The organism is Labilibaculum sp. (assembly GCF_041595635.1).
Lineage (GTDB): Bacteria > Bacteroidota > Bacteroidia > Bacteroidales > Marinifilaceae > Labilibaculum.
The window spans coordinates 1-57,671 of record NZ_JBFHJW010000013.1; the positions used below are offsets into that span (position 1 = coordinate 1).

The 57,671-nt window shown below is 36.2% G+C and carries 38 protein-coding genes (1 of these 38 running past the window's edge); 16 read left to right on the top strand and 22 right to left on the bottom strand.

Going from position 1 to position 57,671, the window contains the following annotated elements; all coding sequences use genetic code 11:
* On the top strand, nucleotides 1-2,142 hold a 2,142-nt coding region (locus ABYT26_RS05750), incomplete at its 5' end, for an alpha-amylase family glycosyl hydrolase (protein WP_372751937.1).
* Between the two features lie 69 nt (nucleotides 2,143-2,211).
* Here the strand turns inward: ABYT26_RS05750 and ABYT26_RS05755 are convergent.
* Together ABYT26_RS05755 and ABYT26_RS05760 are read right to left on the bottom strand one after the other, a co-directional pair.
* Entirely contained in the window at nucleotides 2,212-3,633 is a 1,422-nt protein-coding gene (locus tag ABYT26_RS05755) for a hypothetical protein (protein WP_372751938.1), read from the bottom strand.
* Nucleotides 3,634-3,807: 174 nt separating this feature from the next.
* A complete protein-coding gene (locus tag ABYT26_RS05760) occupies nucleotides 3,808-4,860 on the bottom strand; it encodes a PorP/SprF family type IX secretion system membrane protein (protein ID WP_372751939.1) in 1,053 nt (350 codons plus the stop codon).
* A gap of 311 nt (nucleotides 4,861-5,171) precedes the next feature.
* Here ABYT26_RS05760 and ABYT26_RS05765 point away from each other — a divergent pair, with 311 nt between their 5' ends.
* A complete protein-coding gene (locus ABYT26_RS05765; RefSeq protein WP_372751940.1) occupies nucleotides 5,172-13,238 on the top strand; it encodes a PKD domain-containing protein in 8,067 nt (2,688 codons plus the stop codon).
* 107 nt (nucleotides 13,239-13,345) lie between these two features.
* Here ABYT26_RS05765 and ABYT26_RS05770 read toward each other — a convergent pair whose 3' ends face one another.
* Together ABYT26_RS05770 and ABYT26_RS05775 are read right to left on the bottom strand one after the other, a co-directional pair.
* Complete coding sequence (locus ABYT26_RS05770) at nucleotides 13,346-15,766, bottom strand: PAS domain S-box protein (protein WP_372751941.1); 2,421 nt, start codon at nucleotides 15,764-15,766, stop codon at nucleotides 13,346-13,348.
* A gap of 432 nt (nucleotides 15,767-16,198) precedes the next feature.
* Nucleotides 16,199-19,639: a hypothetical protein gene (locus ABYT26_RS05775; protein ID WP_372751942.1), complete on the bottom strand. Its 3,441-nt coding sequence runs from the start codon at nucleotides 19,637-19,639 to the stop codon at nucleotides 16,199-16,201.
* 617 nt (nucleotides 19,640-20,256) lie between these two features.
* Between ABYT26_RS05775 and ABYT26_RS05780 the strand changes: the two genes are divergently transcribed.
* Complete coding sequence (locus tag ABYT26_RS05780; protein WP_372751943.1) at nucleotides 20,257-21,096, top strand: S1 RNA-binding domain-containing protein; 840 nt, start codon at nucleotides 20,257-20,259, stop codon at nucleotides 21,094-21,096.
* A 290-nt stretch (nucleotides 21,097-21,386) separates the two neighbouring features.
* Nucleotides 21,387-21,929: a glutathione peroxidase gene (locus ABYT26_RS05785; protein WP_372751944.1), complete on the top strand. Its 543-nt coding sequence runs from the start codon at nucleotides 21,387-21,389 to the stop codon at nucleotides 21,927-21,929.
* Between the two features lie 92 nt (nucleotides 21,930-22,021).
* On the opposite strand, the gene ABYT26_RS05790 is transcribed toward ABYT26_RS05785, so the two are convergent.
* Entirely contained in the window at nucleotides 22,022-23,659 is a 1,638-nt protein-coding gene (locus tag ABYT26_RS05790; RefSeq protein WP_372751945.1) for an ABC-F family ATP-binding cassette domain-containing protein, read from the bottom strand.
* A gap of 176 nt (nucleotides 23,660-23,835) precedes the next feature.
* Between ABYT26_RS05790 and ABYT26_RS05795 the strand changes: the two genes are divergently transcribed.
* Complete coding sequence (locus tag ABYT26_RS05795; RefSeq protein ID WP_372751946.1) at nucleotides 23,836-26,259, top strand: ATP-binding protein; 2,424 nt, start codon at nucleotides 23,836-23,838, stop codon at nucleotides 26,257-26,259.
* 18 nt (nucleotides 26,260-26,277) lie between these two features.
* On the opposite strand, the gene ABYT26_RS05800 is transcribed toward ABYT26_RS05795, so the two are convergent.
* Nucleotides 26,278-27,570 (bottom strand): citrate (Si)-synthase, encoded by a 1,293-nt coding sequence (locus tag ABYT26_RS05800; protein ID WP_372751947.1) that lies wholly within the window; start codon nucleotides 27,568-27,570, stop codon nucleotides 26,278-26,280.
* Between the two features lie 268 nt (nucleotides 27,571-27,838).
* Here ABYT26_RS05800 and ABYT26_RS05805 point away from each other — a divergent pair, with 268 nt between their 5' ends.
* A complete protein-coding gene (locus ABYT26_RS05805; protein ID WP_372751948.1) occupies nucleotides 27,839-28,210 on the top strand; it encodes a DoxX family protein in 372 nt (123 codons plus the stop codon).
* Nucleotides 28,211-28,303: 93 nt separating this feature from the next.
* On the opposite strand, the gene ABYT26_RS05810 is transcribed toward ABYT26_RS05805, so the two are convergent.
* From ABYT26_RS05810 to ABYT26_RS05820, 3 genes are all read right to left on the bottom strand, one after another.
* Nucleotides 28,304-29,173 (bottom strand): hypothetical protein, encoded by an 870-nt coding sequence (locus tag ABYT26_RS05810; RefSeq protein WP_372751949.1) that lies wholly within the window; start codon nucleotides 29,171-29,173, stop codon nucleotides 28,304-28,306.
* 295 nt (nucleotides 29,174-29,468) lie between these two features.
* Nucleotides 29,469-30,419 carry an ROK family protein gene (locus tag ABYT26_RS05815; RefSeq protein ID WP_372751950.1) on the bottom strand — a complete coding sequence of 317 codons (951 nt, stop codon included), beginning with the start codon at nucleotides 30,417-30,419 and terminating at the stop codon, nucleotides 29,469-29,471.
* 23 nt (nucleotides 30,420-30,442) lie between these two features.
* Nucleotides 30,443-31,675: a sugar MFS transporter gene (locus tag ABYT26_RS05820; RefSeq protein WP_372751951.1), complete on the bottom strand. Its 1,233-nt coding sequence runs from the start codon at nucleotides 31,673-31,675 to the stop codon at nucleotides 30,443-30,445.
* 255 nt (nucleotides 31,676-31,930) lie between these two features.
* Between ABYT26_RS05820 and ABYT26_RS05825 the strand changes: the two genes are divergently transcribed.
* Entirely contained in the window at nucleotides 31,931-32,791 is an 861-nt protein-coding gene (locus ABYT26_RS05825) for an AraC family transcriptional regulator (protein WP_372751952.1), read from the top strand.
* 4 nt (nucleotides 32,792-32,795) lie between these two features.
* Here ABYT26_RS05825 and ABYT26_RS05830 read toward each other — a convergent pair whose 3' ends face one another.
* Entirely contained in the window at nucleotides 32,796-33,668 is an 873-nt protein-coding gene (locus ABYT26_RS05830; RefSeq protein WP_372751953.1) for a metallophosphoesterase, read from the bottom strand.
* A 127-nt stretch (nucleotides 33,669-33,795) separates the two neighbouring features.
* Here ABYT26_RS05830 and ABYT26_RS05835 point away from each other — a divergent pair, with 127 nt between their 5' ends.
* From ABYT26_RS05835 to murB, 3 genes are all read left to right on the top strand, one after another.
* Nucleotides 33,796-34,149, top strand: a complete 354-nt coding sequence (locus tag ABYT26_RS05835) for a hypothetical protein (protein WP_372751954.1) — start codon at nucleotides 33,796-33,798, stop codon at nucleotides 34,147-34,149.
* 315 nt (nucleotides 34,150-34,464) lie between these two features.
* The gene (locus ABYT26_RS05840; protein WP_372751955.1) at nucleotides 34,465-35,490 is read left to right on the top strand and encodes a low specificity L-threonine aldolase; all 1,026 of its coding nucleotides are present in this window, start codon (nucleotides 34,465-34,467) and stop codon (nucleotides 35,488-35,490) included.
* Between the two features lie 70 nt (nucleotides 35,491-35,560).
* Complete coding sequence (gene murB / locus ABYT26_RS05845) at nucleotides 35,561-36,574, top strand: UDP-N-acetylmuramate dehydrogenase (protein ID WP_372751956.1); 1,014 nt, start codon at nucleotides 35,561-35,563, stop codon at nucleotides 36,572-36,574.
* A 161-nt stretch (nucleotides 36,575-36,735) separates the two neighbouring features.
* On the opposite strand, the gene ABYT26_RS05850 is transcribed toward murB, so the two are convergent.
* The 3 genes from ABYT26_RS05850 to mltG form a co-directional block, all read right to left on the bottom strand.
* Nucleotides 36,736-37,665, bottom strand: coding sequence for a DMT family transporter (locus ABYT26_RS05850; protein ID WP_372751957.1), 930 nt, complete (start codon nucleotides 37,663-37,665; stop codon nucleotides 36,736-36,738).
* Nucleotides 37,666-38,057: 392 nt separating this feature from the next.
* Nucleotides 38,058-39,707 carry a hypothetical protein gene (locus tag ABYT26_RS05855; RefSeq protein ID WP_372751958.1) on the bottom strand — a complete coding sequence of 550 codons (1,650 nt, stop codon included), beginning with the start codon at nucleotides 39,705-39,707 and terminating at the stop codon, nucleotides 38,058-38,060.
* 483 nt (nucleotides 39,708-40,190) lie between these two features.
* Nucleotides 40,191-41,261, bottom strand: a complete 1,071-nt coding sequence (mltG, locus tag ABYT26_RS05860) for an endolytic transglycosylase MltG (RefSeq protein ID WP_372751959.1) — start codon at nucleotides 41,259-41,261, stop codon at nucleotides 40,191-40,193.
* Between the two features lie 207 nt (nucleotides 41,262-41,468).
* Here mltG and ABYT26_RS05865 point away from each other — a divergent pair, with 207 nt between their 5' ends.
* A complete protein-coding gene (locus tag ABYT26_RS05865; RefSeq protein ID WP_372751960.1) occupies nucleotides 41,469-42,596 on the top strand; it encodes a M14-type cytosolic carboxypeptidase in 1,128 nt (375 codons plus the stop codon).
* Nucleotides 42,597-43,365: 769 nt separating this feature from the next.
* Here the strand turns inward: ABYT26_RS05865 and ABYT26_RS05870 are convergent.
* From ABYT26_RS05870 to ABYT26_RS05880, 3 genes are read right to left on the bottom strand one after another with little or no spacing between them, the layout of a single operon-like run.
* A complete protein-coding gene (locus ABYT26_RS05870) occupies nucleotides 43,366-43,761 on the bottom strand; it encodes a hypothetical protein (RefSeq protein ID WP_372751961.1) in 396 nt (131 codons plus the stop codon).
* A 21-nt stretch (nucleotides 43,762-43,782) separates the two neighbouring features.
* Complete coding sequence (locus ABYT26_RS05875) at nucleotides 43,783-43,911, bottom strand: hypothetical protein (protein ID WP_372751962.1); 129 nt, start codon at nucleotides 43,909-43,911, stop codon at nucleotides 43,783-43,785.
* A 50-nt stretch (nucleotides 43,912-43,961) separates the two neighbouring features.
* On the bottom strand, nucleotides 43,962-45,404 hold the full coding sequence (locus tag ABYT26_RS05880; RefSeq protein WP_372751963.1) for a S8 family serine peptidase: 1,443 nt from the start codon (nucleotides 45,402-45,404) through the stop codon (nucleotides 43,962-43,964).
* 208 nt (nucleotides 45,405-45,612) lie between these two features.
* Between ABYT26_RS05880 and ABYT26_RS05885 the strand changes: the two genes are divergently transcribed.
* Nucleotides 45,613-46,593: a transglutaminase domain-containing protein gene (locus ABYT26_RS05885; protein ID WP_372751964.1), complete on the top strand. Its 981-nt coding sequence runs from the start codon at nucleotides 45,613-45,615 to the stop codon at nucleotides 46,591-46,593.
* A gap of 77 nt (nucleotides 46,594-46,670) precedes the next feature.
* On the opposite strand, the gene ABYT26_RS05890 is transcribed toward ABYT26_RS05885, so the two are convergent.
* Complete coding sequence (locus ABYT26_RS05890) at nucleotides 46,671-47,717, bottom strand: nucleoid-associated protein (protein WP_372751965.1); 1,047 nt, start codon at nucleotides 47,715-47,717, stop codon at nucleotides 46,671-46,673.
* Between the two features lie 95 nt (nucleotides 47,718-47,812).
* On the opposite strand from ABYT26_RS05890, the gene ABYT26_RS05895 reads away from it, so the two are divergent.
* The gene (locus ABYT26_RS05895) at nucleotides 47,813-48,496 is read left to right on the top strand and encodes a prolyl oligopeptidase family serine peptidase (protein WP_372751966.1); all 684 of its coding nucleotides are present in this window, start codon (nucleotides 47,813-47,815) and stop codon (nucleotides 48,494-48,496) included.
* A 26-nt stretch (nucleotides 48,497-48,522) separates the two neighbouring features.
* On the opposite strand, the gene ABYT26_RS05900 is transcribed toward ABYT26_RS05895, so the two are convergent.
* The 3 genes from ABYT26_RS05900 to ABYT26_RS05910 form a co-directional block, all read right to left on the bottom strand.
* Nucleotides 48,523-50,046: a PepSY domain-containing protein gene (locus ABYT26_RS05900; RefSeq protein ID WP_372751967.1), complete on the bottom strand. Its 1,524-nt coding sequence runs from the start codon at nucleotides 50,044-50,046 to the stop codon at nucleotides 48,523-48,525.
* Between the two features lie 241 nt (nucleotides 50,047-50,287).
* Nucleotides 50,288-51,934 carry a hydroxylamine reductase gene (gene hcp, locus ABYT26_RS05905; RefSeq protein WP_372751968.1) on the bottom strand — a complete coding sequence of 549 codons (1,647 nt, stop codon included), beginning with the start codon at nucleotides 51,932-51,934 and terminating at the stop codon, nucleotides 50,288-50,290.
* A 256-nt stretch (nucleotides 51,935-52,190) separates the two neighbouring features.
* Entirely contained in the window at nucleotides 52,191-52,556 is a 366-nt protein-coding gene (locus ABYT26_RS05910; RefSeq protein ID WP_372751969.1) for a hypothetical protein, read from the bottom strand.
* Between the two features lie 300 nt (nucleotides 52,557-52,856).
* Here ABYT26_RS05910 and ABYT26_RS05915 point away from each other — a divergent pair, with 300 nt between their 5' ends.
* From ABYT26_RS05915 to uvrB, 3 genes are all read left to right on the top strand, one after another.
* Nucleotides 52,857-53,441 (top strand): HAD family hydrolase, encoded by a 585-nt coding sequence (locus tag ABYT26_RS05915; RefSeq protein WP_372751970.1) that lies wholly within the window; start codon nucleotides 52,857-52,859, stop codon nucleotides 53,439-53,441.
* Between the two features lie 21 nt (nucleotides 53,442-53,462).
* Nucleotides 53,463-54,476 (top strand): hypothetical protein, encoded by a 1,014-nt coding sequence (locus tag ABYT26_RS05920; protein ID WP_372751971.1) that lies wholly within the window; start codon nucleotides 53,463-53,465, stop codon nucleotides 54,474-54,476.
* 164 nt (nucleotides 54,477-54,640) lie between these two features.
* Nucleotides 54,641-56,650 carry an excinuclease ABC subunit UvrB gene (uvrB, locus tag ABYT26_RS05925; RefSeq protein ID WP_372751972.1) on the top strand — a complete coding sequence of 670 codons (2,010 nt, stop codon included), beginning with the start codon at nucleotides 54,641-54,643 and terminating at the stop codon, nucleotides 56,648-56,650.
* A gap of 48 nt (nucleotides 56,651-56,698) precedes the next feature.
* On the opposite strand, the gene ABYT26_RS05930 is transcribed toward uvrB, so the two are convergent.
* Entirely contained in the window at nucleotides 56,699-57,559 is an 861-nt protein-coding gene (locus ABYT26_RS05930) for an RNA polymerase sigma factor RpoD/SigA (protein ID WP_372751973.1), read from the bottom strand.
* A gap of 106 nt (nucleotides 57,560-57,665) precedes the next feature.
* On the bottom strand, nucleotides 57,666-57,671 hold the final stretch of the coding sequence (locus ABYT26_RS05935) for a Do family serine endopeptidase (protein ID WP_372751974.1). Its footprint extends 1,443 nt past the window's final position; only the last 6 of its 1,449 coding nucleotides appear in the window; its start codon lies off the right edge, out of view — the gene reads right to left on this strand; its stop codon occupies nucleotides 57,666-57,668.

The window sequence follows — 57,671 nt, forward strand, 5'->3', positions numbered from 1 at the left end:
GAACTAATGCCATTTAACGAATTTGAAGGAAATAGTTCCTGGGGATACAACCCATCCTTCTATTTTGCTCCTGATAAAGCATATGGAACAAAAACAGATTATAAAGATTTTGTAGATGAATGCCACAGTCGTGGAATTGCTGTTTTTATGGATATGGTTTTGAATCATTCCTATGGTCAATCCCCCTTTTTACGGATGTATTTTGATGGAACAAATCCAACATCTAGCAATCCATGGTATAACGAAGAATCTAATTTTCAAAATCCAGATGCCCAATGGGGTTACGATTTTAATCACGAAAGTGAACAAACCCAAAATTTAGTTGACAGCATCAATTCCTATTGGATGAGCGAATACCACATTGATGGTTTCCGATTCGATTTCACCAAAGGATTTTCGAATACCATTTACGACGAAGATTCCTGGGGTAGCGATTACGATGCCGATAGAATTGCTATTCTTAAACGAATGAGCGACGAGATTTGGGAACGCAACAGCGATGCTGTAGTCATTTTCGAGCATCTTTCGGATAATGATGAAGAAACCGAATTGGCTAATTATGGAATTCTACTCTGGGGAAATGCCAATAGTAGCTATAATGAGGCGACCATGGGATATAGCTCAGATCTGAGCTGGACTTCGTGGAAAAACCGAGGTTGGGATCTTCCCAATGTTGTAAATTATATGGAAAGTCACGATGAGGAACGACTCATGTATAAAAATCTTGAATACGGAAATTCATCGGGAGATTATGATGTTACTGATTTAAATACGGCTCTTTCGAGAATAGAAGCTGCAGCAGCTTTTTTCATAACGATCCCCGGCCCAAAAATGCTTTGGCAATTTGAAGAGCTGGGTTACGATATTTCTATCGACTACAACGACAGAGTTGGAGAAAAGCCTGTTCTTTGGGAATATTACGACAATGCAAACCGTAAAAGACTATTCGATGTATTCTCATCTTTAATTGAAATTAAAAAGGAACAAGCCGCTTTCGAATCAGAAGATTTTACCCTAAACACGAGTTCTTTTCTAAAAAGAATAGAAATTAACGATGATGATATGGATGTTCGTATCATAGGTAACTTTGATGTAGAAGCAGGTGAAATCGATCCTAATTTTAGTGAAACAGGAACATGGTACGATTACTTTAGTGGCGAAGAACTCACCATTACTGATGTAAATGCCTTAATCGACTTAGAAGCAGGTGAATATCATATTTATACCAACAAACAACTCACAACTCCAGATATTACTTCGGCACCACTAGCCTCGAATGTTTTAATTACCGGAACATCCCAAGAGGATGAAACACTAACAGCTTCGTACAATTACTCTGATAGTAATGATGATTTAGAAGGTAACTCGACTTATCAATGGTACCGTGCTGATGATGCAAACGGAACAAACGAAGAAGCTATTTCGGGAGCCACAGATTTAAGCTATACACTTGGCGCCGATGATCGATACAAATACATTCGCTTTTCGGTTACACCCATAGCTTTAACAGGAGAGCTACTAGTTGGAAATACTGTTTACAGCGATTACACCGATGCAATTATTTCCATTGTTAATGCCCCTATAGCCACAAATGTTTCAATAAGTGGTATTTTTCAAGAAGATGAAACCCTAACGGCTTCCTACGATTACTCTGATTCTGAAAATGATGCAGAATACAATTCAATATATCAGTGGCACAGAGCGGAAAATGCGAGCGGAACAAACGAAGTAAGTATTTCGGGAGCAAATAACCTCACTTACACATTAGTAAGAGCCGATAGAGCAAGTTTCGTTCGTTTCTCGGTTACTCCTCTCACACAAACTGGCGAAGCATTACAAGGAACTACTGTTTACAGCCAATACAGCGAAGAAATCGCCTACTCTACAGGAATTGATGATTTGGCTGATGAAGAAGAAATACAGATGTATCCCAATCCTGTTCGTGACATCCTGTACCTTCAAAATTTAGAAGAAGTAAAAACACTAAAGATCACCAATTTTTCAGGCCAGATAATTTCTGAGATAAATATTGAGGATGAATCGAAAAATTTAGATTTGAACGGAATTTCCTCTGGAATTTACATTTTAGTATTTGAACTGGAAGATGGATCTACAATTAGTAAAAAAATAATTAAACAGTAGATAATATTTTCTTATTGGTTAAATGAATTAACATCCCGCTTTTAGGTTTTTCCTGAAGCGGGATTTTTCCTATTTAATAGCTATTTCCAGACTATAATTCACTTCAAAATCACCAACTTTTAATACTAATTTGTAATTGCCAGCAGGCAAAGGTTCATCGGGCATAGAAACTTTAAAAACGAAAGGGTATTCGGAGTAATAACCCGTCTGCTGACGGAGCATCTCATTATTCTCATTCAAAATTTGCAAGCTTAGTTCATTGTTATAAAATTTTCCTAAATGAAATTGAACAAATATATTTTCAGATTCAGAATTGTAATTGTTTTGAGCTGTTCCCATAAACTCATTTCTCTCCTGCATATTGTTTTCATTCGAATCGATAAAACCAGTAAAAACGAAAAATCCCTCTTGCCCTTTTGTGAAATCAGGAGCTAAATTATCCACCTGTTCCATCACAGCTAATTTCACTTTAGGCACTTCTGGAATACTATTCTCCGTAAGAACAGGCACGGAATCCAATTGGCTTGTATCTACCTCAGCAAGTAAAATTTCAGGCTTTATTTGCTCAGTGGTATCCACAAGCTGTACCAACAATTTATACTGTTTCAATTCTTTATCAGACAAGGATGCAGTTATGAAGTAATCGCCTGCCGAAGCATCACATAATACTCTCAAAAATTCATTTCCTCCATTTAAACTATCAACCTTCATGCTGTAATGCTGCAAACTATCTAATTTAGAAATATTCATGCTCATCAACTGATGTTTACCATCCCATATCTGATAAACAACTGCTTCTTGGTTAAAAGGCAGATTCAAACACAACTCAAAATCCACATTACCTAAAACGTATTCATTCTGATTTAAACCCACCACTTCGGTACTATCCATTTTCATATCTCCATCCTCATCCATCCATTGTTTAAAAATGTACAGATTTTCGGGAAGTAGCTTTTTACGAATGGAGGCAAAACTGTCCCCATTAGGTTCTTTTAAAGAAAAACGAATTTGAAAGGTAGTAACAGATTCTTCCGGATTAATTGTAAGAATATAATCCCCTACAGGAAGAAAAGAATCGAATCCCGAATAAGAGAACAAAGGTGTTGAAGTATAAGTCCGTTTAAGAGTACGAATTAAATTGCCACTAGTATCCCATATCCTCAATTTTAGATTGACTCCATCGCGGAGATTTGGATCATGTAAGGAAGCACTAATTGCCTCTCCTTTGGAAAAAGATTTTTTGCCTAAGCCAAAGAATTCATTGCTCTCTACAAGATCATTCTCATTCAGGTCAACCCATTTATTATAAGCAAACAAACCCAATGGAATTTGATTTTGGATAGCTTGATTTTCCAGAGAATCGAGCCGATTTATTTTCTCAGGTTTAAGTTTTTTTTGTTGCTGACTTTTACTCACGAAAACGCAAAAAGAAACGAAGACAAGCAACAAAAAACACCTGGCGAAATTGCGGATGTATTTTTGCATGGTCATAACGATAAGTTTAAAGCTGAATAAAAAAGATTTCGTCTTCTTAATTTACAACATTAATCGCTTTTTTTCCTCATCATGTAACCGAAGTTTGACAAATAATTTTTGCTTATTCAAACAAGGGATTTATTTTTGATCAGTTTCCATACTCTTTACATTCCAAAATGTTCGACCTATTTAAAAACGGTTAATGCATTTGTATCGTTTCTTAAAAGATATATTCGCAGAAATACCAATTTCATGAGAGTTGCGAGTATATTTGGTATAATTATTAATGCCTAAATCATAGGCATAAAAAGCTCTATAAACCACATATTCATTTTGTGTGTAAATAGTTGTCCCAAATTTAAAAGATAAGGAATTCGAATTGGAACTACTCCCTTGCTGTAAATGACTTTTATAGGCAAATCCAATAAGCAGAGGATCTGAATCAAAATCAACTCCAACATACAAATTATTAGCAGCTGTACTACTTGTAATACTCTCTCCGCTTTTCTGATACAAAAGCCATGGGTTTATACTAAACTTATTCTGACGATTTAAACTATAAACTTTAGTTGTATACTTGCTTTGGGCATGTAAAGTAAACTTCATAGGAACTCTTTCCGTTTGCCCTTGAAAGGAAATATTTGGGCGCGTAAAGTGGTGCAATGCAAATCCGATTATGTGAGTCATGGTATTTCCAAATATGCCACCATTTCGAAAATGAACCAGCGCTCCAACTGAGAAATCTATGTAATTTCTGGTATCTTGATCGACTACAAAACTAGTTCCGTAGATATCACCATAAATCTCATCCAACTGATCACTAAATGTGAGTTTACTTGTATTAATTTTCTTCTCATTATAACTTGCAGATAGCCCTAACTGAAAAAAGGTATCGGAATATTTATCAATTCGCCCACGCCATGAATATTGGCCTCCAAAAGAATTCGTTGTAAGTAAAGATTCACCCTCAACATCAGAAATCATAAAAACACCAAAACCACTGGAGCTATAACCTTTCCAATCGGCATTGCAATGTTTCGTACTAAACTCTCCCGGGAAATTAAGCCATTGTCTTCTGTAAATAAAATTTGAATGAACCAATCCTCTTTCCATACCTGCAAAAGCTGGATTATAATAAGTACGATTTTGATCGAATAAAGAAAACTTGTATTCCTGAGCTGAAACATTACTTACAGAGAACAAAATCAGAAAACAGAATAAAAACCTAGGTAAAAATCGCAATCTAAACAGTTTTAAAACAACATAATAACAAAAAAACCATCCCGCTAAAATGTGATGATTTATTAAAAATTAAAGTACTACACATCACTTTAGCAAACAAGTGCAATTTTAACAAAAAATATGTTATAAAATAGACAAAAAACTAATGTTTTTACTGATGAAAAGCTTATTTTTATCCATTAAAAACTAATTTTTCATGATTAAAAATTGAAACAGTTTCAAGAAAACAATCATCTCTTATGAGGACAATTCTACAATATCATCCTTAGAAGACACACAACTAATCGCAAAAAAAATCTAAACAAATATAAATGGCTAATTTTTACCTTGTTAAATCTAAAAGCATCATTAAAAAAATACTGATTGCTCTGGTACTATTTATCCCCTATCAAGTTTTTGCTGGCGATCCTCCCACCTGTGATTTTGGTGATGAAGATGGCTATTTTTACCATTGGGATTTCAGTGCTACAAATCTTGAATTTGACTTTACTTTAGAAAATTTCACCGATGATACGATTAGTAATGATATATCTGAATATACAATTGATTGGGGAGATGACTCATCAACAGAAACTGTTACAACTGATCAATTTCCTCTTGATCACACCTATGACAGCGAAGGACAATTCACCTTACTAATTACAATCATTTATTCAGACGAAAGCTATTCTTACGAATATATTGTATATAACACTGTACCAAGTATTACATTAACCAAACTTGAAGGAAATGAGGGATGTATCGGACAAGAATACACCTTTCAAATTAGTGATTATGAAGATAACCCATCTACAACTTCATATGAGTGGTATTTCGATGATACCAAAGAATATATTGACTGGACACAAGAAGAAGCTAAAGACAATGATGGAAAAATTAGTCATACTTACAACATAGGGTCTTGTAGTGAGGAAGGTGATCGTACTCATTTTTCTGTAACAATGACACCCTATATCGAGATAGGAAGCAATGAATTATCGGAGAATGGTACAGCAATTACTAAAATAAAAGTTTCCCAGCCTACAAGTATTGACTTAAGCCTAAAAGTCGGAAATGAAAAAGAATCAATAGATTCAACCCATACTGGTTGTATTAACAACACAGAGTTTGAGTTTACAAATACATCCGATTATGGACTTCAAGGCAGTAAATGTGAAGAAACAGATGACCATGGATGGATCGTAACAAAATATGAGGACGGAATAGAAATTGGAGATGCCGATTTAGGAATTGATTACGAATTTTCATCGGGAAGTGCAGATGAAACTGGAGATATTTCTATCGTATTTTTAAAAACCGGGACCTATACAATATCTTTTTACTTAGAAAACACTTGTAGTACCACTGAAGATACAACGATAGAAACTACCGGATTAATTACCATCTACGAAAATACAAACACTACCACCTACACTCCCACCGCCTATTGCTTGGCCGATGATGAAACCGTGAGTTTTACAACAATAGAAGATCCCGAACTGGAAGCCATACAGGAAACCACATACCTTTGGTCATCTTCGGCTGAATCTTATGAATTTGTAGAGGGAACCAGCTCAACAAGTCAAAATCCTAAAATCAAATTTAGTGAGGCTGGACAGCATACTGTTTATCTTGAAAAAACTTCTCTTTGTGGAACTGAACAATATGAATATATAGTGAAAGTTTCTGATGTACCTATTGTAGAAATCAACAGTCTGTCGGATCTCAGTAATGGCGGCTACTGCGGAACATATACTTTTAGCCCTACCGCAGACTTTACCGATAATGGCGAGGAAACGTTCGGTATTGAGGGAAATGTAATAGATGAGTATTTATGGACATTCATAAATAATGGAATAACTACTACCTCATCAAGCCAAGTACCTGGAGAAATAACTTTCGACCAAACTGGAGCATCAAGTATCAGCTTAGAAGCTCACAACAGTTGTGGATGGTCTCTTGTTGATAAATTAGTATTTGAAATCTACGAAATTCCTACCGCTGAAATTACTAGTGTAGACGAAACCTGTGAAGATGTAGAAATAGATTATACTGCACTACCCGATGGTATGAAAACCTACAGTTGGCTATTTGGTGATGGAAATACAGAAAGTGTACAAAACCCTACCCACATTTTTACAAACGCAGGTTCTTATACAAACAAACTAACAGTTACATCAAGCGATGGCTGTAGCAATTCTTTTGAGAAAGAAATTACAATAATAGCCAAACCAGTTATTGAAACTGGTGACGAAATGACTATATGTAGCAATACTGCTTCGTTTGAAATTACAGATGTTAGTGCAGAACACTATTCTGCTGTTAACTGGACAAGTAATACAGATGTAGACGGAGATGGAACTGCAGATGGGACTGGAACTGGTAGTTTTACCGAGAACGGAATCCTTACTCCTACCTATTATTTAAGTGACGATGATAAAACTAAATCAACAATAACGCTAATACTAACGGCCACAGGAAATGGAGACTGTAGTTCTGTTTCTGCTAGTAAAACAATTAACATCACCCCTGCGCCAAGTATCAGCATTAGTTCAGCAAGTGCAACAACTTGCGAAAACACAGACTTCATAATTTCAGAGGTAACTGTTGAAAATGAAAAATCTATAGTATGGTCGTCTAGTGTAAACGGAGGAAGTTTTTCTTCAACTACTGTCGAAAATCCAACTTATACACCACCAGTAGACTACAGCGGCTCCATTACTCTTACTGTAACTGCAATTGCCAATACATCGTGCGACAACATCTCGGATGTAATTGAACTTGCAGTAAAAGAATTACCCACAGTTGATGCTGGTGAAGACATCACTATTTGCGAAAATGAAACAATTAGCCTTTCTGGAGAATCGACTGGTACTACATACAAATGGACAATCTTAGAAGAAGGAAATGGAACTTTTGGTAATGACGAAAGCCTTTCTACCACATATACTCCTGGAAGTGATGATATAGACAATGGTTCCGTTGTCTTGCAACTCACTGCAAAAGGCGATGCTGTCTGCTCAACCGTATCAGACACAAAAACGATTACAATCCAAAAAAATGCAACAGCAAATGCTGGTGCCGACGCTGATATGTGTACAACAAATGCTAGCTACACAATTCAAACAGGAAGTGATGCAGATATGGCTCAAGCTAGTTACTACGAAAGTCTGTTATGGACTACTGACAATGGAACAGGAGACCTTACCAATGCAACGAGTTTAAATGCCACCTACACTCCTTCGGAGGCAGATTTAACAAATGGATCTGTAGTACTAAAACTTACAGCAACACCAGAAACAGATAGTCCCTGCTCAGATGTTGCTACCGATGAGATGACCTTGACTTTCACCACTCCTCCAGATGTAGAAGCTGGTGATAATATTACAAGCTGCCAAGGCAAAGAAATAACTATCAGTGGAACATCTGAAAATCCTGCAGATATATTAGAGATACTATGGTCCACATCTGGCAAGGGCACTTTTTCACCCAATAATGATCTAAGCACAAGCTATCAACCCCTTAACTCTGAAACTGGAAATTACACATTAACCCTTACAGCAACATCTACGGGTTCCTGCGAATCGGTTTCCGATGCCCTAGAAATTACTCTAATTGCAAAAGTAACAGCCGATGCAGGTGCCGATGGCGAAGTTTGTTCCAATGGAACATACAACCTTTCGGCTGAGGATACAGGAGCAAGTGTTACAACTGCCTCATCAGTTAAATGGACCAAAGATGCTGATGCAGATGGTACTTTTAATGATGATACTAAAATCAATGCCATCTACACACCAGGAGCAAATGACATTGCAAATGGATCAGTAACATTGACTTTAACAGCTCAACCAGAATCTCCTTGCGATAAAGAAGCTACTGATGATGTAACAATATCAATCACTCCCGCACCAACAGTTGAGGCCGGAGAAGACCAGAATATTTGTCAGGGAAATAAACTAGAACTCACTGGTGCAAATGCTACAAACTATTCTTCATTAGAATGGAAAAGCTCGTCAACATCAGGATATTTTATAAATGCGGACACATTTAACGCTACCTATTATCCTGGAGCAAATGATACAGGCAAATACACCCTTACTTTAGTTGCTTACGGTGAGGGAGCTTGCTCGTATATCGAAGACCAAATACAATTGAATATTACTTCTGCTCCAGTTGTAGAAATTGATGATGATAGTAACATTTGCGAAGACAGTGAAATCACACTAAATGCCAGTGTTAGTAACGACGATGGTTATACATGGACAACCACTGGAACAGGTAATTTATCAGATACCGATGGTCTTACTCCTACTTATCAAACGGCAGAAGGCGAAACAGGTGATATTACAATAAGTCTTACCGCTAGAGGGAATACCTATTGCAATGATATTACTGAAAGCACAACTTTATCCATTATTCCTCATCCTGCAATTGATGCGGGTGATGATGCTGAAGTTTGTTCCAATACAACTTATGAAATGAATGTAGGAGACGAAGAGGGACAAATTAATGCTGAATCGTGGTCGAGCATTGAGTACAGTACTTCTGGAGATGGATTTTTTAGCGATCAGGATGGTTTAAATGTTACCTATGTTCCCGGCGATACCGATAAATCAAATAAAGAAGTTGATATCACCATAAGAGCTTATGCCATTAACCCACCATGCGATAGCTATGCTGAAGATGTAATGACATTGGAAATTACTCCCGCTCCAATAGTAAACGCTGGTGACGATGATAAAATCTGCCAAAACGACACCTATGAATTGGCAAATGCCAGCACAGAAAACACCAACTCCCAAACTTGGACTAGTTTAGCAGGAGGAAGCTTCGATGATGAAAATCTTTTGCATGCCATTTACACCCCTACAACCGATAAAACGGGAACCATACAATTGCAATTAACCGGAAAAGGAGATGGATCTTGTGATTCTAATTCCGATATTATGTCTTTGCAAATTGTTGCGATTCCAAAAGTATCTGCAGGAGATGATGCGAACATCTGTTTTAACAAAACCTATGAATTAACAGGTAGTGTTGCGAGTTCATTTTCCGAAATCAGTTGGACCACTGACGGTACAGGAAGCTTTAGCGATACTACTGCTTTACACCCTACTTACTTTCCTAGTGATGCCGATTACGAAAGCACAAGCGTGCAACTCACCGTCACCGTACAAGGACTTACCCCTTGTTCAATGAATGCAACAGATGCACTTAAATTAAGTTTTGTTGAAGCCCCTTCTATTTCTGCAGGTAATGATGATGAAATTTGCCAAGAAGATGGAAGCTATATCATACAAGCAAAAAGCGATGAAAACCCAACTGGAACTTCAATAGAAAATGTAAGTTCATATATCTGGGAGACAGACGGAGAAGGATCCTTACAAAACAGCAACACGCTAACCCCTAAATATATCCCTGCTGATAATGAAACAGGCATCATTCATATTACCCTAACAGCAGAAGGATACTCCAATTGTGAAACCATAGAAGACGAAATGGAGTTAAACATTATACCAACTCCAAGTGCTGATTTTAGTACCGGTACAACTTGTATTGATAATCTGGTTGACTTTGAAGACATGAGTGATAATGGAGATTATTCCATTAATTCATGGTCTTGGGATTTTGGAGATGGTGACACTTCAACAGATCAGAATCCTAGTCACGAATTTGCGAATGTAGACGATTATTCAGTATCTTTAACTGTTACAAACGAAAAAGGATGTACTGCCACAACAAGCAAAACAGTAAGCATACATGCACTTCCAACAATAGCATTCACACATGAAGAGTATGCAGGAGTAAATGTGGCTACCGAATTTACAAACGAGAGCTCCAATGCTGTCAGCTACAATTGGGATTTTGGGGATTCCAGTTCTTCTACCGAAAAAAATCCAAATCATAGCTATACTAATTCAGGTGTTTATACTGTTACACTTGAAGGAGAATCGAGCTATGGCTGTGTATCTCAAAACAGTTCTACCATTGAAGTAATAGGACTACCTAAGGCGAGTTTCACAAAAACTGCCGATGGCTGTGGTCCCTTAACGGTAGAATTTACGAATACTTCGACTGGAAAATTTCTTAGCTACTATTGGGATTTTGGAAATGGAATCACTTCTACTGAGGAAAACGTTGACCCTATTGTTTTTGCTCCAGGAACACTCAGCGATACCACTTATACGGTAAACCTTACCATCGAAAATAAAGCTGGAAAATCAACTTATTCTGATATTGTAACCGTTAAACCATTACCTGTACCTGAATTTGAGATTCTTCCTACATCTTATGGCTGTTCTCCTGTAGTGCGTAGCATCTACAATCAGACAACAGGCTTACCCAATAGCTATTCGTTCGATTTTGGAGATGGCACAACCTATGAGTATGAAACACCTGATATTGAACGCCCTTTTGAGCATACCTTTGTTTCTAACGATATTAAAACCATATTTACAATCACTCTTACCGCAACTAACGAATGTGGAGATCAATCAACAAGACACGACATAACTGTGTTTCCGAATACTGCAGTAGCGGTAATGAAAGCAGACGAAACATCAGGTTGCGCTCCTCTTACTGTTGCTTTCGAAAATTTATCGACTGGTGCGGGTGACTATTTAGAATCAGACTGGATTTTTGAAGATGATATTGTAGACATTAGGGATACAACAGGAGAAACTGTTTACCATACATTCGAAGAAGCTGGAGTTTTTGAGGTAGAACTAACAGTTCACGACACTTGTGCTACCGACTATACTACAACACAAATTACAGTAATATCAGCTCCTGAAATTGACTTTAACATCAGCTACACCAAACTGTGCGAATCTGAATCGGTGAGTTTTTCAGTCTCAGACGAAATACAAAGCGAATTTACCAATTTCACCTGGGATTTAGGAGATGGCACCAGCTATACAGGAACACAAATCGATCATGAATATGCAAGCGCCGAAACTTACACCATTCAATTATCTGCTACATCAATAGAAAATGGATGTGAAAAAACAGCCAGCAAAGAAATTTCAATCGACAAAAGTCCCCTTGCAAAATTTGAACTTTCGACGAACGAAGGTTGCGAACCTTTAGTGGTAAGTTTCACCAACGAATCGACAGATGCCAATTATTATCAATGGGATTTTGATGATGGAGCTCAAAGTTCTACTGAAAACCCAGAGCACACATTCGCATCGGATGATTATGAAATATCTTTAATTGTAGAATCGGAAGCCGGTTGCTCCGACAGCATTAGTGCAGAAATAAGTGTTCACCCTCTGCCCGAGCCAGCTTTTGAACTTGGCAATAACATTGAATGCTCAACACCTGCTACAATAGAAGTAAGTAATATTACTGAAAATAAAGAGTTAAATTCATACACCTGGAATTTTGGAAATGGAACCATAAGCGATCAAACCGATCCAGACAATGAAATTTTTACTGATTACGGAGACTATACAATCTCTTTAAAAGCCGAAAATAAATTTCTTTGTTCCGATTCCTGCTCTCAAGAAATTTCGATCTATGAAACTCCAACCCCTGCTTATGAAATTCTATCCACAACAAGTTGCGAGGGAGATGTAATTGAATTCGAAGATATATCCGAAAATTCTATCACCTCTTACTGGGAATTTAGCGATGGGTTTTCAACCGAAGGGAGTACTGCAAGTCATATGTTTTCAGATTACGGGCAGTATGATTTATTCCTGAAAAGCGTAGGAGAAGGAAATTGTGCCGATAGTATTTATATAGAAAATGCCATTCAGGTTTATCCTATTCCTTATGCTGATTTTTCTTGGGAAAATATCAATACCGTACCAGAAGGAATCGAAATTGAAGAGGGAAGCACAGCTCCAAATAACGGAACCATTCAATTTACTGATTTAAGTAGCGAAATAGATGAAGATTGGATAACAGAACAGTGGTATACTTACAAATGGGATTTTGATGATTTTTCTACCTCCTCTGAAAAAAGTCCGATTCATCAATATACTAACAATGGTGATTTTTATGTCACCCTGTATACCGAATCAGCATATTCCTGTAAAGATTCCATTGAGAAAAAAGTGGAAGTGGATCTAATGAGTGGACTATTTGTTCCTAATGCTTTTAACCCTGGAAATCCAGATGAGGAAGTAGCTTTATTTCTGCCCAAAGGAATTGGATTATTTACATACCATGTTAAAATTATGGACAATTGGGGAAATTCAATTTGGGAATCGGAGAAAATTGAGGACGGAAGACCTGCTGAAGGTTGGGATGGAACCAAAAATGGTGAAGCTATGCCACAAGGAGTTTATATTTGGAAAATAAGAGCTGTATTTACCAATGGTGCTACTTGGCAAGGAATGGAAATTAATGGAAAAAATTACCGCGAAGGTTCTGTAACTCTCATTCAATAATTAACACTACTTGAGAATAATATTATGGAGAATTGAAATAGACATCTATTTAATTCTCCATTTTTTTTACACACAAATTAAATTGCCTCTTGGTAAGCAATCTGCTTTTATTTTTTACTCAAAGGGTGGGTAAAGTAAAATGTAGTGCCTTCGTTAAGTTTTGACTCAAACCAAATACGACCGCCCAGCATTTCTGTTAAACTCTTTGATATTGATAAACCAATACCAACCCCTTCGTATTTACGAGACATTGTCTCACTGGCCTGCCGAAACAAATCAAAAATACTTTCCCCCATTTTTTGAGAAATTCCTATCCCAGTATCTTTCACAAAAAACTCAAGCTCTTTACTTGAATCTGGATTGCAACTTTTCACTCCAAATTCTATGCTACCACTTTCGGTAAATTTTAATGCATTTTTAAGAAGATTAAGAAAAATTTGTTTGAGTCGATTTGAATCAGTTTTCCACTCAAAATTTTCCAGACTACCAGGAATACTCAATTTCAACTCCAACTGTTCTTTTCCAAGTTCTTTTCGTTCAACCTCTATCACCGGTAGAATTTCATAAAACAAACTCGGTAGGAAACAATCTTCGTACTTCATTTTAATTGCACCCGACTGAATAAGACTAATGTCGAACAGGTCCTCAACAATATTTAGTAAGTTATGACCACTCTGATTAATCATTTTGCAATATTCAATGGCCAAGTCGATAGGTGTTTCATCGTCTACCAGTTCAGAAAAACCAATAACTGCATTCAAAGGGGTTCGCAATTCGTGCGACATAGTGGCCAAAAACACAGACTTCAATCGATCCGATTCTGTTGCATCACATAAGGCTTTCTGCAATTCCTGCTCTGTTCTTTTTTGCTCAATAGAAATACTTATTTGGTGAGAAACCAATTCCAACATGTCGCTATCTTCTTTAGTAACAGCATTTTCATTCTCGTAACTTTGAATAACCAAAACACCAATTACTTTTTCTTTTCCTCTTAAAGGCATTCCAAGCCATATTTTTGAAGGTTCTCCGCGCAAGACAATCTCTCCAGCTTCTTCCAATTCTTTTAATTTATCTACGGTTCCTAAAAGAGGCTTTTCATGATCTACTACCCAGCCCGAAAGAGTTTTGCCTTTCGGAAATTTATCAAACTTATCATATTCATCATCATGAAAAGGTAGGCTAAATATTTCCGTATCCTGGTCATATAGGGCCACAAAAAAGTTTGTGGTATCAATAATCACCGATAATTCTTGTCTGATATATTGAATAAATTCAAACAGGGTACTTTTAGAAAAAACGGCATTTGAAACATTTAATATGATCTTTTGTATTTGTTCTTGTCTTTTGCGCTCTGTAATGTCTTCCTTAACGGCGATAAAATTTATAATCTGACCATCATTATCCTTGATTGGGGAAACAATTGCATGCTCAAAAAACAGTTCTCCATTTTTCTTCTTATTCTGAAATACACCTCTCCATTCTTTTCCTGATTTAATGGTATCCCATAATTCCTGCGAATCAGGGGTTAACATTCCCTTTGCACTCAAAAATCGCGGATTTTTTCCTTTTACTTCGTTCAAAGTAAATCCAGTTAATTTAATAAACTGAGGATTAACAAATTCTATGCACCCTTCACAATCGGTAATCATTATTGAAGCAGGACTCTGAAGTACTGCCTGTGATAATTTTAACAGTTGTGTTTTAACATTTTTATAGTTGGTAACATCTCTAACTGATATCAAACAAACTTCTTTTCCTTTAAAAATAGAATTTTTGATTCGAACTACTACATCTAAAAAAGCTCCCTCCTTGCTTACAGCAATTGCTTTAATCCGTTGTCGAAAATCTCTAGCTTCTGTCTGCAGAGAAGTAACCCAGTATTTTTTATCTATAAAATGAAAAATTGACCTATCTGACAATTCCAATTCTGAATAGCCCATCATACTTTCTACACGCTTATTCACCTCAACAATTTTATCCCCATCAAGAATAAAAATAGCCTCGTTACTTGCATCTGCCAGTATCTTGTACTTACTTTCACTTTCCTCTAATTGCTTACTAATTTTATAACGATCAAGAACAATTGCGGTTATTTCGGCCAATTCAGAAATTATTTTTAGCTCTTTTGAATTCGGAGAAGTTGGTTTATGATGGTAAATGGCAAAAGTTCCTAACACTTTACCCGAAGCGTCCTTAATGGGTTCGGACCAACAAGATCTGAGATCCGCTTTTTGAGCAAGACGTTTGCTTTCTTTCCAAAATGGATGAGAAAATATATCTTCAACCACCACTCTTTCTCCAGTAAAGGCAGCAGTGCCACATGAACCAAATCCATATTTAATTGGAGTATTATTTATTGCTTTACTAAAAAAGTCAGGTAAGTCTGGAGCCATTTCCATCAATAAACTCTTTCCTTTTCCATCTACACACAATATAGAGCAAATAGAATCTGCAACATTTTCCTGAGCCTGTTTTACAATTTCATTTAAGATACTAGTCTCAGACTCCCCTTTATATAATAATTCCAATATAAATGATCGTATTACCCTAAAGTCCTCCATCTTTCTAAATTATAATATTTTTAATCGCATGCATTTCACATATCCCTTTAGCTAAAAAAAGATACAACAAACATGAACGACCATACTAAAAACAAACTTCCACCTACAAAAATAATATTTTTTGAGACTATCTTGTCCTTAACACCAAGAGACGAAACAACTCAAAAAGTAAGAATATTAGTTGTAAAGATACTTACAACAGAATTATAAATATCATAACAAACAAGAGCTCCCTATTGGTATTAAAATGGTAAATCAGTTTTCTATGTAATCACATAACTGGTTTGGGAACAAATCATCATCCTATTGCCTACCTTACATACAATCAATTAAGTAATAAAAAAAGCGCCACTCCGAAGAGAAGCACTTTTTAAGCTTGCGTATATTAAAGAGAAAACTTTATCCTACCAATTTGCTTTTAGGCTTCATCCTAGTCAGCATTTCTTTTGTTTTAATATCTAAACGAGACTCTTTTTCTTCTGGCTGAGTTATTTCACCAGAAGCCTCTTTCGAAGTTCCAGCTAAACTGTACAATCCTCTAAGAAGCATTGCATGTTTCTCTTCAGCAGGAATTGCTTTGTAAGCCGCTTTTTTCTCTTCTTCTATTCTTTGTTTCTCAGCTTCTTCAGCTTCTACTACAGCATAGTAAGCATTGGCTTTTCTGTTCTTTAAGAAAGGACCTGCAACAGTTGGGAACAATTCCAACAACAACATTTCTTTCTCATTTTCAGCAAGTTTAACACCACCAAACTCTTCCAAAATAGGATTCTCTGGTGATTTGTATTTGCTAACATCAAAAGGAGTAGCCTCACGCTGACCACAAATCTTCTGACGATACTCAGGATCGATATCGATTGGCGTTTCGCCATACTCGCCTTTTACAAGGTTGAAGAATTGGTTGTTTACGTTTGTGTATGGAGCTTTACCGCTATTCACATCTAAAACATAATTTACTGCCTGCACACCAATAATTTGTGATGAAGGAGTCACCAAAGGAGGACAACCTGCAGCCACACGTACTTCTGGTACTTTTGTAAGTACTGTTGGCAATAAATCCTCTAATCCTAATCCCTTTAACTGAGCCAACATGTTGGTATACATACCACCTGGAATCTCAGCAGCTTTCACTTGTTCGTTCGGAGCCGGGAAATTAAAGAATTTATCGATGGAGTTACATACCTCAAGTAATTCTTCTTCCTTATCCGCTTTAGCAAGTTCAATTGCCTTATCGAATAAGGCATCGATATCCTTTGGAAGATAATCAGCTGTTATATCAAATTCTAATGGGAACATTTTGTAAGAATCGAATTCTGCAATTCTGTTACGTATACCCTTTAATTCGGCATTAATTTTGACAACTGCATCTAAATTTACACCTGTGTCTAAGCCTAACTTATCAGCAAAAATTTGAATAATTTCGAATGCTGGAGCAGCTGGTCCACCTGCAAAATTCAAGATATTTGTATCTACAATATCAACACCATTAACAATCGCCATTAGTACAGCACCTAGTCCGTAACCTGGAGTACAGTGAGTATGAAAATCAACAGGTACATTCAATTCGTTTTTCATTCTTCTAACAATATTACCTGACAAGGATGGAGGAATTAATCCAGCCATATCTTTCACGGTAATCATATCAGCTCCCAAAGCTTCCATTTGTTTTGCTTTGTTCAAGAAATAATCTACATCAAAAATTTTCTTAGGCAATTTCTTTCCTGATAGTAATGCTTTCCAACGTTGTTTTCTAGTGAATTTAGGATCAACAGTATAACAAACCGCACAGTCTGCAATACCACCAGCTTCTTTCATATATTTGATGGTAGTTTCCATGTTGTTTACATCATTCAAACAGTCGAAGATACGCATGATACCCAAACCAGATTTCACTGCATTTTTGTTGAAACCTTCAATTACTCTTTCTGGATATGGAGAATATCCAAACAAATTTCTACCTCGAGATAGAGCTGTTAGATAAGAAACATCACCAATAACTTCTTTAATTGACTCCAAACGGTGCCATGGATCCTCGTTTAAGTAACGCATTACCGAATCAGGAATTGCTCCACCCCATACTTCCATTGCATAAAAGTTAGCGTCCTTATACAAAGGAAGCACTTTTTCAATTTCAGCTTGAGGAACACGAGTTGCAAATAAGGATTGCTGACCATCACGAAGGGTAAGATCACGAATCTTTAATTTACCTGTTCGTTTAATAGCAGCTCTTTCTTTAGCAATTTTCTTACGATTCACTTCTCTTTTAGCTTCGAATTCATCTTTACGTTTCCCTTCTAGGTAACCTTTGGCAACTAATGGGAAAAGTTCTAACAACATAAATTCTTTATCATCCTTAGCTAATTTCACATTTCCATATTGTGGCAATATTGGATTTTCTGGAGATACATAAGCATCTACGTCGTAATCAATTTTTTCAGCTTTACCAGTAATTTTTTTACGGAATTCAGGAGCAATATCAATGGGTGTTGTTCCATACTCACCTTTTACCAAATTAAAAAATTGATTCGATACGTTGGTATAGAAAGGACGACCTGAATTCTCATCAATTACACAGTTTACAGCCTGTACACCAACAATTTGAGAAGAAGGGGTAACCAATGGCGGACAACCAGCATCCAAACGTACCACTGGTACCACCTCCAACACTCTCTCAAGCAGGGTTTCCAAACCTAAAGCTTTCAACTGGTTAAGCATGTTTGTATACATACCTCCAGGAATTTCCGCATCCTTAACCATTTGGTTCGGAGCTGGAAAATTAAAATATGCTTCAATTGCGTGACATGCAACAAGTAATTCTTCTTCCTTATCGGCTTTTGCATGCTTAATTGCATCATCGAATAATTGCTCGATATTTGCAGGCAATTTATCTTTTGTAATATCAAATTCGATAGGAAATTGCTTATAGCTATCAACGTCAGCCAAAGCATTCGTACGAATTTCTTTCAAAATTTTGTTGATTTCCACAACTGTTTTCGCATCGCCATCTAATTCAATGCCTAATTTCTGACAGAAAATATAGATTAATTCGTAAGCTGGAGCGGCTGATCCTCCAGCAAAGTTCATGATGTTGGTATCGATGATATCAACGCCATTAATAATAGCAGTAAGAGCTGAAGCTAAACCATATCCTGGAGTAGAATGCGAATGAAAATCTACAGGAATGTTTAATTCTTTTTTAAAGCGGCTAATGATTTGCCCCGCAAATGAAGGCGATGCCAATCCGGCCATATCTTTTAGTGAAATCATATCGGCACCTAAAGCTTCCAGCTTCTTAGCCATGTTCACAAAATATTCAATATCAAAAATCTGATCGGGAAGATTCTTTACGGTCAATCTATCCAAATCTTCTTTTTTAGTAGGAAATTTAGAGTCTACAGTAAAACAAACGGCACAATCGGCCATACCACCAGCTTCTTTCACATACTTAATGGTAGACTTCATGTTTTCGATATCATTTAAACAATCGAAAATACGCATGATACCCAAACCAGACTTAACAGCCTGAGTATTGAAGTTTTTAATTACTGATTCAGGATATGGACTATATCCGAAAAGATTACGACCACGAGATAAGGCGGTAAGTTTGGAAACATTGCCTATTTCTTTTTTGATCGATTCTAAACGATACCAAGGATCTTCATTTAAGTAACGCATAACAGAATCAGGAACTGCTCCACCCCAAACTTCCATTGCGTAAAAGTTGGCTTTTTTATATAGATGCAATACTTTTTCGATTTCTGCCTGTGGCATTCTTGTAGCAAAAAGAGACTGTTGGCCATCTCTTAAAGTAAGATCTCTAACTAATAATTTCCTTTTTTTCATACCCTGACTTATTAAATTATTATCTCTAAATATTACTCGAGAGAGTTGTTTTAAATTTGGAATAGAACTAATATGATTTAATTCTACATCAAAAATAAAAACATTTTTTTATTGGAGAAATATTTCTGTAATATTAGCCGCATGTTGTACAGTATCCGATTTTATGGGTGTTTACACCCAAAATTATTAATGATTTTTTTCTTTAATAATACCTATTTCAATATGCAATCGATAACGAAAAATCAATTCTCTTACTTAGAGAATAACAAAAAACGACTAAAATCAGACCTCGCGGTGCAATGGCTTGTAAAGCAGAGCATATTTAACCGATAAAGTTTACTGTTTAGTATTTAATGTGCATTAGTACCCAGATAAAATTCAACAAATCACAAAACATGCTGTATAACATGTCGCTAGTTGGTGAGTTAAAGAAATTATACAATCATTTCGAATCACATTGAAAACCCCAGAAACAGAAAATCATGATTTAAATCATTCAATAAATATTCCACAAAAGATGCTTACATTTACACTGTTAAAAATTAGACAGTAAAAACCACACTTTAATCTGTAATTATTTGTCAATCAAAACAGATAAAGTAATAAAATATCATATTGTGAGTATAGTTGGTGAGTTTGCAAACTTAAAAGTTGCTAAAATAGTAGATTTTGGAGTGTATTTAGAAGGAGAAAATGAAGAATTAATTCTTTTACCAACCCGATATGTACCTCCTAAAACACAATTAGATGACACGATTAAGGTTTTTATCTACCGCGATTCCGAAAATAGAATTATTGCGACAACTCTTACTCCTCATGCTACAGTAGGCGAATTTGCTTACATGAAGGTAAAAACGGTAAATAATATAGGTGCCTTTTTAGATTGGGGAATCGCCAAAGATTTATTGGTTCCTTTTAGTGAACAAAAAGACAACATGCAGGTTGGTTACTCCTATTTAATATTCGTATATCTAGATAATGCTTCGGGTAGAATCGTAGGAACCGCTAAAATTGAAAATGTTCTTAGAGATGTAGAAACTACTTATGCCGAAGGTGATGAAGTAGAAATTCTAATTGGCCGAAGAAATGACTTGGGCTATCAGGTACTTATTAGTAACGATGCTCTTGGCATGCTTTATCAGAATGAAATTTTTGAACCTGTTAGAGGTGGAGATGTGCGTAAGGCCTATATTAAGAAAATCCGCCCCGACGGAAAAATCGACGTTAGCCTACAAAAACAAGGCTATGTAAATAAAATTCCTGAGGCAGGAGAACAACTTCTTACACGCCTAAAAAAGGAAGACGGTTTTCTACCAATAAACGACAAAAGCTCACCTGATGATATTTACAATCTGCTAAATATGAGCAAAAAAAACTTTAAAAAAGCAGTAGGACTTCTCTACAAACAAAAACTAATTACCATTGAAGATACAGGAATCTACTTGGTGAAAAAGTAATATCGCATAATTATAAAGAAACTTTTATATCAATACACTAAAAAAGAGCAGCCTAATGGTTGCTCTTTTTATATGCTAAATTACAATGAGAATATTGAACCATGGGGAATATGCAGCAATTGATTTATTATTTTAAGAGATTTGAAAAACGTCAAGCCAATTGAAATAGTAAATTTACAAGTGCAGCTTACAGAACAAGCTTTCGCATTCAACCATAGGAACCGTTTTAATCTTGTTTGGGAACAAAAAAAGATTTAAATTGTTGATCATTCACATTCTAACAACAGCCTATGAAAAAACTAGTAACAGTAATCGTTCTGCTACTTTCTTGTGCTATGCTAAGCTCAGCACAAGAAAGTATTTATCAATTTACCGTAAAATCGATTGATGATACAGATTTTCATTTTGCAGATTTAAAAGGAAAAAAAATCATGGTAGTCAACACGGCATCAAAGTGTGGATTAACCCCTCAGTATGAGTTACTCGAAGCTCTATACAAGCAATATCAAGATAAAAATTTTGTTATTGTAGGATTCCCGGCCAACAATTTCATGTTTCAGGAACCAGGAAGCAATGAAAAAATTAAGGAGTTTTGCACGAAAAACTATGGTGTTACTTTCCCTATGATGTCGAAAATATCGGTTAAAGGAAAGGATATTCATCCTATTTACACATGGTTAACCAAAAAATCGAAAAATACCGTAATGGATTCTAAGGTCAAATGGAACTTTCAAAAATACTTAATCGATGAAAATGGAAAACTGGTTGATGTTCTTTCGCCCAAGGAAAAACCCAATTGCGAGAAAGTAATTTCCTGGTTGGAGACCGAATGAACCTGAAGCTAAATTTCTTTTCGTAAACATACATTTTCAAAAAGAGAGGCTGATACTTGCGTATCAGCCTCTCTTTTTCTTCATGCTTAGATCTAGTTTTTGCGTTCTATTTCTTGCAAATTATCCATTTTCTTCTTTTTTAAGAAAGAGTAGATATCTCCTAAATGCTCCTTCACTTTCTTATTCCCAAATTCATACACCTTCTCGGCTAAACCATCCAGAAAATCACGATCGTGAGAAACCAAAATTAAAGTTCCGTCGAATTCTTGCAAAGCTGTTTTAAGAATGTCTTTGGTTTTCATGTCCAAATGATTGGTTGGCTCATCGAGAATCAATAAATTCACTGGCTCCAATAACAATTTAATCATGGCCAATCGTGTTTTCTCTCCTCCCGAAAGTACTTTCACCTTCTTGGTAGAATTATCGCCTCCAAACATGAAAGCACCCAATATGTCTTTAATTTTGGTACGCACATCTCCCTTGGCAACATCATCAATGGTTTGAAAAACGGTTAGATTATCATCCATCAAGGAAGCCTGATTTTGTGCAAAATAACCAATCATGGTATTGTGTCCGAGTGTCAGGTTCCCATCATGCTCAATTTCCTGCATGATGGCTTTTACCAAAGTTGATTTTCCTTCTCCATTTCTTCCTACAAAAGCAAGTTTCTCTCCTCTTTCGATAGTGAGATTCACATTCGAAAAAACAACATGATCTCCATAGGTTTTTTCAACATCTTCCATAATAACCGGATAGTTTCCCGATCGTGGAGAAGGAGGAAATTTCAAACGCAAGGCCGAGGAATCTTCCTCATCGACTTCTACTCGCTCAAGTTTTTCAAGCATTTTCACTCGCGATTGAACCGCCAATGTTTTAGAGTAAGTCCCTTTAAATCTATCAATAAAAGCCTGATTATCGGCGATCATCTTCTGTTGCTCATCAAAAGCTTTTTGTTGATGAACTCTTCGATCTTTTCTCAGTTCTAAATATTCCGAATAGCTGGCTTTGTAATCATAAATTCTTCCCATTGTAATCTCAATGGTTCGCGAGGTAATATTATCAACAAAAGCCCTATCATGAGAAATAACCATTACTGCTTTGCCCGAATTAATCAAAAAATCTTCCAACCACTGAATCGATTCAATATCCAAATGGTTAGTTGGCTCATCCAGCAAAATAAGATCTGGTTTTTTTAGAATAATTTTAGCCAATTCAATTCTCATTCTCCATCCACCACTAAATTCACTGGTTGGTCGGGTAAAATCTTCTCTTTCGAACCCAAGCCCAATCAATGTTTTTTCAACCTCCGAATCGTAATTAATTTCTTCTATGGAATAGTATTTTTCACTGATAGAAGTAACATCTTCGATTAATTTATAGTAACTCTCCGATTCAAAATCGGTTCTTGTCGCTAATTGCTGATTCAATTCCTCAATTTGCTTCTCCATTTCGAATATGGATGCAAAAGCCTGAGCCGTTTCATCAAAAACGCTACGTGTATTATCGGTGATTAAATGCTGTGGCAAGTAGGCAATCACCTTATCTTTTGGACTTGAAACTCTTCCTCGAGAAGCTTTTTCAAAGCCAGAAATAATTTTCATAAGAGTGGATTTTCCAGCTCCATTCTTTCCCATCAAGGCAATTCTATCCTTTTCGTTGATTACAAAGGATATGTCTTTAAACAAAGTGGTTCCTCCAAATTCTACTGCTAAAGCATCTACACTAATCATTTTGTTTTTTTTAATGAATCGCAAAGATAATCACTTTCAGTAAATCTAAAATTAGTGAGTCGGCATTTTTTATCTTCGTAAAGAATAGCTTCCATAATTTTTAAGAAATAATATAAATTATATGTATTTTTATATTTTGTATTATTTACTTATCTTATGATTCCTAAAAGAACCAAATGGAAAATAATAAAAAAGTTATCTTTTCGAACAAAGAAATCACCAAGCCATTTTTCATATCGCTGTTTATTCTCGTTCTAATATTCTTTTCTACATACACTTATACAAGTATCAAAAGTATTCATGAAATCACCAAAAATCAAACAAAACAAATTGAGAATCTCATTATTACTGAGAAAAAAGATTACATAAAATCAGCCGTAGAAAGAACAATATCAGATTTACTTCACGATGAAAAAATACTTTTGAAAGAGCTTTCGAAAAACCAAAAGAAAGCTGTAATAACCGATTCCCTTTTTATAGAAACGCTTAAAAATAGAGCTGCAGACCGAATTCGAAACACTTCCCTACAAGACACGGGTTACCTTTGGGTAAACGAAATAATCAATTACCAGGGAGGTGACAAATATGCCATTCGAAAAATTCATTCCAATCTTCCTCAATCCGAGGGATTACTTTTATCGACCAACTTAACCGATATAAAAGGCAATACCCCCTACCTTACAGAACTTAATGGAATTAAACAAAATGGGGAGATATACTTCAAATATTGGTTTAAGAAAAAGGGAAGTTCTAAAATTTCACAAAAATTAAGTTACGCCAAACTTTATAAAAAATTCAATTGGATTATTGCCAGTGGAGTTTATTTAGATGATGTTAATGCATTAATAAATGCACAAATTCAGCAAGAAAAAACAATCATACGCAAACAGACGATATTTGCTTGCATTATGATATTTATTTCTTTGGTTTTAGCTTTTGTTACCATACTAATATTCAAAGCCAAAATCAGAAATACCACAAAGTTTTACTTAAATCAGGTAAAGGAACGAGAAGATACCCTAAGTAAGTTCAATGCAAATTTGGAGAATATGGTTTTGAAACGTACCCAACAGCTAAATGAGAGTGAACTACGCTATAAATCTCTTTTTAAAAACAATCAATCAATAATGCTACTTATAGAACCTAATACAGGGAACATTGTTGATGCAAACGATGCTGCCCTAAATTTCTATGGCTATTCTTTCGACGAACTTACTTCAATGAATATTAACCAAGTAAACACTTTACCAAACACTCAAATTAAAGATGTTATGGCAAAGATAGTTTATAATCAAAAGTCACATTTAACTTTCAAGCATAAATTGGCCAACAATGAAATTAGAGATGTAGAAGTTTATTCGGAAAAAATGATGGTTCATGGTGAGGAACTATTATATTCTATTGTACACGATATTACTGATTTAACGAAAACACAGGAGGCCTTACTGGTTGCTAAGAAAAAAGCAGAAGAAAGTGACAAGCTAAAATCAGCCTTCCTCGCCAATATGAGTCATGAAATAAGGACTCCAATGAATGCAATTTTAGGATTTTCGGGTCTGTTGGCAAACCCAGATAACACTCCGAGCAAAAACAATCGTTTTATCGATATCATAACCAACTCGGGCAAACAGCTAATGTGTATTATTAATGACATTATTGACATTTCGAAAATTGAATCGAATCAATTAAGTATTTCTATCGCGACCATTTCGGTGAATGAAACCTTAAAAAATATTTTTGAGGTCCTTCAGAAAACCACCCTCGAAAAAGGAAAACAAAGCATAGAGGTACGCCTGAATTTACTGGATGATAAAAAATATTACCAAATTGAAACCGACGAAGTTCGATTCATTCAAATCTACAACAACCTCTTGAGTAATGCTGTAAAATTCACTCCTTCGGGAAGCATTGAAATTGGTTTCCAGGAAATACAAGAAAATTCCCAGAGTTATTTAGAATTCTATGTAAAAGACACAGGTTATGGCATTCATGAGGATAAATTCGAACATATATTTGAACGTTTCTCTCAAATTTCTGAAACAAATTACCGAGAAGGAAATGGTTTGGGATTAAGCATCACAAAAGGCTTGGTTTTACTACTGGGGGGAACTATTCGTCTAGAATCTAAACTCGATATTGGGACTACTTTCTATTTTACAATTCCATGGAAAAAAACTCTCCAATCACAAAATACTCCCAAGAAAGAGAAATCACCGAAGAAAGAATATGATTTTTCGGGAGTAAAAATTATTATTGCTGAGGATGATATTTCAAGTTTTGCTTTTTTGGAAGAAATTCTTCTGGAAACAAATGCCCTTATTTATCATGCAAACAATGGACTCGAATTAATTAATTCTCTTTCTCAATTGCAACCAGATCTTGTTCTTTTAGACATTAACATGCCTATTATGAATGGATATCAAGCCATTAGCGAAATAAGAAAAACCAATAAAAATTTAAAGGTGATCGCTCAAACGGCCTATGCCATGCCCGAAGAAAAAAAGAAAATCCTGAAGGCCGGTTGTACTGATTATCTATCCAAACCAATTCACCAACAGGAACTCTACAAAATTCTATCCAAGCATCTTCATGCTGAATAAGAAGTCCTAAAAAATGCATTACTTATCTTTAATCAACAATTTTTCCATAACCCATTTATTGGTCACACTTTTGGGTCTAATAATTGGCTGACCTAATCCTTGTGCCAAAATATTTTGAGCACAAAATCCCATTACTCTGGAAACACCAAATAGAACGGTGTAAAAGTCAAATTGACTCAAGCCATAATGATAGAGTAAAGAACCAGATATGGCATCAACATTGGGCCATGGATTAGCAACTTTGCCGCCCTTATAACTACTTAATATTCCAGGAACAACTGAATAGAGTTTTTTAGCAATTTTAAAGCAATTATTATCGGCGCAATTATGCTCACCAAAGTTCATGAAAGCAGTAAACCTAGGATCGGTTACTCGAAGTACTGCATGACCATAACCAGGAATCACCTTCCCCGAATTTAACACTTCTAATACATACTTCTCTAAATCTTTGTCCTCTGGATTAGCACCCAAATGCTCGTAAATTTGCAGTATAAACTTCAAACACTCCTGATTGGCCAAGCCATGCAAGGGGCCAGCCAAACCATTCAAGCCTGCAGAAACAGAATAGTACAAGTTCGAAAGTGCAGAATTTACCACTCTTGATGTAAAGGCACTTACATTCCCTCCTTCGTGATCGCAATGTAAAACCAAATACAATCGCATCAAATCCGAGAAAGCTTTGTCAGCATTATCAAATCCGAGCATATGGGTTAAATTTCCTGCCCAATCTAAATTTGGATTAGGAGGAATTAAGTCCCCATTACCAAACCTTATTCGGTAGATACCCGCCGCCAATCCAGGCAATTTTGCCAATATATTCAAAGCATCCTCCAGACTATATTTCCAATACTCTGATTTTTGTATTCCCTTTTGATATTCTTTTTTAAACACCGACTCGCCTTCCATTGATAAAATACCAAGACTTAACATGGTCATTGGGTGAGAATTTTTAGGAAGACTACGCAACACATCCCAAGTGTATTGTGGTATATGTGTTCGCGTATTTAAATCAGCCTGAAATTCGGCAAGTTCTGACTTGTCGGGAAACTTTCCTGTGATTAAAAGCGCAAATATTTCCTCAGGAAGTTTATCAGAAAACTCCTCTGTTGTATATTTATTAATGTAAAGTCCAGAATAAGGATCAACATAGGAAGTATTACACGCCAATGCAACCAAGCCACGCATTCCCCCATAAACTTGTCCTATGGTAACTTCCGAAACTACAGCATCGCGACCACTCACAAAAATTTCATCAATTTCAAGCTGTAATTGGAGTAAATGATTGTTAATTTCTTCTTTTAGCTTAGCCATGTTTATCTAGGTATTTCGTTTTATCACAAATCAGTAAAAAGAGTAAGATCATACCCTTTAGAGAGGCAATAGAGTTGTAATAAGTTACAAAAATTTAACTAAATACAATACTTTTTAAATGATCAATTGTTTATAGCGAGAATCAACAATTTATTGGCAAGTAAAACTAGGCTAAGCTGACCTTTAAACAGATAGATTATCGGCTATGTGGCTATATTCATACAAAAGGACTAACTTATAAATTCATTTATATTAGAATCAGAACAATATGGAAAAAAGGAATCAGATTATCTACTGGATAGCCACAGGTTTACTCGCCACCCTCATGCTAATGTCTGCCAGCATGTATTTCATTCGATACCCAATGGTACGTGAAACATTTCTCTTTTTAGGCTTTCCTGCTTTCATCATTTATCCCTTAGCAATTGCTAAAATACTAGGCATTATAGCCATTATATCAAACAAATCAGAACTTTTAAAAGAATGGGCTTACGCTGGATTTTTCTTTGATTTTTTACTAGCATTTAGCGCCCATGTTATTGCTGAGGATGGGCAATTTGGAATGGCTGCAATCGCACTGACACTCTTGATTGCATCGAGAATATACAGTCATGAGCTGTCTAAACAAGTGAAACAATAATAAAAAAACTACTGGCACAGTCTAAATCTGGATTTATCCAACAAAAAAAGCACTCCAAAATGGAGTGCTTTTGAAACAAGCTTATTGCTTTTATTATTTCACGGCAACAACTAAATATTTTGATGCTTTCCAGAACTCTTCAGGATTTAAAATGGTAATAGCTTCAATTTCTTCCTCAGTTCCTTCAAAACGGTAGGAATCACTCGGGTGTGAAGTTACAAGACTAACTTTCTTTCCTGCAACAGGAATACTTGTTGTCTCGGTAATATCAATATCATTAAAGTTTTCAGGATTAATTTTCTGATTCAACTTACTAGTTGCACCAATTCCTAATAAACCACCGCTACTAGTTACAACTTCTCTTTCCTTTAACTCCTTAATGCCACCAATTACATAATGGGCAGTACGTAAATTAATTGTTTGTTCTTCAATTGTTTTGCTTTTACTATCGTTCTCAGTATTTAAAGCAACAACAGTACCATTCAACTCTGTAACCTGACCATTCAAATTGTCAACTTCAACATTAAGCTGTGCAATTTGCTCAGACAAAGCAGTGATGGAAACATCTTTCTCTTCAATCTGTGCTTTTAAGCTTGCAACAAGTTTTGTTAATTTCGAATTCTGATACCAGCTATTTTTTAGCTTCTTATCTAAATTCTCTAATTTTGCTTTGTTCTCTTCTAATAGATCACGAACTGCACCTAAATCACTTACAATTTTTTCCTTTTGCCCAATATTAGGATTTTCATTTGCGCTCACCGCAATGATATTTTCCTTCTCCTTAATAATGGCCAAATTAGCTGCAATCACATCAAAAGACTCAACAAAATCATCAATGGCAGAATCTTTTTCCTGAGCCATTTGAGTTAATTGTACATTTTGCTCACGCAGCTGCTTTAATTCTTTTTGATTACATGCAGTAAATAGGGGTAATACTAAGAATGCTAATACTAACTTTTTCATAATTTTTATCTTTAATTGTTTATGTCGATTCAAATTCAAAACTAGATAAGAGAATTCTGTGCCAAGAAATATAACAACATAAAACACACAATTCAAAAATAGGATATCAATCAGAATTTCAATCACATACACCAATAAAAACAATTTATGTTATTCATTTCATCGATTTGCGTATTACCTGAAAGTGTGGAATAATTCCCCAAAATTGTAGAAAACTATATCTACAAACAAAAAGTGCCTGCTAAATGCAGGCACGAGGGGAGATTACTTTCAAAATAAATTTAAAAGCCATCGGTTATTTTTTGTTCCAGATTAGAGCGGCAGCTCCTAAAACAGCAGCATTATCACTCAATCCAGATTCTAATACTTGTATTTTTCCTTTATAGATAGACAAAAGTTGATCCTCTAATGTTTCGGCAACAGGTTTAAAGAGCATATCTCCTGCCTTAGTTAAACCACCAAATAAAAAGATCGCCTCAGGACTCGTAACTGCCACAACATTTGCCAGCACTTCGCCCAACATTTTTGCTGTATAGGTAAACGTTTCTTTGGCCACCAAATCGCCTCGATTGGCAGCTTCGGCCACCATTTTTGCAGTCAGCTGGCTAAAAGGGATATCGCGCAACTCACTATCGCCCATGTGTCGAGCCAACAATTTATAAACAGTTCGTTTCACACCCGTAGCTGACACATATGTTTCCAGACATCCTTTACGACCACAACCGCACTCTCTTCCACTAGCGCGAACAATCATATGTCCTACTTCACCAGCAAAACCATCCTTGCCATATAACAAATCGCCATTCACTACAATTCCACTTCCAAGGCCAGTTCCCAGGGTGATCACCATAAAGTTATTCATGCCTTTAGCGGCTCCAAATAGCTTTTCGCCCATGGCTGCAGCGTTGGCATCATTCGTAATTACAACAGGAACATCAATTCTTTTCTTCACCAATTCAACCAGTGGCACACTTCCTTTCCACCGCAAATTGCTTGCATTCTCAATGGTTCCTGTATAAAAGCTAGCGTTAGGAGCTCCAATACCCACACCAATTATTTGTAATTTCTCGCTCGACTGCTCTACTGCTGATTCTATGTCTGCAAAAAGATCGTTTAAATAATCCTCTATATCCGCATGTTTTTGTGTTGGCAAGCTACCTGTAAGTACACACTTACCCGATTTATCGATACAACCGAATACAGTATTGGTTCCTCCTATGTCTATTCCTAAAGCGACTTCTATCATTATTGGTATTTTTTCAAAGATTACTAATTATGCTTATGACCTTTTATGGCGTAATAAAGAATGTAGGCATAACATACAATTGCCACTACAAAGGAATTGGCCAAGCCAAACCGATCGGCTAAAAAGCCCATAATCATCGGAACCACAGCTCCTCCTACAATGGCCAAACAAAGAATTCCTGATCCCTGACTGGTATGCTTTCCTAATCCATCAATGGCTAAAGTAAAGATTGTTGGAAACATGATTGAATTGAACAAACCAACCAAAACAATACTCCAAAGAGCTACGTAACCAGTAGTAAGCATGCTAATAACAATCAAAATGGTCACCATAACCGAATTAAAAGCCAATACTTTGGCAGCAGAAATTTTTTGCATCACAGCAGAACCAATAAAACGTCCTACCATAGCTCCACCCCAAAAAATAGATACATATTTAGCTGCATCGGCCTCTCCAAATAAATGCAATCCTTCGTCACCAAAATACATAACTAATGCACTTCCGATAGAAACTTCGGCACCTACGTAGGTAAAGATTCCTACAGCACCCAAAATAAGATGGCGAATTTTCCAAGCCGATCCTTCTGCTTTTGCTTCTTCAGAATCTTGAATTTTTGGCAACTTTACAAATGCAAACACAACTGCTATTAAAACCAAAGCTAGTGCCAAACCCACATAAGGCATTTGCACAGCGGCCGCCTTACTTGCCAAATCCTGACTTGAATTCTCTAAAATTAACCATCCTCCAAAAATAGGAGCCACGGTAGTTCCCAAGGCATTAAATCCTTGTGTTAAATTCAATCGACTAGAAGCCGTTTCGGGCGTTCCCAATTCTGCAACATAAGGATTAGCAGCCACTTGTAGAACCACAATTCCTGAGGCTAAAACAAAAAAAGCACACAGAAAAAACCCATAAGAATGAAGAGCTGCGGCAGGATAAAACATAGCTGCACCAATACCCGCAACCATCAATCCGCTTACAATACCCATTTTATAGCCTATTTTACCTATGATTGCACCTGCAGGCAAGGACATTAAAAAGTAAGCTCCAAAAAAAGTAAACTGAACCAACATCGCTTGAGTAATTGTCAGATCGAATAATCCTTTTAAATGTGGTATTAAAATATCATTCATACAGGTTAAAAATCCCCACATAAAAAACAAAGAAGTCAGTAAAGCCAAAGCTCCTCTATAATTCATTCCACTGGCTTGGAGGCCAGAACTACTCTTGCTACTATTCGTGTTAATTGAGACCATAAGTGAATTTTTCAATCGTTTGTATTAGTTGCTACAAATTTGAATCAATTTCTATTGAATTAATTCTACTATTTTATCTATTTATTGTACTATATTTGCCCTTATGTAATAATAATTTAACATTATAGATAATCACACGCAAGACCTGTTATTAAAGATACTCATTCTTTCATTCAATTTAACCGATTGATTATTCAAAACTAGATTAGCAATAATAGAGTATAGTTATGATTTAAAAGGTAAAATACTACAATAATGTCACTACTACTAGAAGAAATATCGATAAAAACTGAACATTCCTTTCGATCTAAAATAGACGTTTTACCGCATATTGAGGTTCCCTGGCACTACCATCCGGAATTTGAGCTAATTTACATCGAAAAAAGCAGAGGTACATTAGTTGTAGGCGATTGCATCGACAATTTTAAGGATGGAGATCTTATTTTCATTGGTCCCAATACCCCTCATGTTATGAAAAACGATGAATCATACTACCTGAAAAGAAAGGATTTAATAGCCATTGCCTGGGTGGTTCATTTTAAGGAGGACAGTTTTGGAAAAGAATTTTTTCTTTTACCTGAGATGCATCGAATCAAGAAATTCCTTACTCACTCATTTTCTGGTGTTCGAATTGAAGGAAGCACAAAGTATAAGATCATTCAACATCTAAAAAGCCTCCAAACTTCAGATTTTTCACAACGAATTATTGTATTGCTTCAAATTCTGCAAATATTAGGACAGTCGGATGATTTGGAATATTTAGCTTCGGATAATTTTGTAAAAACCATTCAGCAAAGAAGCAATCAAAAATTATATCAGATTTATGAATACGTAAGCGACAATTTTCATCGAAAAATAGACTTGGAGGAAGCTGCAAAAATTGCCAATATGAGCAAAACTGCGTTTTGTCGTTTCTTCAAGAAAAAGACACAGAAGACCTTCTCCGAATTTTTAAATGAGATGAGAATCAATTATGCAAAAAAACTACTGGTAGAAGGCAGACTAACGGTCTCACAAATTGCTTATGAATGTGGATTCAACAGTCCCTCCTATTTTAATAAGATTTTTAAATCTTCAACAGGAAAATCGCCCCTGCAGCAACGAAATAAAAGCTAGCCTACTAGAATAGATCGCAACAAGCAAGTAGTAGTTCACTTGCATGAGCATACTCTTTTTGGGCATCGATGAGAAGATATTTCTTTTCTAAATCTCGCAGGCAACCGGCACTAGTGCACAAGCGCAGTTTGCGAGAACCTATTGTTTCGGCGCCCTCATCCACGCCAATATGACCACTCACCAATCTTGTCATGGGCGAATGTTTGCGATCGACACTTGCAAAGCGCAATAAATCCTCCACTAAGTTAGGATATTCCTCTCCATATTGTCGTTCATTTCCATTCATCAAGACATCCCAAAGAAAATCTCCCTCGACGGTCTCCATAAATTCAGCGCCAAGTTCTGGATGATATGTATCGATATTTTTGATGTGCGCTGTAAATTCAGGCTGATGCTTATAATTTTGAAACCACTCTAAATTAAAAGCTTCATCGTTTTTATAACGATTCGAGGCTCCCGCATGATTCAGTAAAACACCTCCCTGCGTTCTCAGCATGAAGGGCATCTGCATAAAAAAACGCACAATTTCCGCTCTTCGGCCTTTCATTCTCTTCTCGAACCAGGAGGTAAATTCCAAATTGCCACGATGCAAAGGAATCTGATAAATATGCACCATCTCATGATTACCCAACAGACAAATCACGTCGCTTCCTGGCTCGTTGGCTCTTAAACGCATTAATTCCTGCACCATTTCCAAGGAGGCATCTTTTCGTTTACCAGGATATGCATGAATTAAATCACCTAAAAAAACGAGGTAATCCGCTTTCCCTTCTCTTTTTAAGTTGGTATAAACAGTTAGAATCTGCCTAAAATCAAAGACATTTCCATGCAAATCAGATACAATCATTAATCGTCCTAAAGAGATATCAACTACCATTTTTTCTTATCTTTATGGGTGAGGAATTTGAATCTGCAAAAGATAAAAAAAATTCATAAATTATGAAGGTATAACGTAGTGAATACAAAGCGGTAATTCCTCTGAATACTAATAAAGATCATAAGATATGCTTGAAAAATTGTTGAAGAACCCAGAAAAATACTTTTGGTCCATCAATCAGGATGGGGATCTTATTCTTGGAAATACAGATCTAGGACTAAAAGGAAAGCTAACCCTCACTTTAACTAGCAAATGGATAAATTTAGCTCCCTTGGTAGAAAGTAGTCCTGGCATATACCTCGGACAATCTAAAACCTATCTGAAAAACACGAAGGAATACGATCAGGTGGTCGAACTATACAAATTGGTGATGTGCCATTTAGAAGAACCAAGTTTAGTTGAAAGAGGCAGAATTTCGAAGAACACCTACAATCTTCTTCTAAACTACTACCAAAAAGAAAGCACTACACATCAATCGTGAGAAATGCACAAACCACTTTTCCGACTCTTTTTGCAGGAAGCATTAACATGCCAAAAGCAGGTTCTATTTTCAGCTGAAAATAAAACCTGCTTTTATTACCTCTCCAGAACTGAACAACAAGATCAAGAATAGCCAAAATTGCAAATACCTACTTCCTCATAGAATCACTCCCTAAAAGCAATCTACTCCTTTCACAATTCAGACAGAAGATAACCTGATCCAAAAAATCGGCAAGAAAGCCGCTTTTTCGCCTATTTAGTGAATTATTTAGCGAATAAAGTATACTTTTAATGCTTCAAAATAAACCCACACACAATGAATAAGAGAGGATTTGCAAGCGATAACTTTTCAGGCGTTTTACCTGAAGTAATGGAAGCCATTCAGGAAGCCAACAATGGACATGTTATGGCCTATGGAGGTGACACATATACCGCCTCGGCAATTAAGAAATTTGAAGCCTTATTTGGTGAAAATATTGATGTTTATTTTGCCTTTAATGGCACTGGAGCCAATGTTATTGGACTATCTACACTAACACAATCGTACCATTCTATTATTTGTCCGGCAACCGCTCACATACAAGTAGACGAATGTGGTGCTCCAGATAAGTTTACTGGATGCAAGGTAATTCCCATTGAATGTGCTGATGGAAAATTAACACCTGAACTCATTCAATCGCAGCTGCACGGATTTGGTTTTGAACACCATTCACAGCCTAAAGTAATCTCGATAACACAAAGTACCGAGTTGGGAACTGTTTACAGTCCAGAAGAAGTAAAAGCCATTTGCGATTTGGCTCATGAAAATAACATGTATGTTCACATGGATGGAGCTCGCCTGGCAAATGCCGTAGTAAGCTTGAATGTGGATGTGAAAGAATTTACAACGAAAGCAGGAGTGGATGTACTGAGTTTTGGAGGTACAAAAAATGGAATGATGCTCGGCGAAGCTGTTATCTTTTTTAACCCACAGCTATCACTCGAAGCAAAATACGTTCGCAAACAAAGCATGCAGTTATGCTCTAAAATGAGATTTATTGGCGCTCAATTCGACGCTATGCTCACCAACAATTTATGGCTAAAAGCAGCTAGCCACTCCAATAAAATGGCCAAACTTCTCGAAAGCGAAGTACAAAACATAAAGCAGGTAAAGATCACTCAGAAAGTACAATCTAACGGTGTATGGGCCATCATCCCGAAAGATAAAATTGAAAAATTACAGGAGAAATATTTCTTTTGGGTATGGGGTGAACACACAGGAGAAGTACGATGGCTGTGTTCTTTCGACACCACCGAAGAAGATATTCATGGCTTTGTAGCTCAACTAAAAGCAATACTCTAATTTACTGAAAACTATTTGCTGATAGCTGATCAGCTGAAAATTAACAACCTTCCTAGAAACTTAGCTTATCATGGCCGTATTACGTAAAAATTATTCTTTAAAAGAACACAACACCTTTGGTATAGAAGCAAATGCCAAGTATTTTTTTGAATTCGACACCCTTGAAGAAATTCATGATTTTCTTTCTAAGAATGACATCGTATCCATTCAATATTTAATTACTGGTGGTGGAAGCAATCTACTATTTACGGAAGATTTTAATGGACTAATTATCCATCCTAATATTCTGGGAATTAAAATTTTGGAAGAAGACGACGAATCGGTATTGGTGCAAGTGGGTGCCAACGAAGTTTGGGACGATTTTGTGGCCTGGACTGTTTCAAAAGGTTTAGCTGGCATCGAAAATCTATCTCTCATTCCTGGTGTTGTAGGTGCCACTCCCATTCAAAACATTGGAGCCTATGGAGTAGAAGTAAAAGAAGTAATTGAAAGCGTAGAAGCCATTTGTGTAGAGACCAATAAAGAGGTGACTTTTAGTAATGCAAATTGCGAATTCGACTACCGAAACAGCGTATTTAAAAACGAATACAAAAATCAGTTCATCATTACTCAGGTAAATTTCCGATTTCTAAAAAATAAAGCATTTAAAGTGCACTATGGAACCATTGCTAAGGAATTGGAAAACTACACCGAAGTAAATTTGAAAAACATTCGCGAAGTCATCATCAAAATCCGCGAAAGCAAACTGCCCGACCCAAAACAATTGGGCAATGCAGGTAGCTTTTTCAAAAATCCGATTGTGAACAAAACGCAAGCCGATGTCTTGCAAGAAAAACACCCCAATATGCCCATTTATGAGCTAAACGAAATGCAGAGTAAACTGGCCGCTGGTTGGTTAATAGAACAATGCGGATGGAAAGGAAAGCGCATTGGAGATGCCGGAGTACACAAAGATCAGGCTCTGGTGATTGTGAATTATGGCGCCGCAAAAGGATCGGACATTCTGCACTTGGCCAACGACATTCGAAAATCGGTACTCTACAAATTTGGCGTTAAATTAGAACTGGAAGTGAACGCTATTTAAACGGTGATTGCACAGAAGTCTTTTATTCACAATAATACTCGGGGAATAATATCAATAAATTTCGATCGTAAAATAATATTAACTCACAAAGCACAAAAACGAGAGAAACATTTAAGCGAAAAGTCCACCCGAAGAAAACATCCAAAATGAAGAAAAAAACATTAGACTCTCTTTAATCGTTGGGAAGTTATTTTATGAAAAAACATTCTGTATTTGGGTTTCTTACTGCCTTGCACAACAATAAGCACCGAAGTTAGTATCAGTGAAATAGCCAAAATGCTTTTTAAGTCCAGTACTTCGTTAAATACAAAGGCACCTACCATAACCCCAGTAAGAGGTTCTAAAGTTGATAAAAGAGAAGCATTTCCTGGACCAATGTATTTCATGCCTAAGTAAAACAATACTGCAGCCAAAAAAGTAGACCAAAAGCTTAAATTTAGAATATAGAATAAAGCCTTTCCACTCAGGCTAGTAATAATTCCGTCAGCGAATAAGCATTTTCCAAAAAATAGAAGTGCAGTAATACCAAAAACCCAGAAAACAACAACAAAAGGTGAAATTTTCTTCAATTCAGCATTGGCCAAACTCAGTATATAAAGTGCGTAAAAAAATCCAGATACTAAGGCCCATAAAACACCCGTAAGATTAATTGTCAGTCCGCTACCTACCGACAGCATCGCAATTCCCAAAAAGGATAAAATAAGAGCGATAATTTTCTTTGGAGTAAGTTTCTCCTTATAGATGATACCAGCCAAAACCAAAGTAATGATTGGGTACACAAAATGAAGGGTAGATGCTAATCCAGAAGAGATATATTTATAGGATAAAAAAAGTGTGTAGGTAGTCATCATAGTACCTACAAATGCAGCCATTAGTAGTAGCAATAATTGTTTTTTATTAATTCTTACACTTATTTTTTTGTACACACAAAACAAGCCAATTAAAACAAAGGCGAAACTATATCTGTACAGTAACAAATTATTAATATCAAACCCCTCGGCATAGGTTTTAATGGCAAAAAAAGGCAGTAAGCCAAAAAATATTGCTGACAAAAGAACCATTAAGGTTCCTTTTTTATGTGCTCCAATCATTGCTCTCAATTCTATTTACTACACTGCAATGATAATAATTACTTTGTTACGAAATGTAAGACAGCACCCTTATTTTTAAACCGATTTATTTAATCAATTCGAGCTCTTTAGAAAGCTCTATGAGTATCGACTAAGAACCTAAGACGAAATATTAATTTACAGAGAATATCGATTCATTATTTGTCCTCTTCTTTAGCTGACAATTCAAAATAAAAGGCAATAGCTTACTACATTTTGAACAATACAAATTACCTCTGGCTAGAAAATTATTAAAGTACATTTTAACCAGTAAGTTGCTTTGCAAGTAAAAAGCCCGAACTTTTATGCTCGGGCTTTGTTTATTTTCAACTTTTAAGTCTCTTTTCACGAGAAAATCACGCTCACAAAAACTTTTATTTCCTTCCAACTTCCTTGGCCCAATCACCTCTGTATATTATTTTTTGATCATGAATTCTAAAAATAAACTTGCCATACTGAACTAAAACTCCAGCCGAAGCATTCACAACCCAGCAATTATCCGGAATAGTAAAAAAGTTTTCCGATGTAATTGTCTTTTTATCCAATTGATCGGCAATAGAAACTGATTGCTGTTCGCCTATGGACCATCCTAAATGAGTATTATAGCTCACCTTAAGGTCACCAATCAATTTAAAATTCTCATTGGTCTCAATTTTTGTTTTAATACTAGCGATTTTTCCATCATTTAAATCGCTATCAGGCGTCACTTCAATGCTTAACTTAGGTAATTCAATAGCGCTGTCAGAAGCCAAAATAAAAATGGATTCGTTTTTAATCAATTCATTATCTTTATTGTAAAATTCAAAAGCCAATTCCATATCTTCAAGTCCAGATGGCGCAATGGCCATCTCATCGGCAAAATAACCTTCCTTGCTTATCTTTTTACTATAAATTACTTTATCGAGGTATTTTACAAGAACTTTTTTCACTTCCTTAGTATTGTAAAGTTCCAAAGGAATTTTGCTGCTGCTGTGTATCGACTTGTTTTTAGGACTAATAATCAATCCTTTCATGTAATCACACATAGCAAACCAAACCGGACGAGGAGAACCATATTTGTCATTTGCATCCTTATAACCCCAGAAACCAAACCATTCTTCTGGTTGATTTGCATTGTGAATATCTTCATCTCCACCTTTCCACCAACCATCAGCATAATAAAATGGGCACATACCCACAGCACCAGCATCAATAAGGTCACGATAATTCGCGATCAACCCATCGCTTTGTTGTTGTAAAGTATTCGAACCATAAAGACCATTGCCACCATCAGGAGAAACTGAATAACCAAATTCAGTAGTAATAAAAGGTTTATCCAACCCATTTAATTCATTCAAACCCTTAATGTAATCTTTAAAGCCCATTGTTGCTGTCTGCCCCTCGTTATGATCATAACAATTATAGGCATACACATCAAAAATACTTTCATCCATATAATCACTAATCATGGCATTAGCCGAAAGTGTTACCGGTATTCCTGGATGTTCTTTATGAATCAAATCAATCAGATTTTGCATTAAATCAACAAATGCCTTGCCTGTTACGCTATGAATGTGATCTGTTTTTGGCTCATTAATCACGAGGTAAGTAATAATACAATCGTATCTATTTGAGTAAGCTAACACTCTTTTTAATTCTATTTCGGTCTGTTTAATAAATTCCGGATCGCCATAATCTGCCTCGGGATGCACTTCTAAACCCATAATCAGCTTCAGTCCCGATGCCTGCACTAATTTCAATTGCGCCTCAGAATACTGACTCCAAGTACGAATGGTATTGTAGCCACCCTCTTTGATTTTTTTCAGATCGAATTTCATCAAATCCAATTCATCTTTTCTTACATCTTCATAAGGACTTTGCCCTGGACGAGCACCAATTTCGTAGCCTATCGCTTTAATAAAAAACTTCTCTCCATTTAAGGTATACCAATTGTCTTTTAATTCTATTTTTGTTTTTAACTGTGAATAACCAGAGATGTTTAGAACAAAAACCAGGCCGATTAATAATACTAAATTTCGTTTCATACTTCGTTTTTACAGATATAACTAAACTGAATTTTTTATGTTTTTTGAATCATGCTATATAAAAAGAGTCGTTTCTTTTTTACTCTTGATCAACAGTATTCCCTCTACTTTTCCTTAAGAACAAAAATTGTTGCATTTCCTCCAATAAAAATATTCCCGATAGCCATCGAGAATAAAATATTCGCTACGAAATTACAAAAACCAGGCATTCCGAAGAGTTATTCGCACAAAAAAATTACGCATATTAGGAAAGCTCATATCCCTATAACAGATAGACTAAGTTCCTCTTTGCTGAGTACAAAATTAACGAACTTACTAGCAAACAATTACTTAGCATTCGAGAACGAAGCGATACCCTGACAAGGGGTCTTAACGAATAATGAGTAGTAAAAAAAAAAGCCCCCTCGTAGAGAACTCCTCAAAAAAATAGCACTCTGCTTTAAGCCTTACGCTAACAATAAAAAGGGAATTCTTACTGCCAACTTATTTCATGATGCCACGTTTATTGAGTGCTCTCTGATATTGACGCGCATTCTGATTGTGCTCACGCAGAGATTTGGCAAAGATATGATATCCATTGAATTCGGGACTGGCACAAAAATAGTAGAATTTGTGCTTTTCGTAGTTAAGAACGGCTTCGAGTCCGGAGATGGAGGACTGACGAATGGGTCCGGGAGGCAAACCGCGATATTTGTAGGTATTATAAGGCGAATCGATTTCTTTGTGTTTGTTTAAAACCCGACGTATGGTAAAATCGCCCAAAGCAAACTTTAGAGTTGGATCAGCATCTAATTTTATTTTCCGATTTAAACGATTCATGTATACACCAGCCACTCTAGGTTTCTCGTCGTTTTTTATGGTTTCCTCATCGACAATTGAAGCTAAAACACTTACCTCTATTGGTGATAACCCAATGCTTTCGGCTTTTTTTAATCGATCTGCATTCCAATATTTTGAGTACTCCTTGTACATTCTATCCACAAAATTTTCGGCATCCATATTCCAGTAAACCTGATAGGTATTGGGAATGAAAAGCGCCAAGGCCGTATGTGGAAGAAATCCGTATTTTTTTAGTTTCGATTCATCACGCAAAAGCGACAGGATACTCAGCGAATCAGCTTCTATTTGACCTGAAATTTTCCCTGCAAACTCTTCGGCTGTGCGTGTATTATTAAAGGTCAACATAAGAGGCGATTGAACACCCGAGCGCAACAAATTGACTAAATCATTGTTATTCATGCCATTGCTAACTTGGTAGCGCCCCGAATGAATATGACGAGCAAAATTCTTCTTTTCCATCACCCAAAGCAAACTGGAACGATTCTTTAACCAGCCTTGCTCCTCTAGAATTCTCAAAACGTCGTCTTGTTTGGAATCACTCGGCAGATAGAGAAAACTCGTCTCCTCTTCACCCAAATCGATGTTTGCAGAAAAAACATCCTGATAATAATTGAATAGTATGGATGCTGCAATCACAAACACTAGCATTACTGAAACAAGTAGGAACTTCCACGTTTTTGAAGACATCGCTTTCAGTCGAAATAGATTGATCATTCGTTTAATTTAAAAATAAATGCATAAGAGTTCTACAAAAATAGAAAATAATACTTTTTAATGAATAGACTTCCTGAATTTGATGCAAAAACAGAACAAAAATTAACTTGATAAGAGCCAAACGAATCCCGAAGAAGGCTAGTATTTTACTTGGCTGCAAAAAGCAAAAAATCTACCTTTGGGTAACTCTTAAAAAAACAAACACACATGAATATCTCATCTAATTTTGATAGTGGTAAAATTCAGGTTCTCGATGCCAGTGATCCTCAAAATATACAATTAAGCATCCCTAAGGATACCCATTCGGAGCATTTCCAATGGTTTCACTTTCGTGTGATGGGGGCGCAAAATCAATCCCTTGCAATGCGTATTACGAATGCAAACCAAGCCTCTTATCCTGAAGGTTATAAAAATTATCAAACCCTAGCCTCTTACGATAGAAAGAATTGGTTTCGAGTTCCTTCAAATTACGATGGAAAAGAACTTCACATTACGCATTGTCCGGAATACAACTCAGTCTACTACGCTTATTTTGCACCTTACACTTACCAACAACATCTCGATTTAGTTCATCAGGCACAACTATCTCCCCAATGCAAACTGCAATCCATAGGCAAAACAATAGAAAGTCGCAACATAGACATGTTGGTTATTGGGGAAACTGATGAAAATAAAAAAAGCATTTGGATCATTGCCCGTCAACACCCCGGCGAGAGCATGTCTGAATGGTTTATGCAGGGAGTTATTGGTCGACTTCTAAATCCGAATGACGCAATTTCGAAAGCTCTGTTGAGTAAAGCTGTTTTTTATTTGGTGCCCAACATGAATATCGACGGGAGTATTGCCGGAAATTTACGAGTAAATACCAAAGGCTTTAATTACAATCGGGAATGGGCCGAGCCTTCAAAGGAAAATAGCCCCGAAGTTTTTCATGTTCGCAACTTAATGGACGAATATGGATGCGATTTAAATTTGGATATCCATGGCGATGAAACCTTACCTTATAATTTTATTTCGGGCATAGAGGGTATCCCTTCTTTCAACGAAACATTAAAAAAATTAACAGAAAATTTTATTCAGTCATGGATTGCTACCTGTCCTGATTTTCAAGACACTTACGGCTATCCTAAAAATGAAGCTGGCAAAGGAAATTTGGCAATTTGCTCGAAACATATTGGAGAAAGATTTAAATGTTTATCTTTGACCATAGAAATGCCATTTAAGGATAATAATGATTTACCAGATCCTGATTTTGGATGGTCTCCCGAAAGGAGTATTTTGCTAGGAGAATCGGTTCTTCAGCCCATCTATCAAGTGGTAAATCACCTACGATAAACAAAAGCATATACTACTAAGTATATTACTCGAAAGGCCCATGCTCAAGCTTCCGTGAACGTGGGTCTTTTTTGTTGGGTAAAATATAAGTAGCAATTTATAAAATTGAATTGATCCCAAAGAGGATTTTAAATACCTCCGGATATATGATTTGCAAAAGACAAACAATTTTCCATTTTTAAGCTCTATTCTTCCTTCCTCCATGACGCAAAAAAGTCCATGCTTCTTTCGAAACATGAACTCCCAACAGGCTTGCTAAGTGCCATTGCGAGCTTAGGAAGAATAGTTTCCTAATGTAGTGCAAAAACCGAAAAGAGATACGTAGCTAGTACACCTCTTAAACAGCTATGGCATTTAACTTTTGTTATGGGCTTTTAATTTGCCTTGCATATTTTTTGATGATAATATAATTAAAATCCCCAAAAGAATTCCGGTAAAAAATAATACTAAAAAAACTTTAGCAAATAGGGTCTTATATAATAATGAAAACCATATAGAGACAAAACCTACGGCTAAAACATACAATAATAAATATATCATAATTATAGTATTTATACACATGCAATCACTACAGCAGAGAAGGCAAATGGAAATGTGATTGTAAAAAGTGCGGCACATCCCAAATCTTCAGTATAACAAGCTATAACAGAATCTCCAACACAGTCAGTCCAACTTGCATAACTTTTCAATGAAGCAGATTCTTCTCCTTCAACAATATACTCATCCCCTTTTATATGAAGTTGAATTCCACAATCTACAATAAAGTCATCTACATAGCCAGATTCGTAATGTTATTTGGAATTATAGTTGCCACATTTAACAATTTGTTGTCTTTGTTAAAATTGTACATCTCAAATTCATTATTATGAAGGATTCTAACGATGGATTTTCGATCTGTGTCTTTATATTTTAGCATAAACAGACTGTCATTATTATTGACAGTAGATGATTTTAGCGAACTATTGTCTGCAAATAATTCTGAGAAATCTCCTTGTTCAATGGAGGAAATTCCAAATCCAGCCATTTCAGCATTTGATAGTGGATTTAGATTATTCTCTTTCGTAATCTTTTCAGAATTATCACTTTTTTCACGACTCATAAATACAGTAATTCCAAACATTACCATTACTACTGCAATAATTAATTTACTTTTAAATTTAAACATTTTACTGAAATTTTCAGTTGCCTACTTTCTGATTACTACTTTAATTATAGTAGCCGTTTCGGCACTTCCGACCATTTTTGAGCACTTATTCTCTAAAACATTATTCTGACCTTCTTTTTTAATTCCGATTAAGTCGGTAGCTTTTGTCATTTTCCCGTTTCGTTCGTCTAATTGCCCATAACAATTGTAATAAACTTAATTTATTGAACAGCATTTGCCGCATTTACTCTACCATATCCGTAATAAGCATCCTTCCCTGGCTTGCCCAAATCATCGGCGCTGTTTCTTAAAACAGTCATTACCTGACTTGGAGTAGCATCGGCACCTAGTTTCTCAAAAATTAGAGCCGCTACACCTGCAGCATGAGGCGAAGCCATGCTTGTTCCTGCAGAAAATCCCCAACCACTACTAATGGTACTAAAAATCATATCGTAGTAATAATAAGAACCAGGATAATCAAAATCTCCTCCGGGAGCCGCAAGATCAATTAGAGACTGTCCATAATTAGAATAACTCGCAAACACATCCAAATCTGTTGTTGTATCGTAAGCATAACCATAAGGAGCAGTAGCCGACACCGCCATTAGATGATTAAGACTGGCTGGAATAAATACCAAATTACTAGTGTGATTTGCATCTAATCCATCATTAGAAGCTGCAACAATTACCAACGATCCCATTTGATAAGCATAAGTAATTGCTTTCTGAGAAGCATTAATAAGGGCGGCAACATCGTTTGCTCCTACTTTCGATAAAGAACCATCAGGTAACTCTACATAGAAACCGTTTCTTGGTAAACTTGTTCCCAAACTCATATTAATAACATCGGCTCCATTATTTGCGGCATAAACAACACCTGCATTAATTCCAGAAAAAGAGCCAGATCCAGTATATTCCGATAAAACTTTAACGGCTACAATTTCTGCTTTTGGGGCCACTCCAATTACTCCGAAGTCACCACTACCATCACTATAGGAAGGACCATCCGCCGCAGCAATGATACCGGCAACATGTGTTCCATGATTAAAATAAAACCCAGGATCAATATTATAATCTTCATCAGTAACAAAAGAGGTTGATAAGCTAGTATTCAAGTTTGAAGCTAAGTCAGGATGTTCAGCATCTATTCCACTATCGAGAATAAAGACCCTAACTCCATCACCAGTAAAACCCAGATTCCAAGCACCTGGAGCTTCAATAGCCTCCATTCCCCACTGATACCCGTAAAAAGACTCATTAGAACCTATGCTCATTGATACAAACAGTTCCTCGTCGGTAGTTTCTGGTTGTACCCATTGCAATTGTAGGTCAGGCAAAACATTGCTTACTCCTTTTATTTTTTTTGCTTTTTCCATAAAACCAGATTCATTTGATTCCACAACATACATTCCGATTTCTGAAAGTTTACGATTAATCTTTCCATTGGCTTCCCCTATTTCAGTCTCCATTTGAGACGTAAAATCATCAGATAAGACTAAATAAGCATCAGCCTGGTAGGTTGTACTTTCGCTAGCGGTCAAACTTTGTGTCTTTACTTTGTTTGTCAGTTCTATACTCTGCAAATCCAATTCTTCTTCAATAGACTCGTTCGAACAGGCACTAACAAATAGTCCTGCCACTAAAAAAATAGCAATTTTTCTCATAGTAATTTATAGTTTAAAGTGTTAGAACTATTAAATTTAAATCATAAAAGCACCAATGTCAATACTATATCATTCATCAATTTAAGTTATCTCAGTATATATTTAGAATATATTAACCGAACTTAGTAACCAAACAATCTAATAAATCGCATCGAAATTGCGTTTTCAATTCTAACGGGCTATTTTCAGACCCAAAATAGATTAACACATGAGCAATACTTTCAGATATCGTTTTATAATCGTTGCATTATTCACTTTACTTCACGTTGTAGGCTTTTCACAAAATACAGTAGACAGTATTGTGGCAACATACCCAGCAAAATTCACTTCATATCAAGAATTAACCAATAGGATCGCCACCGATTTTTCGGGAGACGAAGAGCGAGCCAGAGCAGCATTTGCTTGGATTGCCATGAATGTTGCCTACGACTTGAAGGGAATCAATAACACGCAGAAGGTTCAGTTCTCCTACACCTCAAAGGAAGATTTGCAAGCTCAAAAAGAAGCTTTTCGAAAAAAATTGGCCAGCCAAGTTCTGAAAAAAAAGAGAGCTTTGTGCGAAGGTTACGCCACTCTTTACCAAGAAATCTGTAAATTGCTGAACATTGAATGTGTGATTGTAACCGGGATAGCAAAACGATTCAGCTCTGAAATAGGAAAAGCCAATCTGCCTTCGAATCATGCTTGGAATGCAGTGAAAATAAATAAAAAATGGAAGCTTGTGGATATTACCTGGGCGGCCGGATCGGTTGATTTTGCCAAAATGATTTTCCGAAAAGCATACACACCCGCCTACTTTGCCTGTTCGCCCGAAGAGTTTGCCTTCAAACATTATCCAGATGATCTAAATTATTTATTTTTAAACAAAGCATTTTCTAAGGAAGACTTTTCACTTCAGCCTACTGTTTTCAATCCATTTATTGGCCATGGCTATCGAATTATTAGTCCGAAAAATGGCTCGCTCGCTCTCAAAAAAGGAAGCGATATTTCGTTTAACATTACCAATGTGAGCAGTAAAACTCAAATTTCCTATCATTTTAGTAATGAGAAATATGCACAAAACATTCAAGTTAGTCAGAACGAAAAGGGCATTTCTTTTGCCATTCCGGCTCTAAAAAAAGGCAAAAGGGAACTTACTATTTACTTTGACCAGCAAGCTGTACTCTCCTATTTGGTGGATATTCGATAATCAATTCTCTTGAAAAAAATCGACAAAAAAAGCCTTTTCGAAAGTGAAAAAGCTTCAGTCAATTAGAATGTTAACGATCAATTCTCATCCTTAAAAAACAGTTTGTAGTAGCTCAAATCACGAGCTGCATCGTATCCTTTTTCAATAAATTTTCTTTGTCCGTGAATGTACACATGAAAGTTCTTATCCAATTTTAAAATGTGCTTAAAATGCTTTTGCTCGCTTTTCACTGCATCGTTGTTAATCGTAAAATCTGGATTTACCGATGTTCCCTGTTCATTCTGATAGTAAGTTTTGTATTCATCAAAAGCACTTGCCACCTCGGGCTGTTCAATTACTTCCTGTTTGAACAACTCTTCATTAAATTGTTTTTTATCCTTAAAGAAATTAATCGATTTGTTCATTAAATCGATCTGATCGGCCTTGGCCACCTCATTTTCATCGTTGTAAACTTCACCAATAAAGCCTTTACACATGTCCAAATAATTTTGGGTGTGGTAAAAGTTATCTTCACGCAATGTTAGGTTCAAAAAGTCCTCTCTCCAGTACATGGCCTCTTTGGTAGCGTTGGTTTTATCCACAATACAAACCTTAAAACCTTTCTCTTTTTCCGAGTTAAAAATCAAACATCCTTTGTCCAATTTCTTGATATTAATCCCATTCTCGCAACCCAATTCAAAGTTATCCTGCTTTTGGTACACCTTTAAAAAGGTATCCTTATTTTCCGATTTAAAAATTCCTAGCGCATCGCATACTTCGCCATCAACCACACAATTTGAGAAGCCAACCAAGTAGAATTCTCCTCCTTTTATGTTCGGATGATTCGATTTTTCGTACAAATGCACGGCAATATTGGTCGATTGATCGTAAAAAGAAGCATTCTCCTCGAAATATTCTGCGGCATAGCAAAATACTTCGTTCATATTCAAATCTGTTTCGTGCTGGAAATTATAGAATTCCTCCTTATTAAAGGCCGTTAAAAAATACTTTAACAGGATATCTCTTACATCATCATCTTCCATTAAAATTTCCGATTTGGAAAGCTTTAACTCTTCATCGTGATGTTTGTTTCCTACATTGTGAACCACAATTCGGTCCAGATTTATATCTTCGAAATTGAACATGTTTTTCTTTTTTTAAATATGCGGGTAAAGATACAGAATTTCCTTTTTAACTTATCGCGACTATTCGTAGATTTACTAAATTAAAAACCCGAATCATGAACAAACGAAGTGTTTTCAGCCTATTCATTCTACTCTTTTCAATCACCAGTATGCACGCACAACAAGTCGAAAAGTTATCCAAATCAGGACTCCACTATTTAGAATACATCCCCACAGGACAGCAAGCGGGAGAAAAATTGCCCCTACTCATTTTCCTTCACGGGATGGGCGAAAGAGGCGATGATTTAAGCAAAGTTAAATTTCATGGTCCTCCTTCTTTTCTAGATACTAAAAGCGATTTCCCTTTCCTTTGTATCTCCCCCCAATGTCCCGACAGCTTGTATTGGAACGAAGAAATCCTGCTTCCCTTCTACGATGAAATTCTAGCAGAATATCCGGTTGATAAAAGCCGAATCTACATCACCGGATTGAGTATGGGTGGCTTTGGCACCTGGGCTTCGATAATTGCCAAACCCAATCTTTTTGCTGCTGCAGTCCCCATTTGCGGAGGCGGAGATGCCAGTAAGCTCGAATCTATAAAATCCATGCCTATCTGGGTTTTCCACGGAGCTAAAGATGATGTTGTTCCTCTTATTCGTTCTCAAGAAATGGTGAATGGACTCAAAAATTTAGGAAGCCCTGTGAAGTTCACCATCTATCCCGAGGCTTTGCACAACTCATGGACAGAAACCTATAACAATCAAGAAGTTTACAATTGGTTGCTACAACAAAAAAAATAATTTTCACAAACTTTTAAAGCAAGCTATTAACGGTTTGCTTTTTTTCTTTGTTTGCGATACAAAAGATAACCGGTGATTAATATTAAAAGAATACTAATACCTGCTAAAGGAATAAAAAGAATGTAGAAAGGCCCAAAAATGTATTGGTAAATTCTTCCGGTATGAATTTCCAGACACAAATTCCAAAGCGACATAGGCACTTGTTGAATACTTTGCGGCATCTCTGCAAAGCCAGTAGCATCGGTTAAGTTGCCTGCACCCAAATTGTAATCAAATACTATTTCTCGCCCTTTTGCATCCTTGCAATATCCAGCAATGGGATGCGATGAAATGGGCGGTCCCATTTTTGTTACCACAACATGAGGTTTTTTCGTAATGTAATTGAATATAAGTGCCCTTTCGGGGATCCAATAAAAAATACCACTAAACGAGCCAACCAAGTAGTTGCCTGCGCTCACTTTCTCGAGCACATTAACGCCCATCACCGAAACAGGTGGCTGCGACACATATTTTTGCAGTGCCGTGGCAAACAAATCATCCGAATAGTAAATTCCTTCACTGCTAGCTAATATTACTCTCTTTAATTCCTCATCGTATATGATTCTGCGAAGCTTATCGTTCCAGGGATTTGCATCATTCAGATGTGTAAAAGGAATTTTACCAACACGACTATTGGCTATCGCAATAAGCAAAGGAGGACGCAAAAACATACCAGTAAGCGTGCATACTAACAAAAAAACAATCAGCCAATTTCCTATGTGATTGTGCCACTTCAAGTTAAACTTCAGAAAGCTGATCTTTCCCTTTGCTCCTTTTCCTTTCTTTTTCAGACTTTTAATCCATTTAGGGAAGAAAAAATAAACCAAACCACTAAAGCTGAGAAAAATAAATACCAGGCCTAAAAAGTCCACAAACAACTTTCCAAAAATACCAAAAGCCTCACCACTATGTACTTCCCAAAGTGTTTTGAACAAGCTAATTTTTCCATCATAATCATCAGCTGGTAGAATTTCCACAACTTGAAAACCCGAATCTGTTTGTTTCAAAAGATGACTTCGAGTTAGAACATACAGATTGGAATCTATCTCCATCAAATCGACAATTCGCTGCTCGTCCAAAGGCAAATGAATTCGCTTCCATTTCTCATTCTGAAACTGATACAAACCCAAAAGAGTTGCAGCATAAAGTTCCCCTGAACTACTCGTCATCAATTTCGTCACTTTCCTATGATCCACCCCTTTTGAAAAACCAGCATTGAAATCGGAAAATGTTTTGAAGTTATCCGTTGATTTCCAAACGCCAATATTGCCATAAATCAAAGCAGTGTCTCCCTGAATTTGAAGAGCTGATTTTACCGCTGCCTTATTCCAATTAGCATACTGATACTCACTCCCCAGGTATTTCCGATTCACATCAAAGGAAGAAAATACGCCACGATGATTCATGATAATTCCCGATACGGCAAACAAAAGAATAAATACACTCAGAACCAAGGATGGCCATTTGTGGTATTTCTTCAAAAATGCAATTGATTTACTTCTATTACTCACAGCTGATACAATTCAAAAAATACAACTCATGCAAAATATGCATTCTCCATTTCTACTCCATTGGAGTCAATACAAAAAAACTGCCTGAAAGTAGAAATTACATCCCCTACAACAGACAGTTTTTCCTTATAATTAAAAAAACCTATTCAATCATCTAAGTAAATACTGATAAAAAATGTTCCGTCATCAAATCCCCTCTTTCAACTTTCTATCGCGGAACATTTTTATACAGTTAATAAACCTAGTTCAAAAATAATTTCATATCCTCATCAACAGTTCCAATTCCTGCAATTCCGAATGTATCAACCAATACCTTAGCCACATTTGGCGAAAGGAAAGCTGGCAATGTTGGTCCAAGGTGAATATTTTTCACTCCTAAAGAAAGAAGAGCCAACAATACGATTACTGCTTTTTGCTCGTACCATGCAATGTTATAAGCAATAGGCAATTCGTTAATATCATTCAATTCAAATACTTCTTTCAATTTTAAAGCAATCACAGCAAGAGAATAAGAATCGTTACACTGACCCGCATCTAATACTCTTGGAATTCCTCCGATATCGCCTAACTCTAATTTATTGTAACGATATTTTGCACAACCTGCGGTTAAAATCACTGTATCTTTTGGCAAAGCAGCAGCAAATTCGGTATAATAATCACGACCTTTCATACGTCCATCGCAACCTGCCATCACAAAGAATTTACGGATAGCACCTGTTTTCACAGCATCAACTACCTTATCAGCCAATTGCATCACTTGATTGTGAGCAAATCCACCAATTATTTCTCCTTTTTCGATTTCGGTTGGAGCCGCACAAGTTTTGGCTAACTTAATAATCTCCGAAAAATCTTTTTTACCATTCTCATCAGCAGTAATGTGCTTAAATCCTGGGAAACCAGAAGCTCCAGTGGTAAATACTTTATCTTGATAAGTTGAGTTCGCTTTTGGAGGAACAATACAGTTGGTTGTAAACAAGATAGGCCCGTTAAATGTCTCGAACTCTTCGTTTTGCTTCCACCATGCATTTCCATAGTTACCTACAAAGTGCTTGTATTTTTTGAATGCAGGATAGTAGTTCGCTGGCAACATCTCAGAGTGAGTGTACACATCAACACCAGTTCCTTCGGTTTGCTTCAACAAGTCTTCCATATCTTTTAAGTCGTGACCTGAGATTAGGATTCCTGGCTTATCGCTCACACCAATATTTACTTTAGTAATTTCAGGATTACCGTAAGCTGTTGTGTTGGCTTCATCGAGCATTGCCATGGCAGTTACTCCATTTGCACCACATTCCATTACCAAAGCAACCAACTCATCTGCTGTAAGAGAATCATCAGTTGTTGCTTCCAAAGCTTTTTGCATGAATGCGTACATTTCATTCTTCTCGAATCCCAAGTTATCTGCATGCTCAACGTAGGCAGCCAATCCTTTTAAGCCATAAATTGTCAATTCTCTTAGAGAACGAATATCTTCATTTTCTGTTGATAAAACGCCAATTACACGAGCTTTAGCATCAAAATCGTTTTCAGCATCAGCAAACCAGGTAGCCGAATGATGAAGTTTGTCGCAAGTTACACCTGCAGCCTCTGCCTGAGTTTTGATTTCTTCGCGAAGTTGTAATCCTTCACGTATGGCAGCTACAAATTTTACCTTATCGAAGTTAGCGTTGGTAATGGTCATAAACAAACCATTCATGATGAAATGATTTACTTTTTCATTCTCAATTCCAGCTTCACGAGCTTTAGTACTGTACACCGAGATTCCTCTCATTACGTACATCAGTAGATCCTGGATATTTGCAACCTCATCGGTTTTTCCACAAACTCCTTTAATTGTGCAGCCAGTTCCTTTTGCTGCTTCCTGACACTGATAACAAAACATGCTCATAATTTTATCTTTTAGTAATATTGATATTTTACTCAAGTTACGAATTCAAGAAAGAACCTGCTAAAATATTCCATTCTCAGGAATTGCAATTTATCTTTCAACACTACAAAGATGAAGCATGCTGTTCAGAAAAAGTGTAACGAATGTTACAAAATCAAAATAATTAGGATTTTTTCATCCTTTTTTCTCCTTTAAAGATAGAAATAAAAAAATCCCAGTCGAAAATCGACTGGGACAGTATTTATACAATAATCTTTTACATTAAATCTTTACAATTCTGCTTGAGTTCTTCTTTTAACTCGCACTTACATTCAATATAACTTGCTAATTGCCTATCGGATAGAAATTTTTGCATTTCCATTTCCTTTCGTTGTAGGCTATCTCGAACTGCCTGCATACAAGTAAATCCATTTTTCGCTCCAATTAAAGCTTGTATTTCTTTCTCGTATTTTAAATTTAGCACCTCAATCTTAGCAATCTGATCGGCTGATAAGTCCAGTTTTTTTTCCATCCACGATGTAATTAAATCTGCTCTTTTTTGGGCCTCAGAATTATTCTTAGCACTCACAGTAAAACTCACCAATACAAGTAGAAGAACTATACCTCTTGTAACAATCTTCATATACTGTTTTTTTAGTTTACACATCAATCAAACAACTATACTAACGTTTTTTGTCAATAAAAAGTTGCCTAAACTCTGGAAATTTATGTCTTTAAAATTAGAATTCCAAATATAATTAAACTTAAACACCTACTATTCAACGAATAAAACTAACACAGCTTCAATAAGTACAGGATACCATTAATTAAAAATTATTTAATAATTTAGACATCCCTTTCTACTTCAACAGATGTAAATTTGATGATTAAAAGTGGAATAAACTATAAAAAGCTATTTATTAGCACTTTAAAACAAAAAAATATGGAATCTATAAATATATTTCCGAGTACAAAAGCATTCATTTTTGATCTGGATGGAACATTGGCTGACACTATGCCCTTGCACTTTGAAGCATGGAAAAAAACAGCAGCAATCATGAATCTGGAATTTAGTGCCGATTTTTTAAAAAGCTGTGCAGGAATGCCATCCTCAAAAATTATTGAATTACTCAATAAAAAAAACAAGCGCTCTATTGACCCTGAAGAATTCTCCAATTTGAAAGAAGAGTTTTTTACAAAGGATATGCACAAAATAAAAGAGATTTCGGCCGTTACCGATTTAGTATACAAATACCATGGCAAAATACCAATGGCGGTTGGAACTGGTGGAAAACGGAACATTGCAAGTGAAACCTTACAAATTTTAGGATTAGACAAGTACATCAAAATCCTGGTAAGTGCCGATGATGTTGAAAATCACAAACCTCAACCAGATACATTCTTAAAATGTGCTGAATTAATGGGAATTGCTCCCGAAAATTGCCAGGTATTCGAAGACGCAATATTGGGTTTTGAAGCTGCTAAAGCTGCAGGCATGCAGGTTACCGATGTCACTCCTTTTTATTAAAATTAATTAAATCACTACACATTGAAGAAAATACTATTTGTCTTTACGGTAGCACTCCTAGCCGTTTCTTGTTCGCAGGAAAAAAAAGAGTACACGCTTGCATTTTATAATGTTGAAAATTTATTTGACACCATTAACGATCCTAACACTTGGGATGACGATTTTACTCCCGAAGGAAAATTAGAATACAGCTCAAAACGCTACGAGAATAAACTACTTCATCTATCTGAAGTTTTGTCCTCTATCAATAAAAAAGAACTTCCTGCTATTATCGGACTTTGTGAAATCGAAAATCGCAGTGTACTGGAAGATCTAATTAGTCAGAAAAAGTTAAAAAAAGGCGATTACAGTATTGTTCAAACCGACAGTCCCGATGGCAGAGGAATCGACTGTGCTCTTTTGTACCAAAAAAGCACTTTTAAAGCTCTCAGTCAGAATTTTATTGGCATTCACATACCAACGGAACCAAACTACAAAACAAGAGATATTCTTCATGTTAAAGGAGTTTTCGCTGCAAAAGACACTTTAGACATCTTTGTAAATCATTGGCCTTCGAGAAGAGGTGGCATGAAAGAATCAGAAAAATACCGTGTATTTGTAGCCACACAATTAAAAAAAGCAGTTGATCAAATACAGAAAAAAAATCTAAATGCCAATATCATTATCATGGGTGATTTTAACGATGAACCTACTAATAAATCGGCTGAAGAAATCTTATGCGCCACCAACAACAAGGATACTTCTAAACCAGAAGCTCTCTACAATCTGATGTACGACCTAAAAATGCAGGGAAAAGGCAGTTACAATTACAGAGGTAATTGGAACATGCTCGACAATATAATTGTCTCGAACAGCCTTCTTTCAAATACAAATGGCTTGCACACTAATCATCAGAATGGAAAAATTTTCACCGAAAAATGGATTTGCTACCAAAATGAAGATGGTACTTATGTTCCGAGTCGCAGTTATTCTGGTCCAAAATACTACGGCGGATACAGCGATCATTTCCCCGTTTACTTTCAACTAGGCTATTAAAAATACTAAAACATCAACAAAAACAGCTGATTGCCACAAAGGTAATCAGCTGTTTTGCTATTAAAAAATGCTCAAATTCAATAGTTTTTTACGATAAAACAATCTAGCTTCATTTTCTTTCTATAATTTAGCAAATTAGACTAGGGATTATTCAAACGTATTGCATGAAATTTAAAATTGAATCAAAATTTAAACCTACCGGGGATCAGCCAAATGCCATTAAAGAATTGTGCGAAGGCTTAAACAATAAAGCTCCCTTTCAAACCCTACTTGGTGTTACAGGTTCTGGAAAAACATTTACCATTGCCAATGTGATAGAACAGGTTCAGCGCCCTACCCTTGTGTTAAGTCACAATAAAACACTTGCGGCACAGTTATACGGGGAATTTAAAACCTTCTTCCCTAACAATTCCGTTGAATATTTTGTTTCCTACTATGATTACTATCAACCCGAAGCCTACTTGCCAACAACTGGAACCTACATCGAAAAAGATTTATCTATTAATGATGAAATTGAAAAATTACGATTAAGCGCTTCCTCTGCACTTTTATCGGGAAGAAAAGATGTAATCGTTGTCTCATCAGTTTCCTGCATTTATGGTATTGGCAATCCCGAAGATTTTCATGCCAATGTTACCGAAATCAAAAAAGGCCAGTTAATTTCCCGCAACAAACTGCTACACTCTTTTGTTGATGCCCTGTATTCCAGAAATGAAATAGAATTCGATCGCGGGAATTTTCGGGTTAAAGGAGATACCATTGATATTTATCCAGCTTACGCAGATTTTGCCTATCGTATTATCTTTTGGGATGATGAAATTGAAGAAATTTACTCCTTCGATCCCATTAGTGGTGCAAAATTAGATTCTTACGACAGAATCACCATCTATCCGGCCAATATATTTGTAACCAGTAAAGATCGTGTGCAGCAAGCCATTCACCAAATTCAGGATGATATGGTAGCCCAAGTTGCTTTCCTAAAAGACATTGGCAAACACCTTGAGGCCAAAAGATTGGAAGAAAAAGTAAATTTCGATTTAGAAATGATCCGTGAATTGGGTCATTGTTCCGGGATTGAAAACTATTCTCGCTATTTCGATGGCAGAAATGCTGGAACACGCCCTTTCTGCCTCATGGATTATTTCCCTGATGATTTTTTGGTGGTGATTGATGAGAGTCATGTTACAATTCCACAGATTCGCGCCATGTATGGAGGTGATCATTCCAGAAAAATTAATTTGGTCGATTATGGATTCCGATTGCCATCTGCTTTGGATAATCGTCCTCTAAAATTTGAAGAATTTGAACAAATTGCCAAACAAACCATCCACGTGAGTGCAACACCTGCCGACTACGAATTGGAAAAATGTGAAGGTGTAGTTGTTGAACAGGTCATTCGTCCAACCGGATTGTTGGATCCTGAGATTATTATTCGACCTAGTCTGAACCAAATAGATGATTTAATCGCGGAAATTAATCAGCGAACCGAAATTGAAGAAAGAGTTCTAGTAACAACACTTACCAAACGAATGGCAGAGGAACTATCGGAGTATTTCACCAATTTACACATTCGATGCCGTTACATTCATTCTGATGTTGATACTTTGGATCGGGTTAAAATCATGGAAGATTTACGAAATGGTGTTTTTGATGTTTTAATTGGAGTGAATCTTCTGCGTGAAGGACTTGATTTACCTGAAGTATCGCTTGTGGCTATTTTAGATGCCGACAAAGAAGGATTTTTACGATCAACAAGATCCTTAACTCAGACCTCGGGACGAGCTGCAAGAAATGTGAATGGAAAAGTAATTATGTATGCTGATAAAATTACTCGATCGATGCAGGAAACCATAGATGCTACGAATCACCGACGAGAAAAACAATTGGCCTACAACATCAAAAATGGAATTACGCCTACACAAATAGTAAAATCCAAGAAAAGCATCATGAACCAAGATGCTAAAAAAGAATCAGCAGCTTATTCTGGTCCGGATTCTATTGAAATTGCGGCTGATCCTGTGGTTCAATACATGAGTAAAAGCAGTCTGGAGAAAAGCATTGAGCAAAGCAAAAAGGCCATGCAAAAAGCCTCCAAAGAAATGGATTTCTTGCAAGCAGCTCAATATCGTGATGAAATGTACAAGCTTCAAAAACAACTTGAAGAAAAGAAATAAAAAAAGCAGTTTCTTTCGAAACTGCTTTATATATCAAAAAGGAATTAATTATCCCAAATAAGTTTTTAGTAATTTACTTCTGGAAGTGTGACGCAAACGACGAATCGCTTTTTCTTTAATCTGACGCACACGTTCACGTGTCAAACCAAATTTCTCACCAATTTCTTCCAAAGTCATTTCTTGAATTCCGATACCAAAAAATAATTTAATAATATCACTTTCTCTTTCAGTAAGGGTTGCTAATGCACGATCAATTTCGCGAGTTAGAGATTCATTCAAAAGGCTTCTGTCGGCAATCGGAGAATCATCATTCACCAAAACATCCAACAAACTATTATCTTCTCCATCCACAAAAGGAGCATCAACAGAAATATGACGACCCGAAACACGAAGCGTATCTGCAACTTTATCTGCAGGTAATTCTAAAGAATCGGCCAACTCCTCAGGAGAAGGTTTTCTTTCGTGCTCTTGTTCAAATTTCGAAAATGCTTTGTTTATTTTATTCAATGAACCAACCTGATTCAATGGTAAACGAACAATTCTAGACTGTTCTGCCAAAGCCTGAAGAATAGATTGACGAATCCACCATACAGCATATGAGATAAACTTAAATCCACGAGTTTCGTCGAATTTTTCAGCCGCTTTAATCAAACCAAGATTTCCTTCATTAATAAGATCGGGTAAACTTAGTCCTTGATTTTGATACTGTTTTGCAACTGAAACCACAAAACGCAAATTGGCTCTGGTTAATTTCTCAAGTGCTCTTTGGTCGCCCTTTTTTATTCGCTGCGCCAATTCAACTTCTTCCTCTACCGTAATAAGATCTTCTTTACCAATTTCCTGTAAATACTTATCTAAAGAAGCACTCTCACGATTGGTAATTGATTTGGTTATCTTTAATTGTCTCATAGTCCCTTTTCATCGAAATATTTTGCAAAATTAGACTTTTAATTACTCAAAGTCAAAATTAATTGCTAATTTATTCGAGTTAATATTATTATTCCTTCTAAAATTTTCATTC

What these genes read in the sequence shown, in the direction of transcription:
- ABYT26_RS05755 (WP_372751938.1), bottom strand. Translation starts at nt 3,633, where the DNA reads ATGACCATGCAAAAATACATCCGCAATTTCGCCAGGTGTTTTTTGTTG.
- ABYT26_RS05765 (WP_372751940.1), top strand. Translation starts at nt 5,172, where the DNA reads ATGGCTAATTTTTACCTTGTTAAATCTAAAAGCATCATTAAAAAAATA.
- ABYT26_RS05775 (WP_372751942.1), bottom strand. Translation starts at nt 19,639, where the DNA reads ATGAAAAAAAGGAAATTATTAGTTAGAGATCTTACTTTAAGAGATGGC.
- ABYT26_RS05785 (WP_372751944.1), top strand. Translation starts at nt 21,387, where the DNA reads ATGAAAAAACTAGTAACAGTAATCGTTCTGCTACTTTCTTGTGCTATG.
- ABYT26_RS05790 (WP_372751945.1), bottom strand. Translation starts at nt 23,659, where the DNA reads ATGATTAGTGTAGATGCTTTAGCAGTAGAATTTGGAGGAACCACTTTG.
- ABYT26_RS05795 (WP_372751946.1), top strand. Translation starts at nt 23,836, where the DNA reads ATGGAAAATAATAAAAAAGTTATCTTTTCGAACAAAGAAATCACCAAG.
- ABYT26_RS05800 (WP_372751947.1), bottom strand. Translation starts at nt 27,570, where the DNA reads ATGGCTAAGCTAAAAGAAGAAATTAACAATCATTTACTCCAATTACAG.
- ABYT26_RS05805 (WP_372751948.1), top strand. Translation starts at nt 27,839, where the DNA reads ATGGAAAAAAGGAATCAGATTATCTACTGGATAGCCACAGGTTTACTC.
- ABYT26_RS05810 (WP_372751949.1), bottom strand. Translation starts at nt 29,173, where the DNA reads ATGAAAAAGTTAGTATTAGCATTCTTAGTATTACCCCTATTTACTGCA.
- ABYT26_RS05815 (WP_372751950.1), bottom strand. Translation starts at nt 30,419, where the DNA reads ATGATAGAAGTCGCTTTAGGAATAGACATAGGAGGAACCAATACTGTA.
- ABYT26_RS05820 (WP_372751951.1), bottom strand. Translation starts at nt 31,675, where the DNA reads ATGGTCTCAATTAACACGAATAGTAGCAAGAGTAGTTCTGGCCTCCAA.
- ABYT26_RS05825 (WP_372751952.1), top strand. Translation starts at nt 31,931, where the DNA reads ATGTCACTACTACTAGAAGAAATATCGATAAAAACTGAACATTCCTTT.
- ABYT26_RS05830 (WP_372751953.1), bottom strand. Translation starts at nt 33,668, where the DNA reads ATGGTAGTTGATATCTCTTTAGGACGATTAATGATTGTATCTGATTTG.
- ABYT26_RS05835 (WP_372751954.1), top strand. Translation starts at nt 33,796, where the DNA reads ATGCTTGAAAAATTGTTGAAGAACCCAGAAAAATACTTTTGGTCCATC.
- ABYT26_RS05840 (WP_372751955.1), top strand. Translation starts at nt 34,465, where the DNA reads ATGAATAAGAGAGGATTTGCAAGCGATAACTTTTCAGGCGTTTTACCT.
- murB (WP_372751956.1), top strand. Translation starts at nt 35,561, where the DNA reads ATGGCCGTATTACGTAAAAATTATTCTTTAAAAGAACACAACACCTTT.
- ABYT26_RS05850 (WP_372751957.1), bottom strand. Translation starts at nt 37,665, where the DNA reads ATGATTGGAGCACATAAAAAAGGAACCTTAATGGTTCTTTTGTCAGCA.
- ABYT26_RS05855 (WP_372751958.1), bottom strand. Translation starts at nt 39,707, where the DNA reads ATGAAACGAAATTTAGTATTATTAATCGGCCTGGTTTTTGTTCTAAAC.
- mltG (WP_372751959.1), bottom strand. Translation starts at nt 41,261, where the DNA reads ATGATCAATCTATTTCGACTGAAAGCGATGTCTTCAAAAACGTGGAAG.
- ABYT26_RS05865 (WP_372751960.1), top strand. Translation starts at nt 41,469, where the DNA reads ATGAATATCTCATCTAATTTTGATAGTGGTAAAATTCAGGTTCTCGAT.
- ABYT26_RS05870 (WP_372751961.1), bottom strand. Translation starts at nt 43,761, where the DNA reads ATGTTTAAATTTAAAAGTAAATTAATTATTGCAGTAGTAATGGTAATG.
- ABYT26_RS05875 (WP_372751962.1), bottom strand. Translation starts at nt 43,911, where the DNA reads ATGACAAAAGCTACCGACTTAATCGGAATTAAAAAAGAAGGTCAGAAT.
- ABYT26_RS05880 (WP_372751963.1), bottom strand. Translation starts at nt 45,404, where the DNA reads ATGAGAAAAATTGCTATTTTTTTAGTGGCAGGACTATTTGTTAGTGCC.
- ABYT26_RS05885 (WP_372751964.1), top strand. Translation starts at nt 45,613, where the DNA reads ATGAGCAATACTTTCAGATATCGTTTTATAATCGTTGCATTATTCACT.
- ABYT26_RS05890 (WP_372751965.1), bottom strand. Translation starts at nt 47,717, where the DNA reads ATGTTCAATTTCGAAGATATAAATCTGGACCGAATTGTGGTTCACAAT.
- ABYT26_RS05895 (WP_372751966.1), top strand. Translation starts at nt 47,813, where the DNA reads ATGAACAAACGAAGTGTTTTCAGCCTATTCATTCTACTCTTTTCAATC.
- hcp (WP_372751968.1), bottom strand. Translation starts at nt 51,934, where the DNA reads ATGAGCATGTTTTGTTATCAGTGTCAGGAAGCAGCAAAAGGAACTGGC.
- ABYT26_RS05910 (WP_372751969.1), bottom strand. Translation starts at nt 52,556, where the DNA reads ATGAAGATTGTTACAAGAGGTATAGTTCTTCTACTTGTATTGGTGAGT.
- ABYT26_RS05915 (WP_372751970.1), top strand. Translation starts at nt 52,857, where the DNA reads ATGGAATCTATAAATATATTTCCGAGTACAAAAGCATTCATTTTTGAT.
- uvrB (WP_372751972.1), top strand. Translation starts at nt 54,641, where the DNA reads ATGAAATTTAAAATTGAATCAAAATTTAAACCTACCGGGGATCAGCCA.
- ABYT26_RS05930 (WP_372751973.1), bottom strand. Translation starts at nt 57,559, where the DNA reads ATGAGACAATTAAAGATAACCAAATCAATTACCAATCGTGAGAGTGCT.